Genomic DNA, 57,671 nt, shown 5'->3' with positions numbered 1-57,671 from the left:
CGAAATGATCTTTTCTATCCTCATTAGACCGGTAATGCTCACCACCCAACTGATAATCATAGATACTATTTACTCTTCTGTCTCTGTAATCTCTTAAATTAATAGAATATTCAAGCCCTATATCATTCTTCCCTTTTGTATAATTTGCGTAAGCAGATGCATTTACAAAACCTGTATTCAATGCAGTAGATCCTTCAGCTCCAAAAACATATCCTGTTTCAGTAGACCTTGTCAGAATATTCACTACAACATCTGCTCTGGTTGCCCATCTTGCTGGGGGAATATCATAATACTCTACTTTCAGCACTTCACTGGGCGCAACACTTCGGATCTGCATGTCTGTAGCTTCCACTCCGTTAATCAGAAATAAAGTATTCCCTCCTTTTGTACTTGTAATGACATTGGAAACCGGATCCAGCTGCAGTTCCGGAAGTGTGCTTAATAAATCCTTTGCATACCGGGCTTTTTCCAGTGCTTCTTTATCAAAAGTATACACTGCCTTATCAGCAAACTGCTTTTTGCGTTGTGCTTTTACAATCACTTCCTGAAGTTCTTTCGTTCCAGAGGTACTCACTGTATCATTTGGGATTTCCTGCGAAAAAGCTTGAGTTCTACAAAGAAAGCAAATCGTGTATATCGTTTTTTTCATATCAGAAATGGATTATACTTTTAGGACAATCTATTCGTGAAATCCATTACATTGATTTTAATTTCAAAATAAAAAAGTACCACTACTATTGAGAATTCGAATATTTTTTTCTCTTATCTTTGATTATTATGTTAAATTCAGCCCGTTTTTTGCTGCTTATTGTTTTACACCTAAAATATAAGATTATGAAAAAAGTAATCCTATTCATCCCATGTCTTCTGTTTTCAGCATTGGAAGCGCAGGAGAACCCAACCCCTCCTACCGAGAAGATGAATATCATCAAGACAAATGTTACTGCTTACGCATTCAGAAATATCAATCTGTCTTATGAACGTGCTTTCAACCAATGGTTTTCCCTGAACATTGGTTTCGGAACCATGCCTGAAGGAAAAGTACCTTTTATCAATACCTTTCTGAAAGATAAAGATGAAAAAAGATTTGAAAACCTAAAGGTAAAAGCTACTAATTTCACCATTGAACCAAGGTTTTATATTGGTAAAGGCTACGGAAAAGGATTTTATTTTGCTCCTTATTACCGGTATTCTGATGTTTCTTCCAATACTTTTGATTTCTACTATGACTATAATGGCCCTGATGGAAACATGTATCAGATTCCTCTTAAAGGTCAGGGAAACACCAAAGGGAATAGCGGCGGACTTATGGTAGGAGTACAGTTTTTCCTTACCAGAAGTCAAAACCTAGTCCTTGATTTCTGGATTGCAGGTGCTCATTACGGAAGCGGAAAAGGCGATTTTACAATGACCTCAGATTATGTTCTTACTCCGGATATGCAGGCACAATTAAAAAAAGAAATAGAAAATTTAGATATTCCATTTGTAAAATATACTGTAGAGACCAATGCCAACGGAGCCAAAATAAAAGTGGATGGACCATGGGCCGGTTTTAGAAGCGGGCTTTCTGTAGGATACAGGTTTTAAAGAAATATATGAAAAAAGCAAAGCTGTTCTTTTGGAGGACAGCTTTGTTTTTGGTGAAATTTGTATATTGGCGGCATTATAGACCAAGGAAATGAAAGAATTGATAGAATTGATACAGCAAAATAAACTTGCTGAATTTAAACAGGCTTTAAAAGAGCTTGAAGAGCTCCAGATTCATGAATACCTTTATGAAATATTAGATAACAATCCTGTTGAAATCAATGAGGAAAGCTTTTCCCCTTACGGTTATCAGATCGAATTTTTAGAAGGGCTTCAACTTTATAAAGCACTTGAAAAATCTGAAATCGGTTCGGATCATTTAAAGCAATACTCTAATCTTTTGGTTCATCTGGCTTTCTTCATGAGTTCTCATGTTCAGAATCTTGCTCATGAAGCCATGAGCAAGAATACTTATCTTACAGACCTTGGGCATATATACCGTTTTAGGATTTATCCTGAGATCAGAGAAGGTATCCAGGAGCTAATCGATTCACTTAAACACAGATCCGGTGAAGAAAAAGCCATTGCCAATCTTGCGGCTGCAAAAGCCAAAGTAAGCAATTCCATAGATAATATTCTCGAAAAATATCAAATCGGAGAAGATATGCTTCAGTTTGCAGAGGCTTTTGAAAAGGTGGGTGAAACTGAAACCACTATAAAAATCCACCAGGGAATTATGAATGATTTTGAATGTGAATCGGTAAAATTAAGTTCCGGTATTATTCCTGAAATGACTCATGTGGATGATAGACCTGAAACTGAAATTGAGATTTTCAATAAAGCTAAAATTAATTTTGAAAGACTGACTGGGCAACAAGTACAGGAACCCAATCGAATTCATGTTAAAGAAAGCCGCCAGGCCGAAAAAATGACCGCATCAGCAGTAGAAACACCCCAGCCCCATAACGAATCAATACATTCTCCCCAATCTGATCGTCATTTATCTAAACCATCAGGATTACTGGATAAAGTAAAAAGATTTTTCGGTAAAAACTAATCCTTCTTAATGCTTAATATGAACTCATCCTCCATCACCACAGGCCAAAGAATCAAAGCTATTATAGGTGGTTCCATCGGAAATCTCGTAGAATGGTATGACTGGTATGCATATGCTGCATTTGCCATTTATTTTTCCAATTCTTTTTTTCCGGATTCGGATCTCAATGCTCAACTGATGAATACAGCGGGAATCTTTGCTGTAGGATTTCTTATGCGGCCTATCGGCGGTTGGCTGTTCGGAAGTATTGCCGATAAGATCGGAAGAAAAAGAGCAATGACATTATCTGTATTGTTGATGTCCTTCGGTTCCCTTCTTATTGCTCTTACTCCAACTTATAAATCCATAGGAATTTTTGCTCCGGCATTGCTGCTGCTTGCCAGATTGCTGCAGGGATTGAGTGTAGGTGGGGAATATGGTGTTTCAGCCACTTACCTCAGTGAAATGGCAACCCAGGACAGAAGAGGATTTTATTCCAGTTTTCAGTATGTAACGTTGATTGGCGGGCAACTTATTGCATTAGGCATTCAGCTTATTCTGCAGAAATTATTATTAACAGAAGCTCAACTGGAAGATTGGGGCTGGAGAATCCCTTTTGTGATTGGGGCTATGCTTTCTATTATTGCATTGTACCTACGTTCTAATCTCCATGAGACCGAAGCTTTTGAAAATAAAAAAGAAATTAATGAAAAAAAGAAAGGAACGGTAAGGGAACTTTTAAAGTATCCAAAAGCTTTACTGACAGTGGTAGGACTTACTTTAGGAGGAACACTGGCCTTTTATACCTATACCACTTATATGCAGAAATTCCTGGTTAATACGGTACACCTTACCAAGGAAGAATCTACTCTTATTTCTTTTATCTCCTTATTTATATTTGCCTGCTTGCAGCCTGTATTTGGAGGATTATCCGACAGAATCGGAAGACGTCCTCTCCTTTTAGGATTTGGTATTTTGGGAACTTTATGTACGGTTCCTCTTTTAACAGCACTCAGTACCACAACCTCCATGTGGGCAGCTTTTTTCCTCATTATGGCTGCGCTTATCATTGTAAGTGGCTATACATCTATTAATGCAGTGGTAAAGGCTGAACTTTTTCCAGCTGAGATCAGGGCTTTGGGTGTAGGGCTTCCCTATGCTATTACAGTAGCTGTTTTTGGAGGAACAGCAGAATATATTGCACTTTGGTTTAAAAAGATCGGTTCTGAGGAATATTTCTACTGGTATATTACAGGCTGTATCTTATTTTCTCTTGTGGTATATATTGGAATGAAGGATACCAAGAATTCTTCAACACTGGATAAAGATTAATCTTATAAACTCTATAAAGAAACCGGCGCTGCAGATTCTCTGCAGCGCCGGTTATATTTTAATGATAAGCCTGTTTAAATTTTTCTATGATACTGTCCAAATTATGACGTTGAACATACACAGTCTTCACCTCTTCATATCGCGGTGATTTGTAGAAAACTTCATGAAAATCCATGCTTCCGTTTCCTACTTTTACTACTTTCTGCACTTCAATATTAAGTTTTTTTAACTCGTCTTTAAAGCCTTTAAATTCATCTTCTATACTACTGCTCATTTATATTTTTTCGTTTTTCGTTAAAAATTCCATTTTTGCCTACCTACCCCATCACTTCCCGGGGTAGCGACTTAAACCTTCAATAAAATTAATAATTTTTTCAAATATAAACACCATTAAGTCATTATTTTTTTGTTTTAATCATTGAAATAACCAAAATTCAATTCATTTCACAACCCCTATTAATCACCCATCAGAGAGGAAAAACATATAAAATGTCCTAAACATCGCAGTACTCATGATTTTTATCATATTAATTCTATAAACTTTAGCAACATAAAAAATATTGATAAAAAAAATTAAATCCCCTCTTTCCTTTGCAGTAAAGGTTTTCAAAGCAGGAAAAATAATTTTCAAAAAAAAAATAAAAAAATAGTGTAACATTTTAAAAAGAGTCGTCTCTAAAAGACAAATAAACCTTAAAACTTTAGAAATCATGAAAAAATTCACATTCCTTCTTATTATCATGTTATTTTTTGCAGCAATATGTAATATATTTGGTCAGGAAAAAAAATACCCTTTTGAAGTAAAAAAATCTGGCAAGGGAAAACAGTCTTTAATTCTGATTCCCGGATTTGCTTCTTCAGGAGAGGTATGGAACGAAACAACTGCAAAGTTTGAAAAAGATTTCACCTGCTATACATTAACCATGGCAGGATTTGCAGGATCAAAACCTGATGCTGATGCCAGCTTCAAAGATTGGGAAAAAGGAATTGCTGCTTATATAAAGACTCATAAAATTGAAAAGCCCGTTATCATTGGACACAGCATGGGTGGTGGTCTTGCTTTGGCTATTGCAGCAGACTATCCTGAGCTTGTGGGGAAAATTGTGATTGTAGATACTTTGCCTTGTCTGGCAGCGATCTCCAACCCTAATTTTATGTCTAAGGAAAACAACGACTGTTCTTCAACCGTTAATAAATTTACAGCAATGACTGATGAACAATTCCGTCAAATGCAGACCCAAACTATTCCACGCCTTCTGGCAGATCCTTCTATGCAGGATACAGTGATTGACTGGAGCATGAAATCTGACAGAAAAACATTCGCTACAATGTATTGTGACTTCTCTAATACCGATCTTAGAGAAACCATCAAGAATATACAATGTCCTTCTCTTATTCTTTTGGAATCTTATTTTGCATTTATGAAACCTTCCATTGAAGCGCAGTACGTGAATCTTAAAAATGCTAATCTTCAATATTCAACAAAAGGGTTACATTTCATTATGTATGATGATAAAGAATGGTATTTCAATCAGCTTAATAACTTTTTATCTTCTAAATAATGGTGTTTGAGGATATTTACGAACTCTACTGGCAAAAGATATTCCGTCTCTGCATGGGATATGTAAATGATACTGATGTTGCTCAGGATCTTGCTCAGGAAACATTTATCATCGTTTGGCAGCAGCTCCCGAAATTCAGGAATGAATCCAGCATTGGGACATGGATCTTCAGAATTGCTTCCAACAATTGTCTCCGGCAGATTGAAAAGGAAAAAAGGTTTTCCAAAATAGATCTCCCCATTAATCTGGAAGAGAAAAAGCAGGAATCTATGGAACCTCAGATACAATTGCTGTATCAATTTATTTCAGAACTTCCGGAAACAGATAGAATTATCATCTCTCTGGAACTTGAAGAGGTAAAACAGGCAGAAATTGCTCAGATTACAGGGCTCTCAGAATCCAATATCCGGGTAAAAATTCACAGGATCAAAGAAAAATTAACTCAAAAATTTAAAAACAATGGATACTAATATCGATTTCAAAAATATCTGGAAACAGCAGACGTCTCCAAAACCTAATATAGAAGAGCTTATTAACAGACTGAAAAAGTTTAAAAATGAAAATCTTCGCAAACTGATCCTTACCAACATCCTATTGATTGCAACCTGCTTGTGTATCGCTTTTATATGGTATCATTATCAGCCTCAACTTATCAGTACAAAAATTGGAATCGTACTTGTGATTCTGGCTATGGTTGTTTTTCTGTTGGCCTACAACAGAATGTTTACAGTCTTTTATAAAATTGACAACACTCAATCCAATCATGAATACCTTCAAAATTTATATCTGGTAAAGAATCAACAAAAATTTATGCAGACCACTATGCTTAACCTGTATTTCATCATGCTGTTTTCAGGAATATGTCTTTATATGTATGAGTATACCTCAAAAATGTCATCTGTTTCGGGAATTTTGGCGTATGCTCTAACCTTGATATGGATAGGCTTCAACTGGTTTTATATCAGACCTAAAACAATAAAGAAACAAGAGGGAAAAATTGACGGATTAATTAATAAATTTGAAGAAATAAATAATCAGTTAAAAGACTAATGAATTCTTCCAACAATAAAAACCACTGGGAAAATGTGTATGAGACTAAAAATCCGGATCAGGTAAGCTGGACTCAGAAAAAACCTCAGACTTCTCTCAATTTTATCAATTCCTTCGGATTGGGAAAAGAAGCTAAAATCATAGACATTGGTGGCGGAGACAGCAATCTTGTTGACTTTCTGCTTGAAGAAGGCTATGAAAACATTACCGTGTTGGATATTTCTGCCAAAGCTTTGGAAAAGGCTCAACAAAGACTCGGAAACAAAGCAGATAAAGTAAAATGGATTGCTACAGATATTACAACCTTTGAGCCTACTGAATCCTATGATATCTGGCATGACAGGGCGGCCTTCCATTTTCTAACAACTCAAGAACAAATCGCGAAATACATTGATATTGCAGACAAAAATATAAACAGCTTTATGGTTCTGGGTACGTTCTCTAAAAACGGTCCCACCAAATGCAGTGGTCTGGATATTCAGCAATATGATGAGGAATCTATTTCTGAAAAATTCAGACAAGGTTTTGAAAAAATACAGTATACTACTGAAGACCATACTACTCCTTTCGAGACAACTCAAAATTTTATTTTTTGCAGCTTTAAAAAGCGCTGATCTTTATAAGTTTTTTTATTTATTTTTGGCGGATAAAACAACACTTAAAATAAATAACTTTGAAAAAACTATTATTTCTGCTTGTTACAGCAAGCTTATCTTCTAATTTTTATTCACAAAATGTAGAAATTCTAGAGTGTGGAACTGATGAATTAATGAGAAAACATTATGCAAAGTTCCCGAACGAAAAGATCCAGGATGATGCCTTCAACCTGGAATTATCCAAAATGATAAAAACCGGGAAACTGGCTGCTAAAAATGGTCAGAACCAGGTATATGAAATTCCTATCGTTGTGCATGTTGTAGGAGATGGGAGCCCAATAGGAAATGTTAATAACAAGTCTGATGCAGATATTATTGCCTGGGTAAATTATACCAATGGTGTTTTTGCAGGCAACGCATCCAGTGGAATGGCTGCTACAAGCTCTGCATTACCTGTAAAATTCGTTTTTGCGAAGATAGATCCTAATTGTAATCCAACCAATGGAATCAATAGGATTGATGCTTCAGCCCTTCCAAAATATGTAAGTGGCGGAGTAAATGATGACAACACAACCAATGCAGTCCTTGCAACAGAAATCACTGCCATGGGGCAATGGGACACCAGCAAATATTACAATATCTATGTTGTAAAAAAGCTGACTTCAAGTGCAGGAGCATTGAATGGATATGCTTATTATCCAGGGGGAAGCAATGATTATTCTTTTATGGCAACCAGTGCTTCAGCAGTGAATGCACAGACGCTGGCTCACGAATTTGGTCATGCTTTAGGTTTAAGACATACTCACGAAGGGTATAATGCTACCACAGGAGACTGCCCTGTAAATACCGACTGTACTATAAATGGTGATTTGGTATGTGACACGGAACCTATGAAAAGTCTTTACCACTCTTCTGTTCCAAGAAACTGTCAAACTGGGCAAATCAATCCATGTACAAGCCAAATATATGCTGGTGGAGAAAGAAATGTAATGGCATATACTTTTTGCTTTAGAGATTTGTTTACACAGGGACAAACAGATCGTGCAACAGCACAACTTCTTAAGTTCAGACAATCCTTAATTAACTCTCCGGTTGCTGCCAATACAACCCCTAACAATAATGTATCTCTTACCAGTGCTTGTACTCCAACAACAATAAGTACTCCTGGAAGTTATAATATAGGAATCACTTCAGTAAAGTTCGGAAGTATTAATAACTCCTCCAACAATTACAAACAGGCTATCAATAATTTCTATGAAAACTTTACAGGAAATTACTGTCTGGGGACTAGTAAAACAACAATTCCTAACAATACGGCAACCACAATCACTGTTGCTCCGGGAACAAGCAATAACCACACTATAAAAGCATATATTGACTACAACAATGATGGTCAGTTTGATGAAACTACAGAGCTTATTTTGAACCAAACAGGAGTAGCGACTGGTTCATTGGCTACCGCTTCTGTAACCCCTCCATCCAATGCTGTATTGAATACACCTTTAAGAATGAGGGTTATTGGTGATGCAGGTATCGTCATTACATCATGTTACACCCCAAAATATGGGCAAGTAGAAGATTATTCTGTAACCATAGTACCACAGGCATCATTAGCTGTAAACGATGTGGCTTCAAAGAATAATTCATTCATCACCAAGGATGAAAGTTCAGTGTATGTAAAAAGTGATTCTAAAATTTCTTCATTACATATCTATGATGCATCAGGAAAATTATTGGTTGACAAAGCTGGTATTAATACTTCAGAATTCAGATTACCAATCAATCAAAAGAATACCATCATCACAGTGAATGTAGTGCTAAAGGATGGAAAGGTCATGACCAAAAAATTACAATTCTAATTCCTTCAATAACAAAAAAGAGAGCTTTAAGCTCTCTTTTTTTTATGGTTTTAAATCTCTTATTTTGATTCTTTTTCTTCTTCCAGTTCTACTTCATGACGCAGCTGGGCTTTATATAAAGTAGCATAATATCCGTTCCTATCTAAAAGCTCCAAATGCTTTCCTTCTTCTACGATTTTACCATGCTCCATCACAATGATCTTATCTGCTTTTTCAATCGTGGAAAGCCTATGAGCAATAATGATAGACGTTCTGTTTTTAGTGATTTTTTCTGTAGCTCTCTGGATCAGTTTTTCACTTTCATGGTCAATGGAAGAAGTTGCTTCATCCAGAATCAGAATTTTAGGATCAGAAAGATAAGCTCTCAGGAATGACAATAATTGTCTCTGACCTAAAGAAATAGATGAGCCTCTCTCACTCACAACATAATCATAGCCCCCCGGAAGCTGTTCAATAAACTGATCTACTTCAATCTCTTTAGCCCCAGCCTTTATTTTTTCAAGGGTAATACTATCATCACCGAAAGCAAGGTTTTCAAAAATACTTCCATGGAAAAGGAATACATCCTGCAATACGACTCCGATGTGGCTTCTCAAATTATACAATTCATAGTCTTTCAAATCCACATCATCGATAAGGATATTTCCTGAATTGATATCATAAAGCCTTGTAATCAAACTAATAATCGTAGATTTCCCGGCTCCGGTAGCTCCTACAATGGCAACAGTTTCTCCTGGATTTACCTTAAAGTCAATACCTTTCAATACTTCCTGTTTTTCGTCATAGGCAAAATGTACTTTCTGGAATTCAATTTTACCGGCAAAGTGATCTTTTTTCACAGTCCCCGTATTGGTCATTGAATTTTCTTCATCCATTAATCCTAATACTCTTTCTGCCCCTACAATTCCTCTCTGGATATTATTGAAACGGTCTGCAATCTGTCTTAATGGACGAATAAGCATTGAAATATACTGAATAAAAGCAATCACCACCCCGGCACTGATCGTAATATATCCACCATAAAAAAGGATAAACCCTATGAATAGTGAAGAAATAAGTTCTACTACCGGAAAGAATAATGAAAAGATAAAAACAGTTCTCAACAATGCTCCTTTCAGGGTAATATTGATATCATCAAATTTTTTAAATTCAGATTCCTGTCTGTTGAATACCTGAATAATTGACATTCCCGCCAGTCTTTCCTGTACAAATGAATTTTGTGTAGAAGTCCAATTCCTTTCGTCTCCAAAAGCTTTCTTCAGTCTTTTTTGGAAGAATCTGGTAATCATAACCATTAAAGGCAGAATGGCCAATGTAATATAACTTAGGTGAACATTCGTATTGAACATCATGATCAAAACAAATACAATTCTCAGAATATCTCCGAAAACCATCAGGAAACCGTCTGTATAAACGGTAGCAATTGTTTCCACATCCCCTACGGCACGGGTTACCAATTGACCAATAGGCGTTTTATCAAAAAATGATGTTTTGAAATAAATCAGTTTGGAATATAACCTTTCACGGATGTCACGAATAACATTCTGTGAAATAAAATTAGAGAAATAAACCAGGAAAAAGTTCAGAATCGTTTCCGCAAATACCAATCCTACAAGGATGTAGATATGCTTCATCATCACAGCTTTATCCTGCAGTTTTGTGATATCGTTATCTACAACTTCCATGGTAAGATATGGTCTGTAAGTAGAAACAATTGAAAGTATGACGGAGATGATTAAGGTAAGGATGAACCAAGAACGAAATTTCATTCCGATAAAGAACAGCCTTTTAACAATTCCCCAGGTATCTTGTTTTTTCATTATACGAATAGAAGAAAAGAATTAAAATTCTATGCAAAAATAAGATTTTATAAGTTGTCTACCTGTACAACTTTTATAAATCACCATAGAAAATATAAGATATCTATCATTTACAGAATGAATATCTTTTGTAGATAACGTTGTTTGTACTGAGGTTATTCAAACATTAAAAAAACTTATTTTTATTTTTGTGAATCTTCAGAAGCTTCCCCTATTTTCTGAATCTCAATAGACGGCTTTTTCAGATTTTCTTTACTATATTTTTGCTCAAGAAGCAGATAAACTCCCCAAACAGCCAACAGAGAAATTAACCAGCCCACAAGATTAGCTGCAGAAAACCCTGTATAATTCATATTATTTGCAGCATTCGGATCTGTAGAAGCTAAGTAAACTCCGTAAGACATCCCCAAAACAATCTGAGTACCCAGATAAACTCCAATAGCTAAAAGTCCCAGCTGCCATTTTACTTTTCCAAACTTTTCTGCTAAACGTGCATAATAGCGGTAGGCTCCAATAAGAATAAAAATTGATAACATGATTATAATTTTTTTAGTTTTTATTTAAAATTCATAGCCTACATCCACCAGATATAATCCGTGGGCAGGAGCAGAAGTTCCGGCAGCATTACGATTTTTATCCTCAATAACTTTTCGCATATCTTCAGGCTTCAGTTTTCCGGTACCTATTTCTACCATAGTTCCAACAATAGCACGAACCATATTTCTCAGAAAACGATTAGCCGAAACCGTAAACATCAATTCCGTTCCATTCTGTTCCCATTCTGCTTTATACATTTTGCAGATATTCGTTTTATTGTCAGTTTTTAATTTGGCAAAACTTGTAAAATCTTCATATTCGAAAAGAATTTTACAGGCTTCATTCATTTTATCAATATCCAGAGGCCTTTTCCAGTGCTGCCAGGCAGATTCCTGAGTAAACGGATTTTTCGATAGGGAAATATAGTATTCATACGTTCGGTACGTGGCATCAAAACGGGCATGAAAATCATCTTTCACCTTAAAAATTCTGTTGATGGAAATATCCGGTGGAAGAAAACTATTCAACCTTCGTGGAAGCTCATCGCTCAGCTCATGATCCGTATCAAAGTGTGCAAATATTTTTTTGGCATGAACACCGGTGTCTGTTCTTCCGGCCCCTGTTGTTTTAATTTCTTCTCTTAAAATGGTGGAAAGTGCTTTTTCCAATTCTTCCTGCACAGAAATCGCGTCCGGCTGTATCTGATAGCCGAAATAATTCTTTCCGTTGTAAGAAAATTCTATAAAGTATCTCAAAGTATTATTATAACTCCACAAAAATACTTTAATTTAACAAATATTTGTTGAAAAGTCTTTGAGAATATTACTCCAGTACTTATGAAAATTCCTATTTTTGCATTCGTATGAAAAGATGGTACCTTTATCCTTTTTCCCTTGCTTATCATATGGTAACGGGTATCCGAAACACAATGTATGATCTGGGGATTTTTAAATCGACAAAATTCAAGACACCGATAATCAATGTCGGGAATCTTTCTGTGGGCGGAAGTGGAAAATCGCCAATGGTGATGTATCTTGCTCAGTTTTTATCCAAACATTACAGAACCGGAGTCCTGTCACGAGGCTACGGAAGGCTTACCAAAGGCTATGAGGTAACGAATTATGAAAGCAATTACAAAATTGTAGGTGATGAAGCGATGCAGCTTTTTGAACGTTTCAAAAACCGTTTTGTCATTGCTGTTTCAGAAGAACGTGTTCCCGGAGCTAAAAAAGTGATCGAAGATATGGATCTTGGAGCCCTGATATTGGATGATGCTATGCAGCACCGTGCCATTAAAGCAGGATTCAACATTTTGATGACCGATTTTAACGATCCGTTTTTTAAAGACTACCTTCTTCCTGCCGGAGATCTTAGAGAATCCAGAGCCGGAGCTAAGAGAGCAGACATCATTATGGTCAGCAAATGCCCTGATGAACTGACAGAGGAAACCAAAAGGTATTATATTTCAAGGATCAGACCTTCTTATAACCAAAAAGTATTCTTTTCATCCATTAGTTATGATGAGAATGTATACGGAAAAGATAAAATGCTTCCGGATAACAACCTGAACTATTACGATATTTTATTAATTACCGGAATTGCAAATCCTAAACCGCTTCTGGAACATTTAGCAAAATTCTCGAAAAGAGTTACCCATTTAAAATTTAGGGATCATCATAGTTTCACGGATGATGATATTAAAAAAATCCTTGCAGAGTATAAAAAATTAGGCGAATATAAACTGATATTAACCACAGAGAAAGATTATGTTCGTCTGAAAACTTTTGACTATCTTAGAGAAATTGTTTACTACTGGCCTATCAATGTTATTATTGATAAGAAGGAAGAATTCAATCAAATCATCTTAGATTATGTTAGAAAAAATTCATGAGACAGCTGATTTCATTAGAAATATCATTCAGGACACTCCTGATTTTGCTGTTGTTTTAGGATCCGGACTTGGAAAATTGCAGAATGAAGTAGAACCGATCCATGTTTTAGAGTACAAAGACATCCCTAATTTTCCACAGACCACAGTAGCTGGTCACACCGGAAAACTTATCTACGGAATTCTGGAAGGAAAAAAAGTACTGATGATGAGTGGCCGTTTTCATTATTATGAAGGACATTCTATGGAAACTGTAACTTTTCCTATCAGAGTTTTTCATTTACTGGGCATTAAAAATCTTGCTCTTTCCAATGCATGTGGTGGAGTAAATCCTGATTATAATATTGCAGACATCGTTATTTTAAAGGATCACATTAATATGATGCCTGAACATCCGCTGCGTGGAAAAAATATCGATGAGCTTGGACCACGCTTTGTGGATATGAGTGAGCCTTACAACAAAAAAATGATTGCTACAGCAGAACAAACTGCTGCAGAAAATAATATTAAAATCCATCAGGGAATCTACGTTGCCCTGCAAGGCCCTACTTTTGAAACTCCAGCCGAATACGGAATGATTAAAGCCATTGGCGGTGATATGGTAGGAATGAGCACCGTTCCTGAAGTAATTGCTGCCAGACACATGGGCATGGATGTATTCTGTATTTCTGTTATTACTGATCTTGGCGGCCCGGATATCGCTTTCGCTGTTTCTCACGAAGAAGTTTTGAATGCTGCCAATAAAGCCATGCCGAATGTTATTGCAGTGGTAAAAGGCTTGATTAGAAACTACCAATAGAAATACCTTTTTCAATCACAAAAAATATTAGAAAAATTATAGCCGCGAATTCACGAATAAAAAATAATTCGTGCATTCGTGGCAAAAAAATCATCTCTGTAAAAGCATCGTATTATAAACAAATAATCTGTATATTTACTTCTTCACATCCAGTTTCAGCATCTATACTGCATTCATAGAAATTGTCAATAATATAAATTTTTCCTAATTCATAAAAAATCAATCTCAGATTGCAACACATTCCTTAGTTTTGTGTAAATGAAATTGTAAAATGAGAAAGTTGTTATTAATTTTTATGGTAGGTCTTTTTAGCTTGAGCTATTCACAAAAGGTTCCTACTGCTCTTAAAACCGGATTTTCCAAAGAAGCACTAAAGCAGAAACTGGAAGATGAGGAAGGAAAAACAATTACCATCCAGGAAATTCTGGATCAGCATAAAGGAAAAGTTTTGGTGATCGACTTCTGGGCCGGATGGTGTAGAGACTGTCTTCAGGCGCTTCCAAAAGCTGAAATTCTAGAAAAAAACAACCCTAATGTTAACTTTGTTTTCCTATCTCTGGAAAGATCTAAAGAAGGATTCGATAAGAGCCTTGTAAGATTCAATATGAAGGAAAAGGACAACTATTGGTTTGCATCAGGCTGGAAAAATGATTTCAATAATTATGTGGATCTGAACTGGATTCCAAGATATATGATTATTGATCAGAAATCTTCTATTGCAAAATATTATGCTATTTCTCCGGAAGATCCTGAGATTCAGCAGACCATAGATAATCTTTTAAAATAATTTTAAAACATCAAAAAACCTTGAAGTTTAAACATTCTATAAAAAGTGGAATGTTTAAACTTTACTTATTTTTCACACCATGATCACAAGAGAAGCCACAGAACAGGATTTAGAAATTCTTTTAACATTTGAGCAGGGAATTGTTTCTGCAGAAAGACCTTTTAACAGCACCTTTATTGACGGTGAAATTCATTATTATGATCTGAATAAATTTATACAGTCTCCAGATGCAACTTTACTTGTTGTAGAAAACAATGAGGAAATTGTTGCTTCCGGTTATGCACTGATCAAAAATTCTGAAAAAGATTATAATAACTTTAAAAGCTACGCCTATCTAGGATTTATGTATGTAAAGCCTGAATACAGAGGAAAAGGAATTAATAAAATAATTACTGACGAACTCATCAATTGGGCAAAGTCAAGAAATATCTCAGAAATAAGACTGGATGTTTATGCTGAAAATGAATCTGCTGTAAAAGCATATGAAAAAGCAGGTTTCGAACCTCATCTTCTCACCATGAGACTGAAAGCGTAAGAAGCAGCAGGAGACTGGAAGATGGAAGTAATATAAATGTTGTTCATTACTACTCTACCTTTTAATCACTTTATCAATAAATTGGTTATAGCTTTTCGCACTGACCTCATGAACTACCCAAGTTTCCCTTCTACAAAAGCATCGCATCAATACAGGAATCCATATCTTTGTGATATGGATTTCTCTTTGCCGCTTCGTAAAATTATTCACGTAGATATGGATGCATTTTATGCCTCCGTAGAGCAGCATGACAATCCTGCATTGAAAGGAAAAGCGATTGCTGTAGGTGGCCAGCACCGTGGTGTAGTGGCTGCAGCAAGTTATGAAGCCCGAAAATATGGTGTCCGCTCTGCTATGCCCAGTAAAACAGCCAAAGAGAAATGTCCGGATCTGATCTTTGTTCCGCCTCGTTTTGCCCGATATAAGGAGATTTCAAAAATGATTCGTGAGATCTTTTATGAGTACACTGATCTGGTAGAACCGCTGTCTTTGGATGAGGCTTACCTTGATGTTACTGAAAATAAAAAAGAAATAGAATCTGCCAATCAGATTGCAAGAGAGATCCGTCAGAAAATATTTGAGAAAACAGGCTTAACCGCCTCTGCAGGAATTTCTGTGAATAAGTTTTTAGCCAAAGTAGCTTCTGATATTAATAAACCCAATGGACAGAAGACCATCCATCCTGATAAAATGGAAAGTTTCCTTGAAGAATTACCTGTGGAAAAGTTTTATGGAGTGGGAAAGGTTACAGCCAACAAAATGTTTAGTTTAGGTATTTATAAGGGTAAAGATTTAAAGAAAAGATCGCTGGAGGATCTGGTAAGAATTTTCGGAAAATCCGGAAAGCATTATTACAATGTGGTTCGTGGTATCCATACTTCTGAAGTGAAACCTCATCGGATTCAGAAAAGTGTAGCCGTAGAAAGAACTTTTTTTGAAGATCTTTTTGATGAACAGCAAATCAATGAAAAACTGGAAAGCCTGAGTGAAGAACTTCATCAACGTTTACAGAAAAACAATATTCTCGGAAGAACTTTAACCTTAAAAATTAAGTATAAAGATTTCTCGCTTTTTACAAGAAGTATTACCAGAGAAGAGTATTTTACCTCTCCGGAAGAATATTTCAATACCGGAAAAAGACTTTGGGATCTGCGTCCTTTTGATAAAGCAGTTCGCTTGCTAGGGTTGTCTCTTTCCCAGCTGAATACGGAAGAAAAAAAACTCGTTTCCGTTCAACTAAAAATCCCGTTTAAAGAATTCGAAAACTAAAAGGTTATATTTTTTCGCTAACTTGTATTCACCAAATCAGCAAATTATATGAACCCAACAATGATTCAGTTTTTCCACTGGTATTCTGAAGGTGATGCAAAACTATGGAAAGAAGCCGAAAAACAGGCCAAATATCTGGCTAAGCTGGGAATAACTTCTGTATGGTTTCCTCCTGCCTATAAAGGAACCAATGGTGGATATTCGGTAGGCTATGATACTTATGATCTCTATGACCTTGGTGAATTTGACCAGAAAGGAACCACCCCAACTAAATATGGTACTAAAAAAGAGTATTTAAAAGCCATCAGTGCTTTTAAAAAACAAAATATAGGAATCATTGTAGATATTGTACTGGGCCATAAGGCGGGTGGCGATGAACTGGAAAAATTCAAAGCTGTAAAGGTGGATGAGGACAACAGAGAAAAAGTGATTTCCGATGTTCTGGAAATAGAATCCTATACCAAATTTACGTTTCCCGGAAGAGGTAAAAAATATTCTGATTTTGAATGGAATTTCACGTGCTTCAGTGGCGTAGACTATGCGGAAGGGATGGAATCTCATATTTATAAAATTCAATCTGAATATGGTGACGATTGGGAGGAAATGATTCATGATGAGAAAGGAAATTATGATTACCTGATGTATAATGATATTGAACACAGGAATCCTTTTGTACGGGAAGAACTTAATACCTGGGCTAAATGGTATTTTGACGAAACCGATTTTGATGGAGTTCGTCTTGATGCCTTAAAACATATTTCTTTTGATTTTTACAAGGAATGGCTTACCCTACTCCGCTCCAATTCTGAGAAAAATATTTTTGCCGTGGGTGAATATTGGGCTCCCGGATATCTTCATCTGCTTCAAAAGTATATTGAAGTAACAGAAGGCTGTATGAGTCTTTTTGACAGCTCATTGCAGAATAATTTTCATAATGCATCCAAAGAAGGTGCTTCTTATGACCTCAGAAAAATTTTTGACGAGACTCTTACGCAAGCTGATCCACTCCATGCCGTAAGTCTTGTTGCCAATCATGATACGCAACCGCTTCAGGCTCTTGAAGCTCCGGTAGATCCTTGGTTCAAGCCCATTGCCTATGCTTTGATTTTATTGCGAAAAGATGGGTATCCATGTATTTTTTATCCGGATTTGTATGGGGCTCATTATATTGATAAAGACAGAGAAGGAAATGATCAGGAAATATTTATGCCGAAAATAGATGGTATTGAAGAACTTTTAAAAGCCAGAAAAGATTATGCTTATGGTGAACAACATGATTACTTTGAGGATGCCAACTGTATCGGATGGGTACGTAATGGAGATGATCTCCATTCAGGATGTGCCGTAGTGCTCAGCAACAAGGATTCTTATCATAAACCTATGGAAGTCGGAAAACATTTTGCAGGGAAAAAGTTTAAAGATCTATTAAAAAGGTTCAAAAATAAAGTAACCATTGATGAAAACGGTTGGGGAGATTTCCCGGTTCCTGCTGGAAATGTAAGCGTCTGGATTCCTGAATAAAAGTAAATAAAATATAAAAGCGTACATCAGTGATGTACGCTTTATTTTTATTAACAATCGAATATTAGCACTTAATGCCACGGCAGCTCCATGGATCCTGAGCCCACTCACAACAGTAATTGTCTTCGTTATAAAAACAGCATACTCTGTCTCTGATGATGATTCCTCCTTTTAAGTGTTTAAGTTCCTCTCTGTTAATTTTTCTTGCGTTTTGAAGTTTTGTTGATTTCATAGTTTAATGTTTTAGAATTTGGTTTTATAAATATAACAAAAAAACTTCATTACAATTCATAATCAACTATAAAACAATCAAATAAGATAATTGAATTATCAAAATAAACACAATCACGTTAAAATCAAGAAGTATTTTCTCACATTAATTTACAATTCTATTTTTTCTATTTTTAGAATTTCCGGTCGTTCCAATTGATTTGAAATCTTTCCGGTTCTGGCAAATTCTGCCCATAACGCTCTGAGTTTTATTCCATGTTCATGAAGGCGTTCCCAAGGAATATTTTTCAGCATTTCTGAGGATTTCCAAGCTGATTCGTTGCCGAAAATTAACGGAAGATCAATACAATGAGGAGCTCCAATAGCATTTTCCTTTAGGTTGGAATGTATTCTGAATAAATAGACATTTCCGCCTCCTTTTGCATGGTTTTCTGCAAATTGTCTGGCTGGAGTTCCATAGATAAATTCTGTAGTTTTTTCAACCGTTTTATCCATGATTTTCAGTCCCCACCCTTTTCCAAAGTATTTATTTAAAGCTTCTGAAGTTTTGAGATAAAATGCAGTCTCATCATTGTTTAAGCCAATCAGCACATCATATTTTTTTGCATTTTCTCTCCATTTTTCAACAGATTCTTCTTCCTTGCATAAAGGCGGAAATCCATACTGAGTTCCAAAGGGCATGGCTGCTTTCAAACCATATTTTATGACAGATGGAACAAATTTTCCATAATCATCCATCATCTTATAAACATCAACCTCATCCTTAATCTCTTCTGTTTTCTTCAAAAACTCAGCCGACATTTTCTGTCTTTTATGACGTAATCCCAAAGGTGCACTCTGAATAATAACTCTTTGAAACAATCCATCAACTCCTTCTGATATCATCAAATGAGCAATTGCATCACCACCTGAAGATTGACCAAGCAGGGTAACATTTTCAGGATGTCCTCCAAAGTCTGAAATATTGGTTTTGATCCATTTCAAAGCCTCAATCATATCCAATAGTCCTAAATTAGGAGGTCTTTTTTCATCACCGCCTAAAAAACCAAAGAGCCCGAGGCGATAGGAAACCGTCACCACAATAATATTTTGTTCTTTTACCCATTCGGCAGGATCTGCAGTAGGAAGATCTCCACATCCAATTTCATGGGAGCCACCATGGATCCAGACAACTACCGGAAGGTTTTCTTTTTCACTTATATTTTCAGGAAAGGTTATAGAAAGGTATTGAGTAGATTCATCCGGCTCAAATTCTTCAACAGGAGTTCTGCCAATCATTTTTTCCACAAGCGGACTGAGTTTTTGTGGACAAACCGGAATTTTATCCTGAAACCTGCTGTCAAAAACAAAATGCTCTACAGGAACAGGTTCTTGAAATCTTTCGGAACGGGCATACCGAATACTTTTTGCCCTGATGACTCCATTTTTTTTGAATGCTGTAATTTTTCCAAATTTGGTATTGAGAACCACTGTTTCTATATGTTGTGAGCTCATTTTTTAAACTGTAAAAACTTTACATTAAAGATAATTCTGTTTTTTGTAAATAAAAAATTTATATGCCTAATTAAACACTAATCTCACTAATAAAAGCACTAATTTCCACAAATAAATTCGTGTCTCTTGTGAAAAACATTTGTGATATTGGTGTTTACACTCAATTCAAAGTTTTGTATTCACTTGGGGAAATTCCGACTTTGGTTTTGAATAATCTGGTAAAGTGCTGCGGATATTTAAAGCCTAGATCGTAAGAAATTTCACTGATGGATTTTCCCTGATCTAAAATTTGTTCTTTAGCTATATCTATCAATTTATTGTGGATCAGTTCCTGTGGAGAAATTCCTAATTCTTTTTTGATAAGATCTCCGAAATAATTCGCTGAAAGGTTCAGCTTTTCTGCAAAGTAATTCACCATCGGAAAACCTATATTTTTAGGATTATCTGACTTCAGATAATCATCAACAAGGTTTTCAAATTTCCCAATCACTCCCTGATTGATATGATCCCTGGTGATAAACTGGCGGTCATAAAAACGCATGCAGTAATTAAGAAACAGTTCAATATTATTTACAATTAACGACTTACTGTGCTTGTCAATAGACTGTTCAAGCTCATGTTTTATATTTTTAAAACAGTCCAGAATAATTTCTCTTTCTTTTTCTGAAAGGTGTAATGCTTCATGCACATCATAGGAAAAGAAATTATAATCTTTTATATTTTTTCCAAGATTGGTTCCTTTTAAAAGATCAGGATGAAAAATCAATGCAAAACCTGCCGGCTGAACAGATTTTCCTTGATTGTAAATTCCATACGTCTGCCCGGGAGCAATGAAAACCAATGTTCCTTCCTGATAATCATAACTGTGTTTTCCATACTGCATGTCTCCACACATCACATCTTTCAGAAAAACGGTATAAAAACCAAATTTCCTTCTGTATTGACAGATAGGATCTGATTTGGAAAAATCAATCACATTCACCAACGGATGCAATGTTTCATGATTGGCCATTTTATTATATTCTGAAACGCTGTTATAGATTTCAACCTCCTGATTTTCCATGAAGTATATTTTTTTACCATTCAAAATTACCAATTTCCAACATAACAGATATCGTGTATGTAAAATTGGTAAGTAATTCGGTAATCTGTATAAGTTAATTTTACCGGAAAGTTTCGAATTTTGTACCGTTATGGAAACTTTTAATACCAATATTTTTCCAAGGGGCGAAAAGGCTCCTTCAGATTATTTTTCAGGAGGGACAGCCTGGGTTCAGATCCTGAAACCTAATGAAGATCAGCTGAACTGTCAGATCGGAAATGTAATCTTTGAACCCGGATGCAGAAATAACTGGCATTCTCACGGAGGCGGACAGATTTTAATCGTAACTTCAGGAACCGGTTATTATCAGGAAAAAGGAAAGCCTGCACAGGTCTTACATCCCGGAGATATTGTTAATATTCTTCCGAATATCATCCATTGGCATGGTGCAGCTCCTGACAGTGAATTCGTACATGTGGCCATTAACCCCAATACACAAAACGGAATTGTGGAGTGGCTGGAACCTGTAACGGATGAAGAGTATAACAATTTATAACACCAACTTATTAATTTAAATAAAATAAATAATCAAATGAGCACATTTACAGTAAAAGCTTATGGGGCTGAGTCCACCACAGCAGATCTGAAAGAAATGAATATTGAAAGAAGAGAGGTTACTTCCAAAGATGTAGAAATTGAAATTCTATATTGTGGAGTATGCCATTCTGACCTTCATACCGCAAGAAACGACTGGGGCGGAACTATCTACCCTGCTGTTCCCGGACATGAAATTGTAGGAAGAATTACAAAAGTAGGAAGTGAGGTGTCCAAATTTAAAGTAGGTGATCTTGCAGGTGTAGGATGTATCGTAGATTCTTGTGGACACTGCAACAGCTGTCAGCATGATCTTGAACAATATTGTGAAAACGGATTCACCGGAACTTATAATGGGAAGGATAAGCACACAGGAGGTCATACTTTCGGTGGTTATTCCCAAAAAGTAGTGGTAGATTCTCATCACGTATTAAAAGTGCCTGAAAACCTTGATCCTGCTGCTGTAGCACCGCTTCTTTGCGCAGGAATTACAACATGGTCACCTTTGAGACACTGGAATGTAGGTCCGAATTCTAAAGTAGCTGTTGTTGGTTTAGGCGGATTGGGACATATGGCCATTAAACTTGCCAAAGGTTTGGGTGCTGAAGTGACTTTATTTTCAAGAACTCCCGGAAAAACAGAGGATGCTAAACAATTAGGAGCTGATCATGTTATTATTTCCACGGATGAAGAACAGATGAAGTCTGTAAAAGGAAAATTTGACGTGATTATTGATACGGTTCCTTATGTACATGATGTAAACCCTTATGTTACGACTTTAAATATCAGCGGAACTCATGTTCTTGTAGGATATTTAGGAGGATTGGAGCCTATTTTGAATACCGTACCTATGATTCTGGGAAGAAAATCAGTGGCAGGATCTGTAATTGGTGGTATAGCTGAAACTCAGGAATTATTAGATTTCTGTGGGGAACATAATATTGTTTCGGAAATTGAGATGATTAAGATGCAGAATATTAATGAAGCGTATGAAAGAATGCTGAAAAGCGATGTGAGATACCGTTTCGTGATTGATATGCAATCATTATAATTTATCTTTAGGATATCATAAAAAGAGGTTCTTCAGCTGGAAGAACCTCTTTTTTATTGTTTAAGATTTTGGCTAAAACCGTTCTGATTTTTATCGATCATATACCTATTTCCATCAGCACATTTGTTATCATTCCTTTCCATGTCTTGAAAAGCCCATGCTGCCATTGCATCAATAACAGGAGCCAGTTCATTGCCGGCTTCACTCAGCTTATAGGTAACATGAGGTGGCACTACAGGTTTTGCAGTTCTTATGATGAGACCATCTGATTCCAATTGTTTAAGATGTTGGATCAGCATTTTTTCCGTTACTGCAGGAATTGCTTTTTTCAATTCACTGTATCTTTTTTCTCCAGTGGAAAGATTAAACAAGATAATGGGTTTCCAGAATCCGCCAATTCTTTCCATGACATACATTACAGGACAATCCTGTACGATCTTCTTATTCTCCTGAATGGTGGAACTTTCTTTGATTGCTGCCATAGTTACATACTTTAGGGTAAGTACTTGTATAAAAGTAAGTACAAATATAACTTTGTATCAGGAAATAAAAAAATATTTATCATGAAATCGCAACTGTTTGATCAATTTATACAAAACAATCATTACTAAGCGGTTACATAAAACATTAAACAACAATAAAAATTTATATATGAAAATTATAATCACAGGATCATTAGGAAACGTTGCTAAACCTTTAACAAAGCAATTGGCAGAACAAGGACATGACATTACCGTTATCAGCAGCAATGAAGAAAGAAAACAGGACATTGAATCTTTAGGAGCAAAAGCTGCTATCGGGTCTATTACGGATGTTGATTTCCTAACCCGAACATTTAATGGAGCAGATGCTGTATTTGTAATGACACCTCCTGCCATCAGTGCTGAGAATATTGTTCAGAACACCATCAATGCCGGAAAAAATTATGCAGAAGCATTAAAGAATGCCGGAGTAAAAAGAGCGGTAATGCTGAGCAGTGTTGGAGCTGGATCTCCAGTAGAAAATGGGCCTATTAAAGGGCTTCATCATATCGAAAAGCTTTATCAGGAACTTGAAAACACCTCGTTTACTTTCCTAAGAGCAGGTTATTTTTACACTAATTTTTTCAATGATATTCCATTGATTAAAAATGCAGGAATTATTGGTGGTAATTTTCCTGAAAACACGGAAATTCCTGTAGTGCATCCAATAGATATTGCTAAAGCAGCAGCGGAGGAATTGGTAAAAAACGAAACAGGTAAAAACATCCGATATATTGTAAGCGACTCCCGCAAAGCTTCTGATTTTGCCGGAATATTGGGTACTGCTATTGAAAAGCCAGCACTTCCGTGGGTTGAATTCTCAGATGAAGATTCTTTAAATGGAATGCTGCAAGCCGGTTTACCACAAGACATGGCCGAACTATACGTTGAAATGGGACTGGGAATGAAGACTGGAACTGTACAAAAAGATTTTATTGAACATCATTCTCCTGTTACCGGAAATATTAAATTGGAAGATTTCGCTAAAGAATTTGTTTCTCAGTTTTAAGCCGGAAATTAGAAAAGATAAACTGGAATTTTATGAATCATAAAATTGTTAGAAAACAAAAGACTCTCCTTATTGGAGAGTCTTTTTATTTAATACAAGCAAACTTTTAAAAATCTACCTGTTTGAAAACGTAAGGATACTCATTAGTTTTTAATTAATTTCAGAGCTTTATTCTCTGTACCTGTTTTTACAAGGACCAGATAAAGTCCTTTTGTAAGACCTTTTACATCCAAATCAATTTTTGGTCCTTTCTGCTTTTTCAAAGATATTACCTGTCTTCCGGAAGCATCGTACACGTAAACATCAACATCTCCTTTATTATTGGAAGGAAGCATAATCCCTGTAACATCATCTGCCGGGTTAGGTGCTAATCTGATTCCTTCTTCCGATTTCACAATATCTTTTACTCCAAGAGAAGAAGTAGGAACTATAGATTTAATAAGCCATCCATAAGAAGTAACTTCTGGGTCACTTACCAAGCGAAGTCTCACAGCAATTTCATCTCCAGAGGCAAATGTTCCTAGATTTAAAGAGCTGTTCTGGAATAATGTTTCATTCACATTGGCTGCTGTAAGAGCGGTTCCACTATTAGTCCAGTTACTGAATGATGCTTCGTCATAAACCCCCATGGTAGTCCAATTAACAAGATCTTTAGAACCTTCTACATAAGCAAAATCATATCCTGCTTCTGTAAGTGCCATATGTCTCATTGTCATTGCAGAAGCGGGCCCTACAATCACTGGGGTTTTTATATAGGTCTGATAAGTTGTAGAATTGGCATATGGGTGTCCAACATTATTCAATACGTTATAGGTAAATTTATTAGATACATTATCTACTACAAATTTACCTGCTCCAATATACACATCATTGGTTGTGAAGGCCGGATTATTAATAGCAGACGCACCAGGATTAAAGTTGATAATATCTAAAGATTTTGTATCCTTGATTGTTTCTTTAGTTCCGTTAGCATACATTCCGCTCACTGAAATAGAGTGAATGCCTTCTGATAAAGTTGAAGTGGTAGTAAATGTATAATCGGTATTGGGCTGAGTACTGGAAATTGTTGATACATAAGTATTATCAACATACACCTTCAAACTTGTAATTTGTGGATTTGTATAATTAAAGACTGCTTTGGCTTTTGTATCATGAATAGCCACCTGATTCGCACTCTTTATAATAGGACGTGCTACATATTCTGGAAGCACATAAGTTGCCAGCTCAGGAATAGTAGCGGTCCACACTCCTCTGCCATGGGTAGCAAGAACCACCTGGTCATTCACTATTTTCATTTGCCAGATAGAAACCGGAGGCATGGTGGTTACAAGAGACCATGTGGCACCGTTATCTACCGTTTCGAATATTCCTATATCTGTTCCTGCCCAAAGTATTCTATCATCAAATGGCATTTCAATTAAGCTATGTACCGGAACATCTGGAAAGCCTGTAGAAGTAGATCCCGTGCTATATCCTGAAATATCCGTCCATGTTGCTCCAAAATCATTGGTTTTTACCACTTTCGGCTGAGCGGCTACGGAAAACATTACATACGATCTGGCTTCTGTTGTATTTGATGGAGAAATTCCACTGATATAATAGTTACCTGCTGTTGGCATACTACCTGTTGTTTTTGCAAAAGTAGATCCATTATCTTTTGAAACATTGATTTTATACGTTGTTCCTGTTCCTCCGGAAACAGCAGATCCGGCCCAAACCACATCAGGATTTGCTACTGATACTTTAACCGTTGCAAACGAAGCATTACCATTCCAGGTTCCGTTATTGGCTGCTGTAAAGGTTGATAAGCCCCATGTTCTACCAAAATCCGGCGACTTCCAAACTCCTTTAGAAGATACTGTAAATACAACATCCGGATTATTATTAGCATTGGCCAATTTTGAATAGAATGGAGATGATGTCGATCCATAGTCTGCATTTCTGGCTGTAAAACGGCCTGTAGTACTTACTCCCTGTTCGGTTCTTACAAAGTTATTGTACTGTGAACCAAATATCATTTCATTAGGCTTATTATAATTCCAAAGGGCTTCAAATCCATCTCCACCTAATAAAGATAAATAGTTTGAACTGCTTGAAGACGGAGCTGTAAGGGTTGCTGACGACCCATTATCCTGAGCACCTGCTACATAAGCATCCACTCCATTCTTTTTGTCTGCACCATAGAATTGTGTTGTATTGAGTCCTGTAACAGGATTCCCCCAATCTCCCTGAGTTTCTCCAGGGTTTGTTTTATATTGAGTAGAATATACTCCCCCATCATTGGTAAGCAATAATCTGAACTGGGCAGGATTTGCCGGATCAACCTGACAAACAATACCATGCTGATCAGGGTGTACAGCTGTGTTAAGATATGCTGTATTATAACCACTCGCAATAGAGAGTACATTGTAAGAATTATCCGTAGTATCTACTGTAACCTTTGCTACCGAAACTCCGCCTACATAAATAATATTTTCATTAAACGGGTGAGCTGTAACGGCATTATCATACCATCCCTGATCCCCAAGTATTTCTTTACTGTTTCCGGTTTTATAAGTTAAAGCCTGAAAGCTGGTCCCCGCGTTTGCAGACATATATATTCCTGTAGTTGCTCCTTCCTGGCAGCTCAGAAAAATTTTACTCGGATTAACCGGAGATACAGCAATTTCCATTCTTTTGATTGCTTTGTTAAGAGCCAGCGCATCAAATACTTTTGTCCAGGTTGCCCCACCATCTGTAGATTTAAGAACTCCTAAAGTATTAACGGAAGCATAAATGGCACTGAAATCACTGGTTGCAACAAGATCCTGGGTAGAAACATAAGCCGTTCCAGCTACAGTTGATCCCGTAAAAGTCTGATTCCAGGTAGTTCCACCATCCTGGGTTACATAAATTCCTTTTGAAGAAGCTACCAACAGATTATTTGAGTTGGCTGGGTTTACCAATAATCGTCCTACATCACCAAAAGCAGCAGTATTCAGTAATCTTGTCCAATGCTCTCCTGCATCCGTGGATTTTATAAGACCTGTTCCCGTAATCTTATCTAAATTACCAAATGGCTCTCCCGTTCCTGCATAAACAACATTGGGGTTCTGCGGAGAAATGGCAATTGTAGAAGTAGCAAGGTTAGGGACAGCAAAATCTGTAGTATTTTTCCAGGTTGTTCCTGCGTTATCAGTAATCCAGACACCACCACCTACTGATCCTACATACCATTTATTAGGATTCTGAGGTGAAACTACGATACTTCTGTCTCTCCCCGGAATATTATTAGGACCTCTCTCAGTAAAAACAACGTTGTTAATAGAATAAGCTCCATTTTTAGCAGCAATGGAAGATTTTTGCTTAGCTTGCTTAAGAGTTGCACTGTTAAGTGCTTTATTATATTCTTTCAGTAAATTTCCATCTTCATAGAGCATTTTGTTGGTACCAATGGGCATTGTGATCTGACGTCTGTATTCTGCCATTTCCTCAATACCTTTCTTCTCTTTAGCCCCTGCTTCCTGCTCTCTTAATTTTTTATCAGCACGGTGTCCCATGACCATTTCCCCAGATTTTGCCATACTCATCAGCAATTCCTTTCTAAGCTGAGTTTCTTCAACACCATCACCAAAGTTTTCAAAAACTTTATTAAACTTCGGATCATTAGATGCAAGTATCTTTTTCAGGCTTTGCTCTTTCTGTACCTGAGCGTACACTTTTTTATCATCCGAAACTTTAATTTTATCTTGTTCCGCTGATTCTTTTTCTTTCTGTTTCATTATTCCGTCAGCATTTGCCGACGGAGGGCGGCTTTTGTCTGCTTGTGTATTGAAATGCTGACAGGCATTCAATAAAAAAACAGCGCTGATTACAATTGCCCCATTTCTGATGTAGTTTTTTTTCATGTCGTGGTTATTTTATAGGTATTAACATTTGATTGTCATTTTCTTTTTTGTCTACTTCCAGTTCTGTTTTTATCATTTTACGATATGGTATGATAACGAGAACATTATCTGATCTCCACTTAATGGAATCTGCAAGAATTTTTGTTTTATCTTTTTTAAGAACATTCGTTTTGGCGTCCGTTACATAATACGTAAGCCATCTGCCAGGATCCAGAGGGTTATCTTCAAATTTATAAAAGAGAATAAAACGGTTATCCGGACTCCATTTTCTGGAGTACTTATTTCCCACATCATTACTTACAAAACCTGTTTTAGCAGAGGGTTTACAGCAAATCAAGAGCATTATTACTATACTGGCAAAAATTTTCATAAAATACAGAATAATTCACTTTTAAAGATATAGAAATTCAATATAGGAATTACAAAAAATCAACACAAAAACAATCAATATGCTAATCTATAATTAGTTTAAATAATATTTATACATCTGATTACAAGATTCATTGTAATAAAAACAGTTTCGGCGCACCAAAGGTGCGCCGAAACTTATCTGAAAGTTTATAAAAAAATCGCAATACATTGTGGTATTGCGATTCTATTAAATAAATTTTATTTTTTTTCTTTTAAGATTTTTCCTAAAACCTTTATTTTACCATCAATCGGCTGATCAATCTTTAACCCTAGAACCTCAGCCACTAAAGGATAAACATTGATATTGGCAAATTCACCAATTTCCATATTATTTTTAAATTCCGGGCCCCATGCATAGAAGGTTGCCTTCATTTCAGGGACTGTCCTTGGGTTGTACCCATGTTTGCCAACGGAAGTTTTCTTTCCTTTTTCCAGAAATATTTTCGGTGCTTTGGGAAGGAGAAGAATTTGACCTATCCTGTTGTATTTATCATCTCTAGCAGCAAAGTGCAGGTATCTTGGTAGTTTTTTATCTAAATACACTTCGTAGTCATCTGTTTTATGGGCTTTTAGTTCTTTATAAACAGCTTTCACCTCATCTGAATTCTTAACATATACTCTTACAAGGGTCTGGGAATTATAAAAATCGAATCTGTTTTTATCAAAAAGCAGCGCTGGAATTTCCAAAGGAGTTCCTCCATCAACCTTAATCATTCCATGGTCTGAAACAAAAACAAAATTGACATTTTTTAATCCTAAATCATTGACTTTCTGAACCAGGTCTCCAATGGCTTTATCAATCAAATGAACAGCTGTTTCTGTTTCCTGGGTGTCCGGGCCAAAGTGATGTCCGCTTCCATCTACTTCCGGGAAGTATAATGAGATAAAATGGGGTCTTTGATCTTCCGGCAACTTCAGCCAGTTCACTACTTTTTCTACTTTTTCGGATGGTGTAAATTTTTCATGATAAGGATAATAATAAGTAGGTCTCATTCCGCCTGCATCGCTTGCAGATCCAACCCACATTAAGGATGCAGATATCATTCCCTGCTTTTCGGCTAGTCCCCAAAGAGGAGTTCCGCCATACCAACTTCCGTCTTCTGCATTTTTTTTATTACTCATCGCATAGGTTTCCTTTCTCTGATAGTCGTAGAAAAAGTTATCAATTAAACCGTGGTGGGAAGGATAGAGTCCGGTGATAAGACTCCAGTGATTGGGGAAAGTAATACTCGGATAGCTCGGAATCATAGCTTCTGCTTTTACTCCATTACCCGAAAGTTTCAGTAGATTTTCGGCATTGTATTTTTTTGCATAATCATATCGAAAACCATCGGTGGAAATCATGATAACATAAGGTTTTGACTGGGCTTCAATGCTATTCAATCGGCCTGGCACTATAACCTGAGCTGTATCTGTAGTTTTCTGCTGTGCAAAAACCGTTAAGGAAAGAAACAGCAGTAAAAAATGTATTCCTCGCTTCATTATTTAAAAATTTTCGGCAAAGTTACATTCTCTACTGCTCCCTGAAAAGTTTAAGAGATTAAAAGTATATTAAAACCCCTTTATTTTTTTTATGTAACCTGAATTCGGGTTAAGGAAACCAGAATTAAAGGCTGGAAGCTGGAAGTTACTTTCGGTTATAATAACTATACTCACCCTTATGATTAAATTTCCTTTAAAAAGAGGAAAAAACTAATATTGATGGCTTTCATTACTTCCATCTTCTGGCTTCAAACCAGTAATTCTTATCCCGAACTGAGGTTAATGTAAATAAAAACAGATTAAATACTACGTGTCATTTCAAACTGTGATAACCAGTTTTGAAGACCTATTTTTTTATCCAGAAACTTATCCGTTTCTTTAGAGGTATCATCTACATTATTGATAGCCACAGGCTGTCCATCAGCAATAGCTGTGAAAAGTCCGGAACCTATTCCTTGTTTTCTATAGTCTTTATGTACCGCTATCTGAAGTACCCTTCTTGCTCCAGGATTGTAAATGATATATCCTACTAAATTTTCATCCGAATAAGCTCCCAATGCCTGATAATTTTCCGGCATAGGATTCAATACATAAACAGATCCCTGCCATGAAGGCTCAATATCCCAAAAGGAAAGTAGATTATCCCATTGAAAGTTCTCCATTTCTTTTATTGTTATGGTAGCGTTTTCCGCTCCTGAATTAATATTTCCTTTAAAGCAAAGCAATTTTCTTACGATGCTAAAACCTAAATTTTCATAAGCTCTGATTGCGGCAGTGTTCCCTTCAATAACTTCAAGCAGGAGCACATCTGCTCCTCTTTCTTTTAAAGCAGGAATGATAAAATCATACATTTTTCTTACCAATCCTTTTCCTCTGCTTTCGGGCACTACGCCAGTTCCGCCATTGTAAATAATTTTCTGCCCATTCTCCAGCTTTTCAGACTGAAGGATAAAACTCACTAATTTTCCTTCTTCAAAAGCACCTACTGAAATATTCATATCTAATTTTTCAGCGATAATTTTTGCCGCAAGTATTTCTTTCGTAAGATGAAAAGGGACAATATAATCGGAAAAAGAAAGATTGAATACTGCTAAAAGGTCGTCTAATTCAACATTGGCTAAGGTTTTAAACTCCATTGGATCTTTATTTTTAAATTATCATTCTACGATTACCATTCTCTGTCAAGATCTTCTTTCCAGTCGTAAGGCATTAATTCTTTTAAGGTTACAAACACTCCGTTTTTCACTTCTATTACTGCATTGAGATTCTCTTTAGCCAGCTGACTCATCAATTCTCTGCAACGCCCACAGGGTGGAACTGCATTTCCATCATTTCCCACTGCCACTACAGCTTTGATATAACGTTCTCCGTTCTTCAGCATTTCCGCTACAGCACTATGTTCAGCACAAAATCCCATAGAACATGCTGTATCTATACTAATTCCTGTATATACATTTCCATCAATAGTTTCAATAGCGGCAGCAACTCCGCCATATTCTATAAAGTCATTCAATGTTGTCGATTTTGCAAACCGGCTGGCTATCTCCTTTAAATCTTTTCTCATTGGGCAAAGTATTAAGGTTTCTGATTATTTAAATACCATTGAATAGCATTTTGTTCTTCCTTTTTTATAAACGGATCTTTTCCATCATTATAATCATTGCCATCCAACCATTCCATCATACTAAGCTTTTCTTTTAATTGCTGATATTCCTCTTTTACTTCAGGATGAGCACGAAGGTAATCACGAAATGCCATATGACGAAGCCAATGTTCAGATGAAACAGGGATAGTATGGATATGAGCTATCCGAAGACTATGGTTATGAAGTTCTTCGGGAAATTCATCTTCTGAATGAATAATTCCCGGAAATCCCAGGTTCTGAGGTTTATCTTTCAGCTTAATAAAAAAACGGCGATACGGCATATCTTCGTTGTACTTTTCGTAGTAAACATAATCCTTTCCCTCTAATAAAAGAGGAACTTTATTGAGTTCGGATTCATCTTTTATCCCAATCATAATGTCTATAATAGGTTTTGCTGATAATCCTTCTACAGAAGTGCTTCCGATATGTTCTATTTGGGGATCTAAAAAGCCTATACTTTTTTCCAGTTCATTTTTAATGGATTCAAACTGGTTCTTCCAGAATGGATTGTATTTTTCAAAAGTAACTTTCATGGGCATCCGCTTACTACACAAATATATAAAAAAACCAGGCAACACCCTTGAATAAAGGCTATTAAAAACTATGATCAATACACAAAAGAATAATACCCCTGAAAAATCAGAGGTATTATTAAAAATATTTGGATGTGTTTTTTTATTCTTTGATTAGCTTTTCGTAGGACAAGCTTCCATCTTTCAATTTGATTTCAAAATAATAGGTTCCCGGCTTAAGGTCTTCAACACTGATATTTTCTCCATCCGGTTTTATAGATTTTACTTTTCGCCCTGTTGCATCATAAACCTCAAGAGAATTGATCTTGTCAACATTTTTGAAATTCACAGTGGTCTTAGCTGGATTAGGATAAAGACTGATTTTCTTGTTCGCAGCAGTAACTTCATTTGTTGATAGAGTACTGGAAGCCATTGTTAAAGTTGCATAATCTCGTCCTACATCATGATACCCTAGAGTATTACCAGTCTTACTAGCATAGAAAATATTGATTGTTCCTGCTGCATTCGGAATTGCAAAATCACCGGCACCTCCGGAAAGACTTCTTGTAGCCACAATAGTTCTTGTACTTCCTGATACTGTATTTGATGTTTCCGTCCAGTCCTGGCTAGGATCTGCATTAGGCATTGTCTTCCCTATAAATGTATAATCTCTGTTAGCTGTAGAATTATAAATAAATCCATCAGACCCTGAGGCCATACCTGTAGTTCCAAACCCAATTCCAAGCATGTAATTGCTGTTTCCTGTTAATGTGAGTGTTACTCCTGTAGGGGTTGTATCTAATTTCACCGTCATACCGGTAGCTGGAAGAGCTACCGTTCCTGACGAAAACTGTGCCCATGCAAAATTTGCAATAAGCAATCCTAATGTTAGTAAAGTTTTTTTCATATCACTTTTTTAAGATATTAATGATTTCTTCCTTGTGGGTCTGTAAGGCATATTCAAAAGGAGTCATTCCCATTGAATCTTTTATTGATTTATCGGCTTTATATTTAAGCAGAAGTTCAATGAGTTCTTTATTTCCGAATTTTACTGCCCAAAATAATGGTGTAGAACCCGTATCATCTGCAATATTAGGATCTGCATTTTTCTTTAGTAAATCTTCAACCAGTTTTTTGTTGTATTTCACGGAAAGCCCCGCTAATGCTGTTCCTTCTTTGCTTTTATAGTTTACATTCTTTACATGATCTATTAAAAATTCAGCTACTTCTACATTTCCTCTGTAGCAAGCCAGAATAAGAGGTGAAAAACCATTTTCATTGGTTTGATTGATGATATCAGGATTCTGCTTCATTAGTTCTTTTACTTCCGAAACGGTTCCGCTTCTGGCAATATCAAATATGGATTTTGCTTTCTCCTGGGCCCATAAAAAAGATCCTAGAAATACACTCAGTGCTATAATCAGGTTTCTCATTTTATCAGAATATAGTTGTATTCAACATTTACACTTTCTGCAACTTTTTTAGCAACCAACTTAGGTATGGTTACTTTATAATCTGCCGGTCTTGCTACAAAGCTTCCCTGCATATAAATCTTTCCATCCTTTGCATACACTGAAGCTGCAGAAGTAATCGCTTTATCTACTCCATGAAAGTTTAAAGTCCCCTGAACTGTATATTTCTGTGGGCTGGCAGTAAGTTTTGATTTGTCGAAGCCTACAATTTTTCCTTTGAATGTAGTTTTAGGAAATTTTGCTGACTCAGCATAGCTTTCATTGAAATGCTCTTCCATTAATTTGGTTTTAAAATGGAAATTTTTAACAACAGAAACAGATGCCATTTCTCCGGTATCCGCATTAAGAATAACCAGATTAGCATCATCCTGGGCATAAATATCTTCAAAAAGAGGTACTGATGCTTCAAATGATAGTTTACCGGTTTTTGAACTGTATTTCTGGGCTGAAGCGTAACCAGCAAAAAGTAAGAATACGCTCAATAATGTTAGTTTTTTCATATCAAATATTTTAGTTTTCGGTTAATCCATCAGCTTTCCACTTAATGAACATATTGATCTGCGTTGCCGATAATGAACCTCCTTTGGGCATTTTCTGTGGGTCTCCGTTTGCTCTTTGAATCCGGTCAATAATCCCATCTATATTATTTTTTACCTGATCATAAGTGGCTAGCGGTTTAAAACTTCCTGCTGAATGGCATCCAATGCAGTTATTATCCATAATCGATTTTATATCTGTTGTATATTTTACAGGCAATATAATGGGGGTGTTTTCTGAAATTTCCTCATAGGTCCTGCTTTCACACGCAATAATAACCGCTGCAAATGATATGGCTAGTATGTATATTCCTTTTCTCATATTAAAAAACTCTGTAAAGATTAAACCCAAAGAAAATGTGTCCTTTTCCCCAATTTCCGGATGCATTTGTAAGATATCCAATATCTGAATTGATCTGGGAGTTCGTAAATAAAAGCTGGAAAATATGTCCTCCGGTTTCTATATCCAACCCTAATGATAAGGGGTTTTTATAAAAACTGTGATTGTCGAAATTCACAAAATATTCTGCATTTACAGAAATTCTTTTTGAAATTTTATAGCGTCCGCCAAGCCCGGCAAGAAATTGGTTTTTATCTTCTACAGTAGGCTCATAAAGATTCTTATGTACGTATGAAGGGGTAAGCTGTAATGAGAATTTATCACTAAATCTTCTGGAAATAAGAGCCTGTGTAAGATATGATAGTCTGTCACTGAATCTAAGGTGTGGATAGGTATCTTTATCCAAAGCTGTATTGGCACCCATTACATGATAGCCTACAACATCTATGGGAAAACTGTCATTTTGTTTTACCAATCTATATTTAATGCCACCTTCAAAAGTTTTCATATTGGTTTCCCGGGACAGACTTAAAGATATGGCATCTGTAACTCCGTAGATGACACCTAGCTTAGTAGAGGCATTATCTAATCCGAAAAAATCCTTAAAACCGGCGCTTACATCGCCAAAACGGTGGGCCACTACCATATACCATTCTTTTTTGGCGGCAAGTTTAGTGGATTGTCCGGTTACAATCTGCAGTGCTTTGAATGCAGGTTGTGAAGTATCTGTACTGGTTTGTACAGTATCGATATCTTTCAGCAGATCTTCCTGTGCAAAGGCAAAAACTGATGAAAGTACCGACAAAAATAAGAGAGCTTTTGTCATATTACAATTTCTATTAAATTATGATATAACAAATCTATCGTGTTATCAATTCAAAAATATGTGATAAAAGTCACCAAGAAAATAGTTTTTATCAATCATAAATCTAAAATATTTAAAACAATATAAATTAGACTAATCTAACATTGTCATTTACAGCGACTTTTATTCCTTCTTTTGTTTGCAGAATATCTCCATCACTCTCTATTTTCTTCAAAACTCTGCTTACCACTTCTCTGGAGGTTCCAAGATTATTGGCGATTTCTCTGTGCGTAATTTTTATGGGATTATTTCCAGTAGCGGAAATTTGTTGTTTGATATAATTAAGAACTCTTTTATCCAGACGGTGAAAAACAGCATCGTTTACCATATTCATTACTTCTGAAAATCGTCTGTCATATTCACGATAAAACAATTTATTAATCTCAGGAAACCTCAACAGCCATTCATGCATAATGGAAACTGGAACCAACAATGCTTCGGAATCTTCCTCTGCTACAGCATAAACTCTGCTTATGTAATCTGTAAAAATAGATGAAAAAGTCATCAGACAGCTATCACTTTCTTTAATATAATAATAGATGAGCTCTCTTCCGTCATTAAGTGTAAAAACTTTTATAGATCCTTTGAGTAAAAAAGGGACATACTTATTTTTCTGCCCTTCTCTCACAATTTCTGTCTTTGATTTTATATCTGCTAACACAGCATGCTTCTGAAACTCATCCAGAAAATCGTTTCCCAAGAACCCGAATTTCTGAATAATAAATTGATTATCCATATCCTTTTTTCCTTCAATATTTTGAAACAAATATATAAAACAAGATCAACTATTCGATAAAAAACAAAAAACTTTAATTATTAATAAATAAATACAATCTTAAAACCCCTTTATATGAAGATTTACTATAAAAAATTCTCTATATTAACAATTGGCAATAAAAAAACTGTTTCAATTTTATGAAACAGTTTTTTTTAAGATGCTATTTTTCAGATCAGAATCTGTATTTCACATTAAATCCATAAAAGAAATAAGATTTCCCAGGTCCTGGATTAAGATCTGTACTTACTCCCTTAGGGTAACCACTTCCTGTATCAGAATCATTGATATTATTTCCTAAGAATAGAAAAGTATAGTTAGTTTGATTGGTAAGATTGTTCCCCATTACATACAAGTCTAAGTCAAATTTGTTGAAAGATTTTTTAAATCCTAACTTAGAGTTAAACAATCCAAATCCTTTTACCAGATTAGAATTTCCGAAGTCTGCATATACATTTCCAAGATAATTATAGGTATTCACAAGATAGAATCCTGGTTTAGTAAAAATATCCAACCCTACAGCGTATTTATTCCTTGGAACTCCCACCACTGTCTTATGGTCATATACCATTAATTTCCCTATAGTCTTACCTGTAACAGGGTCTATATATTTTGGATCATACATTGAAAAGTCTTTATACTTCGTATCATAATAAGAAAGATTTACAAATGGAACCACTCTTTCAATAAATGAATTCTCTGATCTGTACTGGTATCCGACGCTCACTTCCAAACCGGTATTTTTCTGGCTTCCAGTATTAGCCCAGTATGTCTGATTAGCCATATTCCCCGGAATTAACAACTGTGTAAGTTTATCAGAATAATCTATCCTGAATGCTGAAATACGGTAATCTAATTTGGTATTCATTAAAAGCCCGTGTACACTAAAATCTACCATTCTTGCACGTTCAGGTTTTAAATCATCATTCATGGTATTGGTACCGGTAATGTATGATGAAGCTGCTGTAGGAGAATTATATCCTTCACTATAGCTCAAATTAAAGATCTGATGTTTCCATTCTTTCTGCAAAGCAAAGTGAGGAGTGTACGCCATGTCATATTTCTTGTTGAATGACTGGTCTTTACGGCCAGCAATCAAACCTGGCAATGCATAAAGATCTTTTCTATCATAATTTGTTCTATTAGCACTTATACCCGCCAACAAAGTAAGCCCCCAAGGTTTATAGGTAAGATAATCAATCACAAAGTAGGTGGATTGATTATTATTATATTTAAAATAAGAAGCTCCACCCATCCCTGTCGTCTGCAAAGGCTCAGTTTCAGAACCGGTAAATCGGTAGCTTGAAGTAGTAGATACTGAATTTTGTATTTCTACTCCAAAATCTAAACGGTTTTCAAAATCTTTAAATTCATTCTTTAATGTAAAAGTAGAACGCAATCCTACATTCGGAGCGCTTGTTACTCCGTAGGCTCCCGCCGAAACACTTTCCGTATTTGCGTTATAATAAAACAAAGTGGTATAGTTTCTTAAATTAGAAGTAAGACTTACCATATTACTCAATCCTACTCTTGTTGATTTTATTTTCGTTCCAGAGTTTTTTCGGATATAAGCAGGGTTTCCGTTATCAATTCCAGCATAATAATCATCGTATGAAATCTGTCCTGAAGTATGCTCATAAGAATAAGCCTGGCTTGCAAAGAAGCTTAACTGATCTTTTTTTCCCAACTTAACGGTACCATTCACATTAAAGAAGTTTTTCAATCCGCTGCCATTAGGTCTGTATCCATCTGTTTCAAGGTGTCCGTAGGCTGCACTTACAGAGTAATTCTCATCGGCAACATTCAATTGTGTTCTCGACTGGAATGTTTTAAATGCCCCGAACATAGCGTTTTCTGAGATGGATGCACCTTTTGTGAAATCCGGACGGGTATAAAAACGGACCGCTCCTCCAACTCCACCACCATACATGGTTGCTGCAGGACCTTTGATAACTTCTACATTGGTCACATAAGCAAAGTCAACATCATCCAACACTGTTACCCCTTCTGCATTGGTTAACGGCATATTATTCCAGTAGGCTTTCACCCCCCAGTTATTAAACTTCTGATCGTTTCCATATCCACGAAGTACAAGTCTCTGCCCACCAAAATTGGTTCGTTTGTCTACCTGAAGACCTGGCATTGTTGACAATGTTTGGTCAATAGCAGCAGGATTGTTCCTGTTAAGATCTTCTTCAGAAAGCGTTTCTACAGATTGTCCATGTCTTTTGAATTCTGCTCGTTCTTGTTTTATTTTCTTTCTACCAAGGATATTAACTTCATCAATTGATCCTTCCTGTACCTGTTGAGCATGAGCTATAGCGCAACCTAACATTGCTGCTATGCATATATATTTTTTCATTATTTAAAAATTAGTTATCATTAATATTATATTCACTTTAAACAAAGTGATTCTCCGGAGGCGGAATACTAATAGATAAATAATGAGTACTTTCTAATAGGTAATAGTGATTGGGTATTGTATTTAGATCCAACGTTAAAAAAATGGAAAATTCCTTCTCACCAAGAATGGTAAAACGGGATGTTTTAAGTACAACTTTCTTATGGCCTTGGAGATCAATCTGAGTTCTCAGATCTCTTTTCTTAACGGTTAATTTTTTCGAAAGATCCACCAATGAATTGATGATGATGTCTTTTTTATCCAGGTAACAGAAAAAAAGCTTTTCCCCATTGATCCTGCTCACCTGAACAACATCATAAGAATATCCATTGAGTACAAATTCTTTGTCTTCTTTCCATTCTGCTTTTACAAGATCATCTTCTGTAAAGCATACTGTTTTGGATTTCTTTAAAGGATGACGGGCAATATTATACTGTGTATGTTCGTATAGTTTTCTTTTTACATGAGAAACAACCTTGTAAGCCATATTATTAAATAACATGATTACCGGAATACATAAAAAGATAAAAAATAGTTTTCTGTTCAACAATAAAAGATATTTTAAGGAGCCAGTTCTTCATAAGTTTCTACCGAAGTAAACTTTGGAATACTAATTCTATGGGACCTATTAGATTTTTCTAAAGTATACTCTATCCAACTATCTTTAAAATTAGTAGTCTTCTTTGTACTTTCTATAGATGATCCTGCAGGTAAATCTTCAACATTGGCCTCATTATTATTTTTATATTGGAAGCTGCCTTGTATTACAATCGCACCTCCCGATATATTCTGGCTAAATGGAATTTTGTTTCCTTCCGCCATCAGGGTTTTTATTATAATATTATTCTTTTTCCTCAGTTTTATGGTATATATTGTTCCTTTCACTCCTGCTCTTCCGCCAGACCATTCTGTTTTCTCAGCAGAAATTATGGAAATTGCTTTATCCTGAAAATTGGATACTGGCATTCCGCAGGAAGCCAGTATCCAAAATAATATTAATAATAATAGATTATTCATTTTTTAATCATCATCACCTCCAGTACGTCCAATTACAAGGAAATTACCGCTAAATACGATCTCTCCTTTATCTTCAGCCTTCAAAATATACGTTCCGGGTATCATTTTCTGACCAAACTCTTCATCAGATTTTACATTTTTCTTGCTGTATACCAATCTTCCGGCTTTATCAAATATGCTAATGTCCACAGAACTATGATTGGTATTATTAAATCTTAAACGGGCAATTCCTTTAGATGGATTAGGATACACTCTGTTCATCGTTCTTGGAGAAACTGCTGAAGTTTCTGAAGTTGCCAGAGAAGTATTGGTATTTTGAGTCGTCCATGCTCCTCTTCCATAAGTAGAAACCAGAACAGTTTTTGTAGAAGGTCTGTAATCCAGACTTGTTACTCTTACATTCCCGATATTTCCTGTTACTGATGACCATGTAGGTGCTCCGGAAAGGAAATTAGCAGTTCCCCATACTCCCAATTCTGTACCTACTAATACTTCATTTGGATCATCCGGATTTCTAAGAATAGTTCTTACCGGCATATCCGGTAAATTACCTTCTTTATTCTGCCATGAAGTTCCACCATCTGTTGAATAGAATACGCTAATCTGATTATAATTAGATAATGTTAATAAAATTTCATTTTCATTAGCCCCAAATTCTATATCTGAAATGGTTCCTGCAGCAGGTGATGTTAATACAGTAGATGTATATGATGGAGTATTGGCATTGGTAATTTTGAAAAGCCTTCCCAGGTTAGTTCCAACGAAAAGTGTAGAAGATGCTGTTGTATGAGGTGAAATTTTAAGCCATGAAACCTGTTCACCACTCTGCGCTGTTCCTACATTAATCTGATCATTCGTGAATGTTGTTGCAGTACTGCTAAGCCCGGCTGTTTTGAAAAGGGTAAGCCCCGAACGGTAAGAATAGAAAACATCATTCATCCTGTCCAGTGCAATCTCATTTACGAAATGCCCCAGACTTCTGTTAGCAGAAGTTGAAATCAGATAATTGGCATTGGGTGTTGAATTCAGCAAATAGTGACTATTATTAGTATAACTTGAAATTTCATATAAATCCTGATCGTCATACTCCGGGTACATCCCGTCTCCTCCTGTGGCAGCTGCCAAGGTTAGAAAGTTATTAGGTTGTGGTAGACCATACAGCCACCATGAACCATTATCTTGTGCTCCTGCCAGTAATTCTTCATTTGCCGGAGTTTTTGTAGGATTAAGTACAGCTCCGTAGAACTGGGTTACATTGTATCTTGTATTTCTGGCTACCATACCTCCAACAGCACCAATACTTTCTTTATTGGCGGCAAAGAAGATTCCACCGTCATTTCCAAACATCATTTGGCCTGTATTGTAATTATTGAATGGATTAAACACGATAGCATGCTGATCGGCATGTACTGTAGAAACAGCCAGGTTAGCCATAGCATTGTTGTTAGACCATTTTGAAATCTGCGTCCAGTTAGTTCCTCCATCTGTAGATTTAAATAGATCAATACCTCCAATATACAGGGTATTATCATTCAGAGGGTCTGCAGTTATGACCAAATCATAAAAAGACTGTCCTCTTGTGAAGTCATTGGCCGGGATACTTGTATCTGTAGCTTTAGGTAATTTAATAACTTGTGGCACATCTGAAGTAGACTGCCATGTAGTTCCGCCATCAATTGTTTTTACAATTCTGATAGGCTCCGCAGTTCCTACTCCCTGCATAAAAGCATAGGCTTTATTAGCATCCGTTTTGGAAAGTGTAAAATTAACTCTTGAGCCGGTATTTCCTACATTATAGACTTGATTGAAAGTATTTCCATCTGTAGATTTGAAGATTCTCCCTCCTGAATCTATATTGGAAAACCTTGAACTTCTTGTAGAAAGCCATATAGAATTATCTGCCGCTATTTCTATCTGTTGAATTGAATACCCTGTTGTACTCACTACATTCGTAGTAGCATTCATAGCCAGCAGATTAGCATTCTTAGTAAAGGTGGCTCCACCATCCACTGATTTATATAATCCTGCCTGGCTTAAACCCTGCCATCCGTCATTAAAAGATATCCCAACATAAGAACCGCTTACCCCGGCATATATTTCTGAAACGCCGTTGTTGTTTCTTACTTTAATATCATTGATATAAAAATTCCCATTTCTTACTCCATTAGAAGCATAAGTGACTGGAACGGTAAAGATCTGAGTCCATGTAGCTCCGCCATCTGTAGTTTTCCAGATTCCCGAACCTACAACATCGCTTGTTGATGATTCTCCTGTACCTATATAAAATGTCTGTGGATTGGTTGGATCGTAAGTAATACACACTACTGAAGTATTAGCCCAAAATGTACTCAAAGGCTGCCATTCGTTTGTACTCACTGAGGGATCCTGATTTACCCAAAGACCTCCGGAAACTCCACCAGCAAAAACTCTTTTACCTGTAGGATCGTTGGGATCATACATTATTGCTCTTGTTCTTCCTCCTACATTATAAGGTCCTCTTTCAATCCAGGGTTCATTAATTATTTTTCCTGCAGCAGATCCTTGATTACCGGCAATAAAAGACATTGGCTGAGCAGCTTTGTACTGCCCCATCAAAATATCTTTATTCACCTTTGCTAATTTTTCAAAATTCACATTTCCTGTAATAGGATCCATGGTTCTTTTATAATCCTCCTCGTTATATAAATCTGGAGGGGTTCCCATTAATTTCGAATTCTTACGGGCTTTTTTAATATCTTTTTCATATTTCAAATAAAGCTCCTGTAAGTGCTTCTGATTGGCCTGAGGTTTATTTTGCTGCTGGGCATACATATTCATGCATAGTAAAGCAGCTGCAATAGGATAAAGTTTCATTCCTTTCAATTTTTCACAAATTTAATTAAGAAAAATAAAATAATTTAACTTACATTAACTAAATGTTTTTAATTTGTATTTAAAATCAATAAAACTAATCAATATTATATTTTAAGCATTTTATAAGTCTATATCAATAGTAGAATTACGAAAATTGTAAGCACTTGTGAAAAAGAACAGTTTTGTGAATTAATTACAATCCAATGCATCAATTTCTACATTTTATTTTCATTGTAATAAAAATAAAACTAATTAATCAGGTCCTTTAATTTTCAATTTACACTCTATCAAGCAAAATATTACATAAAAAATGCCCTGGTAAAAACCAGGGCATTCTTATTTTATTGTAAGAAAAATCTTAAGCTTGTACGTTGTTTCCTCCTAATACGAAAGGCTCAACTTCTTTGATTTCTCCAAACTGCTGCTCGTAGTTAGCGATGTTCTGTTGAAGAGCGCTTAATACTCTTTTAGCGTGAAGTGGAGCAAGAATTACTCTTGATCTTACTTTAGCTTGCTGAACACCTGGCATCAACTGAATAAAGTCTACTACAAATTCAGATGGAGAGTGGTTTACTAGAGCTAAGTTAGCATAGATACCAGCAGCTACCATTTCGTTTAATTCGATGTTGATGTTTCCGTCTTGTGGATTTTGATTGTTGTCCATTGTTATAAATTATGTTTTTAAAATTCGAAATTTGAGATTGTGAAAATATAAAAATAATTTCACATCCCAAATTTCAAATCATTAATTTTAGTTAAGGTCTTCGAATTCTTTCTTAGAACCTACGATAACATTCTGATACTCTTTAAGACCTGTACCTGCAGGAATTCTGTGTCCTACAATTACATTTTCTTTAAGACCGTTAAGATCATCTATCTTACCAGCAACTGCTGCTTCGTTAAGAACTTTAGTTGTTTCCTGGAACGATGCTGCAGACATGAACGATTTCGTTTGAAGTGCTGCTCTTGTAATACCTTGTAATACAGGAGTTGCTGTAGCAGGAAGAGCTTCTCTTACTTCTACTAAACTTTGATCTTCACGTTTCAATTTAGAGTTTTCATCTCTTAATTCTCTTGCAGTAATCATCTGACCTGGCATGAATTCTTTAGAATCACCAGCCTCTACTACTACTTTAAGACCGAATACTCTGTTGTTCTCTTCCAAGAAGTCATACTTGTGTTCAAGAGCTCCTTCAAGGAATTGAGTATCACCTCCATCCACGATAGATACTTTTGTCATCATCTGTCTTACGATGATTTCGAAGTGCTTGTCGTCGATTTTTACCCCCTGTAGACGGTAAACTTCCTGGATCTCGTTTACTAAGTATTCCTGAACAGCTGTTGGACCTTTAATTCTTAAGATATCGTCTGGAGTAATTGAACCGTCAGAAAGTGGCGAACCAGCTCTCACGAAGTCATTCTCCTGTACTAAGATCTGGTTAGATAATTTAACTAAGTAAATTTTTCTTTCTCCAGTTTTAGCCTCAACGATCAATTCACGGTTACCTCTCTTAATTTTTCCGTAAGAAACTACCCCGTCGATTTCAGTAACAACCGCTGGGTTTGAAGGGTTTCTTGCTTCGAATAATTCGGTAACTCTCGGAAGACCTCCGGTGATATCCCCTGCTTTTGCAGATTTTCTTGGGATCTTGATTAGGACTTTACCAGCCTTAATTTTTTCACCATCGTTAACCATTAAGTGGGCTCCTACCGGTAAGTTGTAAGCTTTTTGCTCAACACCTTTAGAATCTACCACTTTAAGAGTAGGTACGGCTTTCTTATTTCTAGATTCAGAGATTACTTTCTCTTCAAATCCTGTCTGTTCGTCAATTTCAAGTTGGAATGAAATACCTTGGATAATATCCTCGTATTCTACCTTACCTGCAGTTTCAGCAATGATAACCGCGTTATACGGATCCCATCTACAGATCGTATCTCCTTTCTTCACTTTATCACCTGGTTTCACAGATAATATAGATCCGTAAGGTACGTTAGCTACCATTAATGGAGTTCTAGACTCATTATCAGCAACCAATCTAAATTCTGTTGAACGAGAAACTACAACCTCAGCTGTATTACCGTTTTCATCTTCAGAAGTAATTGTTCTTACTTCATCCATTTCTACGATACCGTCTCTTCTTGCAACAATAGATGGGTTTTCAGAAACGTTACCTGCGGTACCCCCTTGGTGGAAGGTTCTCAACGTAAGCTGAGTTCCTGGTTCCCCAATTGACTGTGCACCGATAACCCCTACTGCCTCACCCATGTGGATCATCTTACCTGTTGCTAAGTTTCTACCGTAACATTTCGCACAGATACCTTTTTTAGCTTCACATGTAAGTGGTGAACGTACTTCAACAGCTTCTAATCCTGCTGCCTCAATTCTCTTAGCTAATTGCTCAGTAATTACTTGGTCAGCTTCAGTGATTAATTCATCACTTTCAGGATCATAAATATTATGAAGAGATACTCTACCTAAGATTCTTTCAGAGATTTTTTCAACGATCTCGTCATTTTTCTTAAGTGCAGTAACTTCTGTTCCTCTCAACGTTCCACAGTCATCTTCTGTAACGATAACATCCTGTGCAACGTCTACCAATCTTCTGGTTAGGTAACCAGCATCGGCAGTTTTAAGAGCGGTATCCGCAAGACCCTTACGAGCACCGTGGGTAGAGATAAAGTACTCTAAGATGGAAAGACCTTCCTTAAAGTTTGCAAGGATCGGGTTTTCGATGATCTCCGCACCGGTAGAACCAGCTTTTTGCGGTTTCGCCATCAAACCTCTCATCCCTGATAACTGACGGATCTGTTCCTTAGAACCCCTCGCCCCAGAGTCAAGCATCATGTATACAGAGTTGAAACCACCTTGGTCAGTTTTCATTCTGCTCATGATCATTTCAGTTAATCCAGCGTTGGTGTTAGTCCAAACGTCGATTACCTGGTTATAACGTTCTGTATCGGTAATTAGACCCATGTTATAGTTAGCTCTAATTTCGTCTACAGTTTCAATTGAAGTAGCAATCATCTGCTTTTTCTCCACAGGTACTACGATATCTCCAAGAGAGAACGATAGACCTCCTTTGAATGCGTTTGAATACCCTAGATCTTTCATTGCATCCAAGAACTTCACAGTGGTAGGGAAATCCGTATCGGCAAGGATCTTACCAATAACGTTTCTTAATGATTTCTTAGTAAGAAGCTCATTAATATATCCTGACTGCTTAGGTACAATTTGGTTGAATAAGATTCTACCTACAGAAGTTTCGATCAATCTTGTTACGATTACACCGTCTTCTTTAACTGGTAGTCTACATCTTACCTTGGCATTTAATGAAACTCTACCTTCTGCATAAGCAATTTCTGCTTCTTCAGGAGAATAGAATGCAAGACCTTCTCCTTTCACTTTCATATCTTCTGTAGAGCTCAATTCTTTAGTCATGAAATAAAGACCAAGAACCATGTCCTGAGATGGTACTGTAATTGGAGAACCGTTTGCAGGGTTCAAGATGTTTTGAGAACCTAACATCAATAACTGAGCTTCAAGGATCGCTTCTGGTCCTAACGGTAAGTGTACCGCCATCTGGTCACCATCGAAATCGGCATTGAAGGCCGTAGTTACTAACGGGTGTAGTTGGATCGCTTTACCTTCGATCATCTTAGGTTGGAAAGCCTGAATACCCAATCTGTGAAGAGTAGGTGCCCTGTTCAATAGTACCGGGTGACCTTTCATCACGTTTTCTAGGATATCATAAACTACTGGTTCTTTTCTATCGATAATTCTCTTCGCAGATTTTACTGTTTTTACAATTCCTCTCTCGATTAGTTTTCTAATGATGAATGGTTTGTAAAGTTCAGCTGCCATATCTTTAGGAATACCACATTCGTGAAGCTGTAAGTTTGGACCTACAACAATTACCGAACGCGCAGAGTAGTCTACCCTTTTCCCTAGTAAGTTCTGACGGAAACGACCTTGCTTACCTTTCAATGAATCAGAAAGTGATTTCAATGGTCTGTTTGATTCAGATTTTACTGCAGAAGATTTTCTTGTGTTATCGAATAATGAATCTACTGATTCCTGAAGCATACGCTTCTCGTTTCTCAAGATTACTTCAGGAGCTTTAATCTCCAATAATCTCTTCAAACGGTTATTTCTGATAATAACTCTTCTATAAAGGTCATTTAAGTCAGAAGTTGCGAAACGTCCTCCATCCAATGGAACTAATGGTCTTAATTCTGGTGGAATAACAGGAAGTACACGCATAATCATCCACTCTGGTCTGTTGATCATTCTTGTATTAGCACCTCTTAATGCTTCTACAACGTTCAATCTTTTAAGAGCTTCAGTTCTTCTTTGCTTAGATCCTTCATTGTGAGCTTTGTGTCTCAAGTCGAAAGACAATGCATCAAGGTCGATTCTTTTTAATAATTCCTCAACAGCTTCAGCACCCATTTTAGCGATGAATTTGTTTGGATCAGAATCGTCAAGATATTGGTTTTCTACAGGAAGAGTTTCCATGATATCAAGGTACTCTTCTTCTGTAAGGAATTCCATGTTCTCAAAATCAGAACCGTCTAATTTCTTAGCAATACCTTGTTGAATCACTACATATCTTTCGTAGTAGATGATCATATCTAATTTCTTAGAAGGAATTCCAAGAAGGTATCCGATTTTGTTTGGTAATGAACGGAAATACCAGATGTGTGCAATTGGAACTACAAGGTTGATGTGCCCGATTCTCTCTCTTCTTACTTTTTTCTCAGTAACTTCTACTCCACAACGGTCACAAACGATCCCTTTGTAACGAATTCTCTTGTATTTACCACAAGCACATTCGTAATCCTTTACAGGACCAAAGATTTTCTCACAAAATAGCCCGTCTCTTTCAGGCTTGTGAGTTCTGTAGTTAATAGTTTCCGGCTTTAAAACCTCCCCTCTTGAGTCTTGTAAAATAGACTCCGGTGAAGCTAGACCGATGGTTATTTTATTAAATCTACTTGATTTATTTTTATTTGACATAATTTTATTTTTGATTAAAAGATTAAAGATTGAAAGATTACTTTCTCTCTTATATCTCGGAGTTTATTAATTCTTTAATTTTTAGTAATTAAATCTTTAATTTACTCCTCCAATCTTACGTCTAATCCAAGACCTTGTAACTCGTGAAGTAATACGTTGAATGATTCTGGAATACCTGGTTCAGGCATAGATTCACCTTTTGCAATTGCTTCATAAGTTTTTGCTCTACCAATCACGTCATCCGACTTCACAGTAAGGATCTCTCTCAGGATGTTAGATGCACCGAATGCTTCAAGTGCCCAAACCTCCATCTCTCCGAATCTCTGACCACCGAACTGAGCTTTACCTCCTAACGGCTGCTGAGTAATCAATGAGTAAGGACCAATAGAACGTGCGTGCATCTTATCATCAACCATGTGACCTAGTTTAAGCATGTAGATAACACCCACTGTAGCTGCCTGTGTAAATCTTTCTCCGGTACCACCATCATAAAGGTGAGTGTGACCGAATTTAGGAAGACCTGCTTTCTCAGTGTACTCAGTAATCTGATCAAGAGTTGCTCCATCAAAGATTGGCGTAGCGAACTTCATTCCTAATTTCTGACCAGCCCATCCAAGAACTGTTTCATAGATCTGTCCGATGTTCATACGAGAAGGTACCCCTAGTGGATTCAATACGATATCTACTGGTGTTCCGTCTTCTAGGAATGGCATATCTTCTTCACGAACGATTCTTGATACGATACCTTTGTTACCGTGACGTCCTGCCATTTTATCCCCTACATTCAGTTTACGTTTCTTAGCGATGTAAACTTTAGCCAACTTCATGATACCTGCTGGAAGCTCATCTCCGATTGAAATTGCAAATTTCTCACGGTTTTTAACTCCCTGGATGTCGTTATATTTGATTTTGTAATTGTGAATCAATTGTTTAATCAATTCATTTTTGTCAGCGTCAACTGTCCAGTCTGCACCACTAACGTTTACATAATCTTCAACTGAAGTCAATAATTTGTGAGTGAACTTCACACCTTTACCGATGATTTCTTCATCAAGGTCATTTTGTACCCCTTGAGAAGTTTTACCGCTTACCAGTGTATTTAATTTTTCAATTAAAGTGTTTCTCAACTCATCAAACTTAGCTTTGTAAGTATTTTCAATCTCTTCAAGTCTAAGTTTTTCTTCAGTTCTTTTCTTTTTGTCTTTAATATTTCTAGAGAACAATTTCTTGTTGATAACAACTCCTCTTAATGAAGAGTCAGCTTTTAATGATGCATCTTTTACATCACCAGCTTTATCACCAAAGATTGCTCTAAGAAGTTTTTCTTCAGGAGTTGGGTCAGATTCACCTTTTGGAGTAATTTTACCAATCATGATATCTCCAGGCTTCACTTCAGCACCAATTCTGATCATACCGTTCTCGTCAAGATCTTTAGTAGCTTCTTCTGATACGTTTGGAATATCAGCAGTAAGTTCTTCCATACCTAATTTAGTATCACGAACTTCTAGTGAATATTCATCTACGTGGATTGAAGTAAACCAGTCTTCACGTACAACTTTTTCGTTGATTACGATTGCATCCTCGAAGTTGTATCCTTTCCAAGGCATGAACGCTACTACTAAGTTTCTACCAAGAGCTAATTCTCCTTTTTCAGTAGCATAACCGTCACAAAGTACCTGTCCTTTTTCCACTACATCACCTACTCTTACGTTTGGTCTTAGGGTAATTGTTGTACTCTGGTTAGTTTTTCTAAACTTAGTAAGTTTATATGTTTTAGTAGCAGACTCAAATTGTACTAAATCTTCGTCTTCGCTTCTTTCGTACTTAATAACGATTCTGTCAGCATCTACATACTGTACAGTACCTGTACCTTCAGCGTTAATTAAGATTCTTGAATCTCTTGCAACTTGTTGCTCAAGCCCTGTACCAACAACTGGAGCCTGTGGCTTCAATAGAGGAACGGCCTGACGCATCATGTTAGATCCCATCAATGCACGGTTCGCATCATCATGCTCCAAGAAAGGAATTAATGAAGCGGAAATACCGGAAATCTGGTTTGGTGCAACGTCGATAAGGTTAACCTGAGCAGGCTCCACTACCGGATAATCACCATCTAATCTTGCAATAATCCTGTCTGTTAAGAAATCACCACCATCACTTAATTCAACGTTTGCCTGAGCAATTACTTTATCTTCTTCGTCTTCAGCATTCAGATAAATAGGAGCAGCGTTAAGATCAATCTTACCACCTTCTACTTTTCTATATGGAGTTTCGATGAAACCAAGGTTGTTGATTTTTGCATAAATACCTAAAGATGAAATCAAACCAATGTTTGGTCCTTCCGGAGTTTCAATCGGACAAATTCTTCCGTAGTGAGTATGGTGAACGTCACGAACCTCGAAACCTGCTCTTTCTCTTGATAAACCACCAGGCCCTAGTGCAGATAATCTTCTCTTGTGAGTGATCTCTGATAGTGGGTTGGTTTGGTCCATGAACTGAGATAGCTGGTTGGTACCGAAGAACGAGTTAATAACAGATGTTAACGTCTTAGCATTAACAAGGTCAAGTGGAGTAAAGATTTCGTTATCTCTAACGTTCATTCTCTCTTTGATTGTTCTTGCAATTCTCGAAAGACCTACACCGAACTGTCCTGCTAATTGCTCACCAACAGTTTTAATTCTTCTGTTAGATAAGTGGTCAATATCATCAACATCAGTTTTTGAGTTTACTAACTCAATTAAGTGTCTTACAATTGCAATGATATCTTCTTTTGTAAGAACTTCAGTTGTAGTTGGGATGTTTAGACTTAATTTTTTATTCAATCTGTAACGTCCTACTTCACCTAAAGAGTATCTCTGCTCAGAGAAGAATAATTTTTCAATGATTCCTCTTGCAGTTTCCTCATCTGGTGGATCTGCGTTTCTTAACTGACGATAGATGTACTCTACTGCCTCTTTCTCAGAGTTAGTAGGGTCTTTTTGTAATGTATTCTGGATGATAGAGAATTCATTGCTGTTTTCTTTGTGAATCAAGATAGATTTCACACCAGCATCCAAGATAAGATCTAAGTGTTCTTTTTCAAGGATTGTTTCTCTATCCAAGATGATTTCGTTTCTTTCAATAGAAACTACTTCACCTGTATCTTCGTCTACGAAGTCTTCGAACCAAGTGTTCAATACTCTCGCAGCCAATGTTCTCCCTTCTACTTTTTTAAGGGCAGCTTTAGAAACTTTCACTTCTTCAGCAAGGTCGAAGATCTGAAGGATATCCTTATCAGATTCGTAACCGATAGCTCTTAATAAAGTTGTTAATGGTAACTTTTTCTTACGGTCGATATACGCGTACATTACGCTGTTGATATCCGTTGTAAATTCCATCCAAGATCCTTTGAAAGGGATAATTCTTGAATAGTAAAGTTTGGTTCCGTTAGCGTGGTAAGTTTGTCCGAAGAATACACCAGGTGAACGGTGAAGCTGCGTAACAATAACTCTTTCAGCACCATTGATGATGAAAGATCCACTTGGTGTCATGTAAGGAACCGGACCTAAATATACATCCTGAACCACTGTTTGGAAATCTTCGTGTTCCGGGTCAGTACAGTACAATTTAAGTCTTGCTTTTAGAGGAACTGAATAAGTAAGTCCTCTTTCCACACACTCATCAATTGAATAACGTGGAGAATCTACCAGATAGTCTAAGAATTCTAATACGAATTGGTTTCTTGAATCCGTAATTGGGAAATTCTCTTGGAAAGTCTTGTAAAGAGCTTCTGTCTTTCTGGCTTCAGGAAGTGTATCAAGCTGGAAAAATTCTCTGAAAGACTCTATTTGGATGTCCAAGAAGTCTGGAGTTACAATTTTTCCTTTCGCTGATGAGAAATTAATTCTCGGATTTCCTTGAGTTGTTGATTTTGTTTTACTCATAAAACTTTTAAGAAAGGGTTAAAAAATATTTTGATTCATTTAAAAATATCAGGAAAGAAAAGGAGAGAAAAGAGAAAAGAGAAAAGACATAGAGATATTTGGCGCTATCAGAAATTGTCTTTATTCTTTGTTCTTTATTCTTACAGTCTGATTCCTAACTGCAACACTGGTATATCTTTTCACAGCGTAATGCAAAATATTTTTCTTACTTTTGAGACGGTATTACCCGTAATATCTATAAACACGAAATCCCCTTCATGTTATTACACAATGAAAGAGTTGATTTTCAATATTTTATAAATTTACAAACAATTATTCGCGCCAAAAGAGGGGCAAAGATACAAAAAGTTATCCACAATAACAAATAAATCGTCTCATTTTTAAGCTGTTAAAATAAAAAGGCTGCCCGAAACGAGCAGCCTTCGCCTTATTATGAAGTTACAAAATTATTTTACAATAACCTTATAAGATTTCACTGTTGATTTGGTTTCAATCTTAATGATATAAACCCCTGTAGGCAATGATGCGGTATCAATACCTGTACGTGCAGAGAATTTATCAGACTTCACCGCTTTTCCTTCTGCTGAGAACAATGTGTACGTTCCTTCTTCCGAAGCTGTCACCATAAGGCTTTCTCCAGCTTTAACAGGGTTAGGGTAAATCTTCACATCATTAGCAGCTTGTTTTATTTCTGAAGTTCCAGAAGTTTTTGCTGTCGCTGTCAATGCATTTTTAAGCAATGAAGCGTATGGTGAAAGTGGAGAATTCGGTGCTCCTCTCTTCACAAGGTCTGTATCTACAACTGCCTGAATACCATCTTTATCACCATCATTAATTGTAGAGATAAATCCACCACCCAATGTATCAAGGTTACCTTTTCCTATCTTATACAGGTCAAAGTCTGAACCATTTGAAGTAATATCAAGGAAATCAGGAGTATTATCTCCATCCACATTTCTAATTGGATATTTTAAAGTTCCGGAATCCGGATATGTTTCCAATACATCGGCTAGACCGTTTTTACCTACTGCAACACCATTATCAATAATACCATTATGATCTGCATCTATCTGGTTAATCACTGAGATCGGAATACCTGATTCAAATAGATCTAAAATTCCATCGTTATCAGAATCCAGATCACGATAATTTGGAACAGCATCTCCCAAGACAGGAGTAATTAAGATATCTCCCTCTAAATCATCATCTTCAAATTTAGCATTCTTATCAAAATCTTCAATTGAATCCGGAATACCATCATTGTCAGAGTCAAAATCACAAGCATCTACAACACCATCACCATCGGTATCTAATGTTGGCGATTTGTCATTCACTACTGTACATCCTTCTGCACAATCCGGAATACCGTTACCATTATTATCTATACTATCATCACCATTAGGACAACGATCGAAGCAGTTTGGAACACCGTCATTATCATCATCTTTACTAGCAAATGCATTATAGATATAATAATTCTGAGGAATACGAACAGCTGTACCGCTATTGAAGGTAATTTTCATTCTGTTAAAAGGTTTTGTAGCCTTTCCTCCTACATAAAATTTATTGGAATTCGTTGTAAAGAAATTTCCACTAATAAGACTTCCTGAGCTTGTAAAAGTATCTGTTACAGAGTTTCCATTATATAATGTTACTGTAATATTTTCAAGAACGCTTACCCCAAGAAGGTTTCCTGCTTTTTCTACAGTAAATCCAGTCATTGTATTAGCAGGCAACATACTATTGCTGCTTACGGTTGCAAATGCTGAAAAAATACTGAAGATAGATGCAGCCGGAACTGTTGCTGTTGCATAATTGGATGGATTGTTATCCACAATAGCTTCCGGATTTGTCATTTTGGCTAAGATAAGGCCTAAGAATCCAGGTCCTGATGTCCAGCTTGATCCTGTTACTAGATTTCCAGGCACCGCTGATCCGCTGGTCTGAATTTTATCATCACATTCACAAGAAATCGGCTCTTCGAAAGCATAAAACACTTTAAGTGCTCCCAAATTAAATCCTACCGTCTGAGTAATCTTTAATCTTACTTCATTGAAAGGTTTAGTGGTTGTTAAAGTTAATTTCTGTTTTCCTGAACCATATCCTAGAACTTTAATATTGATCAATCCTCCACCATCTGAAAGTTGTCTTGAATCCTGAAGCTGACCAAACAAATAAGTTTCAATTGTAATATTCTTTAAAAATTCAGCACTTAATAATTTCCCCTGATCATCAGGCTCAATAACAAACCCAGTTCTGTTTCCTGCAGGATACACCTGATTTTTGTCTAAAACTCCTACTGAATAAGATCCTAATAATCCTATAGGAAGAACTACTTTCCCGAAAGAATTTTTATTTCCATCCCCTATATTTTCTTTGTTCTGAACATAAGAAAGAGGAGCAAGGAAACTACTGCTTCCGGACACATTACCATCTACACCACTTCCTGCAATAATATCATCACAAATTCCATTGTTGTCTACCGGTACTCTGGCTGGATCAAATGCAAATGCATAATACACATTCATTGCACTGAATACAGAAAGAACATTGGTTTGGTATAATCTCACTTCATTAAACTCTTTGGAAGTCTTAAAATGTAAGAATATTCTGTTTTTACTTCCCCCAAATGCCGGCACTGATAAAAGCGTACTGCTTGTAGTGGTTTCCTGAAGAACTCCATTTTTATAAGTACTGATTCTTAATGAACTTAAAAGATCAATCGTGATAAAGCTCGTTCCAAGATCTACATTAAATCCAGTAATATATCCTGCCGGATAAGTGGTATTATTATTTTTTACAGAGATTCCATTTCCACTTATTAAAGATGCGAAATTCCCCATATTCACACTGTTATCCAGACTGGCATCCACCACCGGATTCATACTTCCGCTATAACATGCTAGGCAAATTCCCGAGTTATTCACTGGTTTTGCTTCTACTCCCATCCCACGGATAGGCTCATAGCCCTGTTGGGCAAAAACTACAGCAGACATTATGAAAGTCATAAGGACTGCGGTTAGTTTCTCGAATAATTTTTTGGTCATTTTTTATTGTTTTATAAAGTTTGTGTTTCTATTTTTTAATTACATTAAAGGATCTGCCATATAAAAGCACTTGCTCCAGTCTGTCTACATCCCACAAAGTTCCCTACAGATGATGATACTTCATATATAATAGTTCCTGCATTTGAGGCATCACAGGTTGGCCTTGCATTGGCTCTAATTTGTATTGCTTTACTTACTTCCAGATCAGCAAAATTTGTTGAATTAGGAACCATATTAATTCCTACATTAGTAGTTGCAGCATTGTTCTCATTAAAAAACACCTGTGTCCCGTTTGCGTATACTGTTTGCCCTGAATTGGCTGTTCCGGAAAACCCTATTACATATGCTTTTCCTCCCACAGCTGAACTTGCAGAACCAACAGCAATACTATTTGGGTCTACTGTATTGCCACTCCCTATAGCAATTCCACCTTTATTGTTATGTTGATTCCCTATTGTGAGTCCTGCTACGCCACTCACAGTATTGGAGTTTCCAAATACAAGATGATTCGCTCCTGTTGCCGTGTTTAAATTTCCAATAATCTTTGCTCCGCTGGTAGCTGAGTTATTGGCTCCAATAGCTAATGCCGGGAAATTAGCGTTAATCGCAGTTGCCGTATTATTTCTTCCAATAGCAACATTGGATGATGTTGAATTGGTTGTATTATTTGATCCCCAGGAAAAAGCAGCATAAGGCCCAGATGCATCATTAGCATTTCCTCCTTGCAGCGTTCCGTCTACATCAAGTATTGCTTTTACATTTTTTTGGGTAGCCAGCACCAGATTTTGTCCATCGCTTGTTCCTAAATAATTTCCAGTGGAAATATCTGTTCCTAACGTTGAAGAAGTAGCTACTGTACCACTATTTCCCACTGTACGCCAGTCTGCATTTAAGTTCCCCCATTTTGAACCATCAAAATAATAGTAACCGGGTGCTATAACATTTACCGTTTGTCCGTTAGGAGCTGCCTCCACAACAGTAACATATACTATAGCTCCTGTTTGAGCAGCAGTATAGTTCTTAGCTTTCAGCTGTACTCCTGTAAGTCTTGGAGCAATAACTCCATCAAGTTTATTTGCATCTGATGGAAAGCCCATCACATCAAGACTAGCCTGCGGCTGTCCTACATTAATCCCAACCTGTGCAGATATAGAAACACCGACAGATAAAAGTGCTAGAGTGAATAATTTGTTTTTCATTGTTAGTTGATATTTGTTGTTTTTTTTGTGTTTGTTTTTTAGAAAGGACAGTTCAATAGCTATTTCATTTAAAACTGTAAATGAAACTCCACAAGGAACCGTAAAAAATCAGAAATATTATTTTATAGAGGTACTCATCAGTTTATCAGGGATTTTAATGATAAACTTAAAACCATCAATCAGTTTAACAGAGTTCACGTAAAACCTCTTAACCTGCTTTATTACACCCAATACATCCGAATGGTCAGCAAAATTTATTATTCTCCATTTATTCAAGACCGAAATAGATTTTAGATCCTTCACAGGTAAAAGAAAATAATCTCTGTCATTAACAATTGGCACATTACCTTGTAATGCGTTTTCAACAGCAAGATATTGAAAATCATCATTAATGTTTGTATGACGATAAACACTAAATCCCAGGGGACTCACTAGTTCCTGTGAAAACGTATCAGATAAGTATGGGTAAAGATTAGTATCATTACTATCTGTATAGTGCAGCAACTGGGGAATGTCTACTGCGACAGACATAATGCTTGTATTTAGTTTTCCTATAGCCGACAATAGCAGAAGAAATACTATTTGACCATAGGAAAGAAAATAATTTCTATCCAATTGTTGTGTTTTTTATTATTGCAAATATAATACTTTTTCAAACAAAACAATATTTTAATAAAAAAAATTCATTAAATTTATTCAATATAAATATTTTAACCAAAATATCATATTAATAATTATCAAATAGATAATGATAATAAAATATAACGCAATACGCTGTAAGAATATTCAAATACATTTATAAATAAAATGTATGTTTTATTTCATGTTAACAACAAAAAAAGCCTGAGCAAATGCTCAGGCTTCTTATATTTATAATAAAATTGAAATTATTTCAATTCTACTTCAGCACCAGCTTCTTCTAATTGCTTCTTAAGAGCTTCAGCTTCGTCTTTAGAAACACCTTCTTTAATAGCAGAAGGAGCTCCGTCTACGATATCTTTAGCTTCTTTAAGACCAGCACCAGTTAAATCTTTTACTAATTTAACGATAGCTAATTTAGAAGCACCTGCAGACTTAAGAATTACGTCGAATTCAGTCTTTTCTTCAGCAGCTTCACCTGCACCACCTGCAGCAACAACTACAGCAGCAGCAGCTGGCTCAATTCCGTACTCATCCTTAAGGATAGTAGCTAATTCGTTTACGTCTTTTACAGTTAGGTTTACTAGCGTTTCAGCTAAATTTTTTAAATCTGACATTGTTGTAATGTTTTTGTTGATTATTTATTTAATTTCTTGAGTGTAATTATTCAGCACTTGTTTCTTCAGTGCTTTCTGCAGCAGCTTCTGGAGCTTCAGCAGCAGGAGTTTCTTCAACTACAGGAGCAGCTTCTTCAGCTTTAGCTTCTACAGTTTCAGGTTTGTTTTGAAGAGCAGAAACAACTCTTTGGATTGGAGACTGAAGTAATCCGATGATTTCACCGATCATTTCTTCTCTAGACTTGATGTTAGCCAACATGTCTAGGTTGTTGTCACCTAAGTAGAAAGTTTCTTGAACAAAAGCAGACTTTAAAGCTGGCTTTTCTTCTTTCTTTCTGAATCCTTGGATTAACTTAGCAGGAGCGTTTGCTGTATCAGCAATCATCAACGCTGAGTTTCCTTTGAAAGTAGGGAACATTTCAGAGTAATCTACTCCTTCAATTTGCTCCATTGCTTTCTGTAAAAGTGTATTTTTAACAACTTTTACTTTGATGTTTTGCTTGAAAGCTTGTCTTCTGAAATCAGAAGATTTACCAGCGTTCAAACCGTCTAAATCTGCTACGTATACTACTTTTGCATCCTGAAGCAAATCTTTGATCTCTTGTATTGCTACAACTTTTTGGTCTTTTGTCATTGTCTTAAGGATTATTATTAGTTAACAGATTTAGTATCAATTGCAATACCTGGGCTCATTGTAGAAGACAAATAGATAGACTTCACATAAGTTCCTTTAGCAGCAGTTGGCTTCATTTTGATCAATGTAGAGATCAATTCCTGCGCATTTTCTTTGATCTTAGCAGCATCGAAAGATACTTTACCAATACCAGCGTGGATGATACCATACTTGTCTACTTTGAAATCAATTTTACCTGCTTTCACTTCAGTTACTGCTTTACCAATTTCCATTGTTACAGTTCCTGATTTAGGGTTTGGCATTAAACCTCTTGGACCTAATACTCTACCTAATGGACCT

At 36.3% G+C, this 57,671-nt stretch carries 51 protein-coding genes (2 of these 51 only partly in view); 17 read left to right on the top strand and 34 right to left on the bottom strand.

Translation table 11 applies throughout. The features are described from left to right. A protein-coding gene (locus BLS98_RS18585; RefSeq protein ID WP_089738247.1) for an outer membrane beta-barrel protein crosses the window boundary here: on the bottom strand, positions 1–649 show its beginning. It extends 1,436 nt beyond the left edge of the window; only the first 649 of its 2,085 coding nucleotides appear in the window; the start codon lies at positions 647–649; the stop codon falls past the left edge of the window. Positions 650–834: 185 nt separating this feature from the next. On the opposite strand from BLS98_RS18585, the gene BLS98_RS18580 reads away from it, so the two are divergent. From BLS98_RS18580 to BLS98_RS18570, 3 genes are all read left to right on the top strand, one after another. Continuing rightward, positions 835–1,587 (top strand): DUF3575 domain-containing protein, encoded by a 753-nt coding sequence (locus BLS98_RS18580; protein ID WP_228425389.1) that lies wholly within the window; start codon positions 835–837, stop codon positions 1,585–1,587. 91 nt (positions 1,588–1,678) lie between these two features. Continuing rightward, complete coding sequence (locus BLS98_RS18575) at positions 1,679–2,584, top strand: hypothetical protein (RefSeq protein WP_089738243.1); 906 nt, start codon at positions 1,679–1,681, stop codon at positions 2,582–2,584. An 18-nt stretch (positions 2,585–2,602) separates the two neighbouring features. Then, complete coding sequence (locus BLS98_RS18570; RefSeq protein WP_089738524.1) at positions 2,603–3,895, top strand: MFS transporter; 1,293 nt, start codon at positions 2,603–2,605, stop codon at positions 3,893–3,895. A gap of 58 nt (positions 3,896–3,953) precedes the next feature. Here the strand turns inward: BLS98_RS18570 and BLS98_RS18565 are convergent, their stop codons facing one another. Further along, positions 3,954–4,169, bottom strand: a complete 216-nt coding sequence (locus tag BLS98_RS18565; protein ID WP_045501046.1) for a hypothetical protein — start codon at positions 4,167–4,169, stop codon at positions 3,954–3,956. Positions 4,170–4,605: 436 nt separating this feature from the next. On the opposite strand from BLS98_RS18565, the gene BLS98_RS18555 reads away from it, so the two are divergent. From BLS98_RS18555 to BLS98_RS18535, 5 genes are read left to right on the top strand one after another with little or no spacing between them, the layout of a single operon-like run. After that, positions 4,606–5,457, top strand: a complete 852-nt coding sequence (locus tag BLS98_RS18555) for an alpha/beta fold hydrolase (RefSeq protein WP_089738239.1) — start codon at positions 4,606–4,608, stop codon at positions 5,455–5,457. Next, positions 5,457–5,927: an RNA polymerase sigma factor gene (locus tag BLS98_RS18550; protein ID WP_089738237.1), complete on the top strand. Its 471-nt coding sequence runs from the start codon at positions 5,457–5,459 to the stop codon at positions 5,925–5,927. The genes BLS98_RS18555 and BLS98_RS18550 overlap by 1 nt, the downstream gene beginning before the upstream one ends. Continuing rightward, positions 5,917–6,507: a hypothetical protein gene (locus tag BLS98_RS18545; RefSeq protein ID WP_089738234.1), complete on the top strand. Its 591-nt coding sequence runs from the start codon at positions 5,917–5,919 to the stop codon at positions 6,505–6,507. Before BLS98_RS18550 ends, BLS98_RS18545 begins: the two co-directional genes overlap by 11 nt. Then, a complete protein-coding gene (locus tag BLS98_RS18540) occupies positions 6,507–7,121 on the top strand; it encodes a class I SAM-dependent methyltransferase (protein ID WP_089738232.1) in 615 nt (204 codons plus the stop codon). The genes BLS98_RS18545 and BLS98_RS18540 overlap by 1 nt, the downstream gene beginning before the upstream one ends. Positions 7,122–7,180: 59 nt before the next feature. Then, positions 7,181–8,962: a M43 family zinc metalloprotease gene (locus tag BLS98_RS18535; RefSeq protein ID WP_089738230.1), complete on the top strand. Its 1,782-nt coding sequence runs from the start codon at positions 7,181–7,183 to the stop codon at positions 8,960–8,962. 59 nt (positions 8,963–9,021) lie between these two features. Here BLS98_RS18535 and BLS98_RS18530 read toward each other — a convergent pair whose 3' ends face one another. The 3 genes from BLS98_RS18530 to truA form a co-directional block, all read right to left on the bottom strand. After that, positions 9,022–10,782, bottom strand: a complete 1,761-nt coding sequence (locus BLS98_RS18530) for an ABC transporter ATP-binding protein (protein WP_089738227.1) — start codon at positions 10,780–10,782, stop codon at positions 9,022–9,024. 182 nt (positions 10,783–10,964) lie between these two features. Further along, a complete protein-coding gene (locus BLS98_RS18525; protein WP_089738226.1) occupies positions 10,965–11,318 on the bottom strand; it encodes a hypothetical protein in 354 nt (117 codons plus the stop codon). A 24-nt stretch (positions 11,319–11,342) separates the two neighbouring features. Further along, the gene (truA, locus tag BLS98_RS18520) at positions 11,343–12,074 is read right to left on the bottom strand and encodes a tRNA pseudouridine(38-40) synthase TruA (RefSeq protein ID WP_089738224.1); all 732 of its coding nucleotides are present in this window, start codon (positions 12,072–12,074) and stop codon (positions 11,343–11,345) included. 107 nt (positions 12,075–12,181) lie between these two features. Between truA and lpxK the strand changes: the two genes are divergently transcribed. From lpxK to BLS98_RS18490, 6 genes are all read left to right on the top strand, one after another. Further along, positions 12,182–13,210, top strand: a complete 1,029-nt coding sequence (lpxK, locus tag BLS98_RS18515; RefSeq protein ID WP_089738222.1) for a tetraacyldisaccharide 4'-kinase — start codon at positions 12,182–12,184, stop codon at positions 13,208–13,210. Then, on the top strand, positions 13,191–14,006 hold the full coding sequence (locus tag BLS98_RS18510) for a purine-nucleoside phosphorylase (protein WP_089738220.1): 816 nt from the start codon (positions 13,191–13,193) through the stop codon (positions 14,004–14,006). Before lpxK ends, BLS98_RS18510 begins: the two co-directional genes overlap by 20 nt. A gap of 271 nt (positions 14,007–14,277) precedes the next feature. Next, positions 14,278–14,793, top strand: a complete 516-nt coding sequence (locus BLS98_RS18505) for a TlpA family protein disulfide reductase (protein WP_089738218.1) — start codon at positions 14,278–14,280, stop codon at positions 14,791–14,793. A gap of 79 nt (positions 14,794–14,872) precedes the next feature. Then, entirely contained in the window at positions 14,873–15,328 is a 456-nt protein-coding gene (locus tag BLS98_RS18500) for a GNAT family N-acetyltransferase (protein ID WP_089738216.1), read from the top strand. A 174-nt stretch (positions 15,329–15,502) separates the two neighbouring features. Continuing rightward, positions 15,503–16,597, top strand: a complete 1,095-nt coding sequence (gene dinB / locus BLS98_RS18495) for a DNA polymerase IV (RefSeq protein WP_089738214.1) — start codon at positions 15,503–15,505, stop codon at positions 16,595–16,597. 48 nt (positions 16,598–16,645) lie between these two features. Further along, positions 16,646–18,118: an alpha-amylase gene (locus BLS98_RS18490; RefSeq protein WP_089738212.1), complete on the top strand. Its 1,473-nt coding sequence runs from the start codon at positions 16,646–16,648 to the stop codon at positions 18,116–18,118. A gap of 64 nt (positions 18,119–18,182) precedes the next feature. Here BLS98_RS18490 and BLS98_RS23405 read toward each other — a convergent pair whose 3' ends face one another. The 3 genes from BLS98_RS23405 to BLS98_RS18480 all read right to left on the bottom strand — a co-directional run bounded on the left by BLS98_RS23405 (position 18,183) and on the right by BLS98_RS18480 (position 20,906). Then, positions 18,183–18,350, bottom strand: coding sequence for a hypothetical protein (locus BLS98_RS23405; protein WP_167356252.1), 168 nt, complete (start codon positions 18,348–18,350; stop codon positions 18,183–18,185). 149 nt (positions 18,351–18,499) lie between these two features. Then, on the bottom strand, positions 18,500–19,843 hold the full coding sequence (locus tag BLS98_RS18485) for a carboxylesterase family protein (protein WP_089738210.1): 1,344 nt from the start codon (positions 19,841–19,843) through the stop codon (positions 18,500–18,502). A 160-nt stretch (positions 19,844–20,003) separates the two neighbouring features. Further along, positions 20,004–20,906 carry a helix-turn-helix domain-containing protein gene (locus BLS98_RS18480; protein ID WP_089738207.1) on the bottom strand — a complete coding sequence of 301 codons (903 nt, stop codon included), beginning with the start codon at positions 20,904–20,906 and terminating at the stop codon, positions 20,004–20,006. A gap of 130 nt (positions 20,907–21,036) precedes the next feature. Here BLS98_RS18480 and BLS98_RS18475 point away from each other — a divergent pair, with 130 nt between their 5' ends. Together BLS98_RS18475 and BLS98_RS18470 are read left to right on the top strand one after the other, a co-directional pair. Continuing rightward, positions 21,037–21,441: a cupin domain-containing protein gene (locus BLS98_RS18475; protein ID WP_089738204.1), complete on the top strand. Its 405-nt coding sequence runs from the start codon at positions 21,037–21,039 to the stop codon at positions 21,439–21,441. A gap of 36 nt (positions 21,442–21,477) precedes the next feature. Beyond that, positions 21,478–22,530, top strand: a complete 1,053-nt coding sequence (locus tag BLS98_RS18470) for an NAD(P)-dependent alcohol dehydrogenase (protein ID WP_089738202.1) — start codon at positions 21,478–21,480, stop codon at positions 22,528–22,530. Positions 22,531–22,583: 53 nt separating this feature from the next. Here the strand turns inward: BLS98_RS18470 and BLS98_RS18465 are convergent, their stop codons facing one another. Beyond that, positions 22,584–23,012, bottom strand: coding sequence for a winged helix-turn-helix transcriptional regulator (locus tag BLS98_RS18465; protein ID WP_089738200.1), 429 nt, complete (start codon positions 23,010–23,012; stop codon positions 22,584–22,586). 169 nt (positions 23,013–23,181) lie between these two features. Here BLS98_RS18465 and BLS98_RS18460 point away from each other — a divergent pair, with 169 nt between their 5' ends. Continuing rightward, positions 23,182–24,060 carry an NAD(P)H-binding protein gene (locus tag BLS98_RS18460; protein ID WP_089738198.1) on the top strand — a complete coding sequence of 293 codons (879 nt, stop codon included), beginning with the start codon at positions 23,182–23,184 and terminating at the stop codon, positions 24,058–24,060. Positions 24,061–24,203: 143 nt separating this feature from the next. On the opposite strand, the gene BLS98_RS18455 is transcribed toward BLS98_RS18460, so the two are convergent. The 25 genes from BLS98_RS18455 to rplA form a co-directional block, all read right to left on the bottom strand. After that, complete coding sequence (locus tag BLS98_RS18455) at positions 24,204–27,947, bottom strand: sialidase family protein (RefSeq protein ID WP_089738196.1); 3,744 nt, start codon at positions 27,945–27,947, stop codon at positions 24,204–24,206. A gap of 7 nt (positions 27,948–27,954) precedes the next feature. Then, the gene (locus BLS98_RS18450) at positions 27,955–28,317 is read right to left on the bottom strand and encodes a hypothetical protein (RefSeq protein WP_139166154.1); all 363 of its coding nucleotides are present in this window, start codon (positions 28,315–28,317) and stop codon (positions 27,955–27,957) included. A gap of 239 nt (positions 28,318–28,556) precedes the next feature. Next, complete coding sequence (locus BLS98_RS18445; protein WP_089738192.1) at positions 28,557–29,840, bottom strand: alkaline phosphatase family protein; 1,284 nt, start codon at positions 29,838–29,840, stop codon at positions 28,557–28,559. A 299-nt stretch (positions 29,841–30,139) separates the two neighbouring features. Next, positions 30,140–30,976: a GNAT family N-acetyltransferase gene (locus BLS98_RS18440; protein WP_089738190.1), complete on the bottom strand. Its 837-nt coding sequence runs from the start codon at positions 30,974–30,976 to the stop codon at positions 30,140–30,142. A 32-nt stretch (positions 30,977–31,008) separates the two neighbouring features. Beyond that, positions 31,009–31,404 carry a cytidine deaminase family protein gene (locus BLS98_RS18435; protein ID WP_089738187.1) on the bottom strand — a complete coding sequence of 132 codons (396 nt, stop codon included), beginning with the start codon at positions 31,402–31,404 and terminating at the stop codon, positions 31,009–31,011. An 11-nt stretch (positions 31,405–31,415) separates the two neighbouring features. Next, positions 31,416–32,018 carry a GrpB family protein gene (locus BLS98_RS18430; RefSeq protein ID WP_089738186.1) on the bottom strand — a complete coding sequence of 201 codons (603 nt, stop codon included), beginning with the start codon at positions 32,016–32,018 and terminating at the stop codon, positions 31,416–31,418. 142 nt (positions 32,019–32,160) lie between these two features. Beyond that, positions 32,161–32,904, bottom strand: coding sequence for a T9SS type A sorting domain-containing protein (locus BLS98_RS18425; RefSeq protein ID WP_089738184.1), 744 nt, complete (start codon positions 32,902–32,904; stop codon positions 32,161–32,163). A gap of 1 nt (position 32,905) precedes the next feature. Further along, positions 32,906–33,430, bottom strand: a complete 525-nt coding sequence (locus tag BLS98_RS18420) for an ankyrin repeat domain-containing protein (RefSeq protein ID WP_089738182.1) — start codon at positions 33,428–33,430, stop codon at positions 32,906–32,908. Continuing rightward, positions 33,427–33,969, bottom strand: a complete 543-nt coding sequence (locus tag BLS98_RS18415; RefSeq protein ID WP_089738180.1) for a YceI family protein — start codon at positions 33,967–33,969, stop codon at positions 33,427–33,429. Before BLS98_RS18415 ends, BLS98_RS18420 begins: the two co-directional genes overlap by 4 nt. 10 nt (positions 33,970–33,979) lie before the next feature. Continuing rightward, positions 33,980–34,327 (bottom strand): c-type cytochrome, encoded by a 348-nt coding sequence (locus BLS98_RS18410; protein WP_228425391.1) that lies wholly within the window; start codon positions 34,325–34,327, stop codon positions 33,980–33,982. A 1-nt stretch (position 34,328) separates the two neighbouring features. Then, positions 34,329–35,171 carry a DUF5777 family beta-barrel protein gene (locus BLS98_RS18405; protein WP_089738176.1) on the bottom strand — a complete coding sequence of 281 codons (843 nt, stop codon included), beginning with the start codon at positions 35,169–35,171 and terminating at the stop codon, positions 34,329–34,331. A gap of 127 nt (positions 35,172–35,298) precedes the next feature. Then, entirely contained in the window at positions 35,299–35,946 is a 648-nt protein-coding gene (locus BLS98_RS18400; protein ID WP_089738521.1) for a Crp/Fnr family transcriptional regulator, read from the bottom strand. A 214-nt stretch (positions 35,947–36,160) separates the two neighbouring features. Then, a complete protein-coding gene (locus tag BLS98_RS18395) occupies positions 36,161–38,347 on the bottom strand; it encodes a TonB-dependent receptor (protein WP_089738174.1) in 2,187 nt (728 codons plus the stop codon). Between the two features lie 37 nt (positions 38,348–38,384). Then, entirely contained in the window at positions 38,385–38,873 is a 489-nt protein-coding gene (locus tag BLS98_RS18390; protein ID WP_139166153.1) for a hypothetical protein, read from the bottom strand. A gap of 74 nt (positions 38,874–38,947) precedes the next feature. After that, positions 38,948–39,403, bottom strand: a complete 456-nt coding sequence (locus tag BLS98_RS18385; protein WP_139166152.1) for a hypothetical protein — start codon at positions 39,401–39,403, stop codon at positions 38,948–38,950. A 3-nt stretch (positions 39,404–39,406) separates the two neighbouring features. After that, positions 39,407–42,256, bottom strand: coding sequence for a T9SS type A sorting domain-containing protein (locus BLS98_RS18380; protein WP_089738167.1), 2,850 nt, complete (start codon positions 42,254–42,256; stop codon positions 39,407–39,409). 358 nt (positions 42,257–42,614) lie between these two features. Continuing rightward, on the bottom strand, positions 42,615–42,920 hold the full coding sequence (locus BLS98_RS18375) for a DUF3467 domain-containing protein (protein WP_027375539.1): 306 nt from the start codon (positions 42,918–42,920) through the stop codon (positions 42,615–42,617). Between the two features lie 87 nt (positions 42,921–43,007). Next, a complete protein-coding gene (rpoC, locus tag BLS98_RS18370; protein WP_089738166.1) occupies positions 43,008–47,273 on the bottom strand; it encodes a DNA-directed RNA polymerase subunit beta' in 4,266 nt (1,421 codons plus the stop codon). Between the two features lie 101 nt (positions 47,274–47,374). Further along, a complete protein-coding gene (gene rpoB / locus BLS98_RS18365; protein ID WP_089738164.1) occupies positions 47,375–51,196 on the bottom strand; it encodes a DNA-directed RNA polymerase subunit beta in 3,822 nt (1,273 codons plus the stop codon). 446 nt (positions 51,197–51,642) lie between these two features. Then, complete coding sequence (locus tag BLS98_RS18360) at positions 51,643–54,243, bottom strand: T9SS type A sorting domain-containing protein (RefSeq protein ID WP_089738162.1); 2,601 nt, start codon at positions 54,241–54,243, stop codon at positions 51,643–51,645. A 44-nt stretch (positions 54,244–54,287) separates the two neighbouring features. Continuing rightward, the gene (locus tag BLS98_RS18355; protein WP_089738160.1) at positions 54,288–55,442 is read right to left on the bottom strand and encodes a hypothetical protein; all 1,155 of its coding nucleotides are present in this window, start codon (positions 55,440–55,442) and stop codon (positions 54,288–54,290) included. A 117-nt stretch (positions 55,443–55,559) separates the two neighbouring features. Beyond that, positions 55,560–55,973, bottom strand: coding sequence for a hypothetical protein (locus BLS98_RS18350; protein WP_139166151.1), 414 nt, complete (start codon positions 55,971–55,973; stop codon positions 55,560–55,562). A 356-nt stretch (positions 55,974–56,329) separates the two neighbouring features. Continuing rightward, positions 56,330–56,698, bottom strand: a complete 369-nt coding sequence (rplL, locus tag BLS98_RS18345) for a 50S ribosomal protein L7/L12 (RefSeq protein WP_045501110.1) — start codon at positions 56,696–56,698, stop codon at positions 56,330–56,332. A 46-nt stretch (positions 56,699–56,744) separates the two neighbouring features. Further along, a complete protein-coding gene (gene rplJ / locus BLS98_RS18340) occupies positions 56,745–57,332 on the bottom strand; it encodes a 50S ribosomal protein L10 (protein ID WP_045501111.1) in 588 nt (195 codons plus the stop codon). Between the two features lie 17 nt (positions 57,333–57,349). Next, on the bottom strand, positions 57,350–57,671 hold the end of the coding sequence (gene rplA / locus BLS98_RS18335) for a 50S ribosomal protein L1 (RefSeq protein WP_045501112.1). Its footprint extends 371 nt past the window's final position; only the last 322 of its 693 coding nucleotides appear in the window; the start codon falls outside the window, past its right edge; its stop codon occupies positions 57,350–57,352.

Source organism: Chryseobacterium jejuense, from assembly GCF_900100075.1.
Classification (GTDB): Bacteria; Bacteroidota; Bacteroidia; order Flavobacteriales; family Weeksellaceae; genus Chryseobacterium; species Chryseobacterium jejuense.
Note: the sequence above shows the minus strand (reverse complement) of the source record. Positions and strands in the feature narration are given on the sequence as shown.

Excerpts from the sequence above, each read along its gene's own strand:
- BLS98_RS18355 (WP_089738160.1), bottom strand. The coding sequence starts at position 55,442 with ATGAAAAACAAATTATTCACTCTAGCACTTTTATCTGTCGGTGTTTCT.
- BLS98_RS18580 (WP_228425389.1), top strand. The coding sequence starts at position 835 with ATGAAAAAAGTAATCCTATTCATCCCATGTCTTCTGTTTTCAGCATTG.
- BLS98_RS18555 (WP_089738239.1), top strand. The coding sequence starts at position 4,606 with ATGAAAAAATTCACATTCCTTCTTATTATCATGTTATTTTTTGCAGCA.
- BLS98_RS18455 (WP_089738196.1), bottom strand. The coding sequence starts at position 27,947 with ATGAAAAAAAACTACATCAGAAATGGGGCAATTGTAATCAGCGCTGTT.
- BLS98_RS18485 (WP_089738210.1), bottom strand. The coding sequence starts at position 19,843 with ATGAGCTCACAACATATAGAAACAGTGGTTCTCAATACCAAATTTGGA.
- BLS98_RS18500 (WP_089738216.1), top strand. The coding sequence starts at position 14,873 with ATGATCACAAGAGAAGCCACAGAACAGGATTTAGAAATTCTTTTAACA.
- BLS98_RS18525 (WP_089738226.1), bottom strand. The coding sequence starts at position 11,318 with ATGTTATCAATTTTTATTCTTATTGGAGCCTACCGCTATTATGCACGT.
- BLS98_RS18570 (WP_089738524.1), top strand. The coding sequence starts at position 2,603 with ATGAACTCATCCTCCATCACCACAGGCCAAAGAATCAAAGCTATTATA.
- BLS98_RS18425 (WP_089738184.1), bottom strand. The coding sequence starts at position 32,904 with ATGAAAAAAACTTTACTAACATTAGGATTGCTTATTGCAAATTTTGCA.
- BLS98_RS18380 (WP_089738167.1), bottom strand. The coding sequence starts at position 42,256 with ATGAAACTTTATCCTATTGCAGCTGCTTTACTATGCATGAATATGTAT.
- BLS98_RS18350 (WP_139166151.1), bottom strand. The coding sequence starts at position 55,973 with ATGTCTGTCGCAGTAGACATTCCCCAGTTGCTGCACTATACAGATAGT.
- rplJ (WP_045501111.1), bottom strand. The coding sequence starts at position 57,332 with ATGACAAAAGACCAAAAAGTTGTAGCAATACAAGAGATCAAAGATTTG.
- rpoC (WP_089738166.1), bottom strand. The coding sequence starts at position 47,273 with ATGTCAAATAAAAATAAATCAAGTAGATTTAATAAAATAACCATCGGT.
- BLS98_RS18430 (WP_089738186.1), bottom strand. The coding sequence starts at position 32,018 with ATGAAAGTTACTTTTGAAAAATACAATCCATTCTGGAAGAACCAGTTT.
- BLS98_RS23405 (WP_167356252.1), bottom strand. The coding sequence starts at position 18,350 with ATGAAATCAACAAAACTTCAAAACGCAAGAAAAATTAACAGAGAGGAA.
- BLS98_RS18400 (WP_089738521.1), bottom strand. The coding sequence starts at position 35,946 with ATGGATAATCAATTTATTATTCAGAAATTCGGGTTCTTGGGAAACGAT.
- BLS98_RS18395 (WP_089738174.1), bottom strand. The coding sequence starts at position 38,347 with ATGAAAAAATATATATGCATAGCAGCAATGTTAGGTTGCGCTATAGCT.
- BLS98_RS18540 (WP_089738232.1), top strand. The coding sequence starts at position 6,507 with ATGAATTCTTCCAACAATAAAAACCACTGGGAAAATGTGTATGAGACT.
- BLS98_RS18360 (WP_089738162.1), bottom strand. The coding sequence starts at position 54,243 with ATGACCAAAAAATTATTCGAGAAACTAACCGCAGTCCTTATGACTTTC.
- rplL (WP_045501110.1), bottom strand. The coding sequence starts at position 56,698 with ATGTCAGATTTAAAAAATTTAGCTGAAACGCTAGTAAACCTAACTGTA.
- BLS98_RS18475 (WP_089738204.1), top strand. The coding sequence starts at position 21,037 with ATGGAAACTTTTAATACCAATATTTTTCCAAGGGGCGAAAAGGCTCCT.
- BLS98_RS18470 (WP_089738202.1), top strand. The coding sequence starts at position 21,478 with ATGAGCACATTTACAGTAAAAGCTTATGGGGCTGAGTCCACCACAGCA.
- BLS98_RS18480 (WP_089738207.1), bottom strand. The coding sequence starts at position 20,906 with ATGGAAAATCAGGAGGTTGAAATCTATAACAGCGTTTCAGAATATAAT.
- BLS98_RS18460 (WP_089738198.1), top strand. The coding sequence starts at position 23,182 with ATGAAAATTATAATCACAGGATCATTAGGAAACGTTGCTAAACCTTTA.
- BLS98_RS18505 (WP_089738218.1), top strand. The coding sequence starts at position 14,278 with ATGAGAAAGTTGTTATTAATTTTTATGGTAGGTCTTTTTAGCTTGAGC.
- BLS98_RS18435 (WP_089738187.1), bottom strand. The coding sequence starts at position 31,404 with ATGAGAAAAGATTTAAAGGAGATAGCCAGCCGGTTTGCAAAATCGACA.
- BLS98_RS18420 (WP_089738182.1), bottom strand. The coding sequence starts at position 33,430 with ATGAGAAACCTGATTATAGCACTGAGTGTATTTCTAGGATCTTTTTTA.
- BLS98_RS18490 (WP_089738212.1), top strand. The coding sequence starts at position 16,646 with ATGAACCCAACAATGATTCAGTTTTTCCACTGGTATTCTGAAGGTGAT.
- BLS98_RS18545 (WP_089738234.1), top strand. The coding sequence starts at position 5,917 with ATGGATACTAATATCGATTTCAAAAATATCTGGAAACAGCAGACGTCT.
- rpoB (WP_089738164.1), bottom strand. The coding sequence starts at position 51,196 with ATGAGTAAAACAAAATCAACAACTCAAGGAAATCCGAGAATTAATTTC.
- BLS98_RS18410 (WP_228425391.1), bottom strand. The coding sequence starts at position 34,327 with ATGAGAAAAGGAATATACATACTAGCCATATCATTTGCAGCGGTTATT.
- BLS98_RS18510 (WP_089738220.1), top strand. The coding sequence starts at position 13,191 with ATGTTAGAAAAAATTCATGAGACAGCTGATTTCATTAGAAATATCATT.
- BLS98_RS18575 (WP_089738243.1), top strand. The coding sequence starts at position 1,679 with ATGAAAGAATTGATAGAATTGATACAGCAAAATAAACTTGCTGAATTT.
- BLS98_RS18565 (WP_045501046.1), bottom strand. The coding sequence starts at position 4,169 with ATGAGCAGTAGTATAGAAGATGAATTTAAAGGCTTTAAAGACGAGTTA.
- BLS98_RS18450 (WP_139166154.1), bottom strand. The coding sequence starts at position 28,317 with ATGAAAATTTTTGCCAGTATAGTAATAATGCTCTTGATTTGCTGTAAA.
- BLS98_RS18385 (WP_139166152.1), bottom strand. The coding sequence starts at position 39,403 with ATGAATAATCTATTATTATTAATATTATTTTGGATACTGGCTTCCTGC.
- BLS98_RS18390 (WP_139166153.1), bottom strand. The coding sequence starts at position 38,873 with ATGGCTTACAAGGTTGTTTCTCATGTAAAAAGAAAACTATACGAACAT.
- BLS98_RS18465 (WP_089738200.1), bottom strand. The coding sequence starts at position 23,012 with ATGGCAGCAATCAAAGAAAGTTCCACCATTCAGGAGAATAAGAAGATC.
- BLS98_RS18415 (WP_089738180.1), bottom strand. The coding sequence starts at position 33,969 with ATGAAAAAACTAACATTATTGAGCGTATTCTTACTTTTTGCTGGTTAC.
- BLS98_RS18405 (WP_089738176.1), bottom strand. The coding sequence starts at position 35,171 with ATGACAAAAGCTCTCTTATTTTTGTCGGTACTTTCATCAGTTTTTGCC.
- BLS98_RS18375 (WP_027375539.1), bottom strand. The coding sequence starts at position 42,920 with ATGGACAACAATCAAAATCCACAAGACGGAAACATCAACATCGAATTA.
- BLS98_RS18550 (WP_089738237.1), top strand. The coding sequence starts at position 5,457 with ATGGTGTTTGAGGATATTTACGAACTCTACTGGCAAAAGATATTCCGT.
- BLS98_RS18440 (WP_089738190.1), bottom strand. The coding sequence starts at position 30,976 with ATGGAGTTTAAAACCTTAGCCAATGTTGAATTAGACGACCTTTTAGCA.
- lpxK (WP_089738222.1), top strand. The coding sequence starts at position 12,182 with ATGAAAAGATGGTACCTTTATCCTTTTTCCCTTGCTTATCATATGGTA.
- dinB (WP_089738214.1), top strand. The coding sequence starts at position 15,503 with ATGGATTTCTCTTTGCCGCTTCGTAAAATTATTCACGTAGATATGGAT.
- BLS98_RS18530 (WP_089738227.1), bottom strand. The coding sequence starts at position 10,782 with ATGAAAAAACAAGATACCTGGGGAATTGTTAAAAGGCTGTTCTTTATC.
- BLS98_RS18445 (WP_089738192.1), bottom strand. The coding sequence starts at position 29,840 with ATGAAGCGAGGAATACATTTTTTACTGCTGTTTCTTTCCTTAACGGTT.